The organism is Clostridium cavendishii DSM 21758 (assembly GCF_900141845.1).
In the GTDB taxonomy this organism is placed as follows: Bacteria; Bacillota; Clostridia; order Clostridiales; family Clostridiaceae; genus Clostridium_AG; species Clostridium_AG cavendishii.
Window position 1 is genome coordinate 115343 of record NZ_FQZB01000006.1, and the last position, 57671, is coordinate 173013.

Consider the following 57671-nt stretch of genomic DNA (forward strand, 5'->3'; position numbering starts at 1 on the left):
ATGTATATGCAGCATCAACCACTGCATTTATTTCATTAGGGGCCTTATTAGCAAATTTCATCATATAACCTAAGAAATCAGGTTCAAAAACCATTCCTACAGTTTCATCCTTAGCATATTCATTACAAATATCTAAAAAGTATTTTAAATCTTTATAATAGCCTTCCATATAAGCTTTATCACTTATATGTTTAGCATCTAAATCATAACTTTCTCCCATATCAGGAACATTATAATATACGAAAAATGGGATCATTCCAACTTTTAGAGTTTCCCTAATATAGTTTTTAACTCTATCTCCATCCTCTGACGTCCATGACCTCCATCCTCCAAAAGGGCCACCATTAACATAGATGTATCTAACATCACAACGTTTATTTGTGTCATCATTACTAGTTTGTTTCCAAAAGTTCAAGTCATTATCAGTATCCTCAGAAACTTGTCCAATTGAAAGATAATTAGGCATTCCTGGTAAAGAACCATCTGCATTTTTGACTCTAACACCGATTTGTCTTATATCACCTGTAACTTCATCTATAACTTTGATTCCACTACGACCAGCAGCAATTCCTTGAACAATTAAGGTATCTCCATTAGTTATAGATGCTTTAACTGTAGAAGTGTTACTAGATATAACACTAAACTTTGGATTAGCATTTGCAGTATTTATCATTTTGAAATTGTTTACATTTTGTCCAATAGTCATTTGGCATTGTATGCCTTGATCATCTATACCATTTATGATTATCTTTTGGTTTCCTTCTTTACCTACTCTAACTTGAAGAATATCACTTGAAGTAGTACCATAACTATTTATGAAATCAACACGATAGTTATACATACCAACACTTGTTCTACCAGTAACTTCAAAGACTGCTGTTTGAACACTAGGTGTATTATCTGTTAGTTTTCCTTCACCTATAAGTTTGAATTCACCAGTTGCTCCAAATCTTTCATATACCTTGTAACTCGTTGCATTATTTCCATAATACATATTCATCGTAATAGTATAATTACCATCATAGTCAGTTCCATATTGATTACTTGTCAATACAGGTTTACCTGGTGCCCCACTACTAGCTGCCTTAGCGATTGTAGTCGGTAAAATAGAAAGTACTAATGTGAAAATAATAAGTAATGATAAAAATTTTCTTTTTCTTATCTTTTGACGCATGGTTTTACCCTCCTTCTAATTTATTTCTCACCAATATATTAACATTTTTTATAATGTTTGTTAATATTTCATTTACCAACAAATTATTACTTTTTTTACATAAATAAAAATTTAATCAGAATATTACATATTTTTAGATATTTGACCATAAAGCTATTTAAGCAAAATACTTATTTCATATTCACTATCTTTAAATATATATCAAAAAACTCCATCTATTTTTAATAATTTCCGTTATTCTCTTCCATTTTCCTACTGCTTTGTAGATATATTTTGAATATTTTAAAAATCATACCTATTTATGTAAAATAAGAAGGATTTTACCATCCTATATTGAATACCTTATATGTCAAATAAAAATTTAAAAGGGGGAATATATGTATGAAACTAAAGAATTTAAAAACATTGCTTTTAGGCGCTGGGCTTAGTATTCTATTTTCTACATTTATTAGTAATCCAGTCCAAGTAAGAGCATCTCAACCTGAACCTATTAGTATCCATTCTTGGGATGTGAATAGCACTTCAAGTGGAGCAACATATAATTGGAAAGCTACCACTTCAGATTATTTACCAAATAACATTGAAGGAAAAACCGTGGCAGGAGATTTTGATGGAAACGGTAAAGATGAAATGGCTGCATTCTATGATTATGGCGGAACTCATACTGCTTTACATGTTTTCCGTGCAGATAATTCTGGTATTATGAGATCATCAACAGGATGGGAAGGACAATCCTTTGCAGCTTCAGCTATTACGGGCAAAGTTGTAGCAGGAGATTTTGATGGAGATGGCAAAGATGAAATAGCCGCATTTTATGATTATGGAAATGTAACAACAGCATTATTTATATTCAAAGCAAATAATAATGGTACAAGCTTTACTCCTACTAAGGTTTGGGAATCAAACAATTTTTCAGGTAGTAATGTTGTAGGCGTTGTAGCAGGAGATTTTAATGGAGACGGCAAAGATGAGATATCTCTTATATATGACTATGGCGGAAATGATACTGGAATGTTCGAATTCTCACAGGCATCACAAAATAGCTTTACTGGTAGACTTGCTTGGGAAAGCAAAACTTGTGATGGTTCTAGAGTTAAGAATAAAGTTGTAGCAGGAGATTTTGACGGTAATGGTAAATCCGAGATTGTTATGTTCTATGATTATGGTAATGCAGTAAGTAGTGCATGGACATTAATAAATAATAATGGTTCATATTCATCACAAAAATCTTGGGATTCTTCTAGTTTTGCTGTAAGTGCAATAACTGGTAAAGTAGCTTCAACAAAATATGGGAAAGGTCAAAAAGATAAAATTTTAGCTATTTATGATTATGGTGATGGTAATCAGAAACCTGCTATGTTTAGTTGGCAACAATCTTCTGGTAATAATCTAGCAGTAAAATTAGAATTTAATTTTACTAGTTATGATGCATATAAAATTAATGGACGAGTTGTAATAGGAAATTTTTATGGTAATACTACAAGACTTGCTTGTATGTATGGTGGGACAAACAATTCTTATATGGCGCAAAAAATAATCGCATGTGCAATGTCGCAAATTAATCAAGGTCCTTCACAATATACAAACTGGTTTGGAGTTTCATCTACCACTCCATGGTGTAATATATTCGTTAGTTGGTGTGCATATCAATCAAGCATTTCACAAGATATTATACCAAAAGAAGGTCTTTGTTATAATAGCGCTGTTTTCTATAAAAATCAAGGAGGCTGGCATAATAAAAGAGGTTATACTCCAAAGCCAGGAGATATGATATTCTTTGATTGGTCTAATCGCAGTGATTCGAATCCTGATTGGTCTGGTTCAGCAAGATGGGAGCATATAGGATTAGTTACAAGTGTTTCTAATGGGAGAGTTTACACTATAGAAGGAAACACCTCACATTTAGTACAAGAACATACCTATGATTTAACTAATGCATCTATAATAGGTTATGGCTCTCCTAACTATAAATAAATTGTGAGTTTTTTAATTTAATTAATTTTAATATATTAATTGAACTTCCACTGCCAAGTTATTACTCAATCTTGGCACACATCTAAAAACTCCATTCCTACGAAATCAGCAGGAATGGAGTTTTTTTATTTAGCTTAATATATATTAGATTTTAAATTTGGTTATAACATTCTCAAATTCAGATGAAACATTCATTAAAATATCAGTTTGACCTTTTATCTTATTAATATCTTCTAATTGATTTTCTATACTTGCAGTAACCTCTTGAGATGATGCAGCATTCTCCTCTGAAACTGCAGCGATTTCTCCTATTGAATCTACTAGGACCTTACTACTATTATTCATAGAATCTATAATATTTCCAAATTTTCTTGTAATGTTTACTATTTCCCTGATTGACAGCTCTAACTTTTCAAAGGAATTAGAAGTTATCATTACAGATTTATTTTGTATAGAAACATTATCTGATACATCCTTCATATTATCTGCCACTGTTGTTGTAATATTTTTAACATCTTGAATTATTTGTCTTATAGTATTTGCTTGTTCAGAAGATTGCTCTGCCAGTTTTCTTATTTCCTCAGCAACCACCGAAAATCCTTTTCCTGCTTCTCCAGCTCTTGCTGATTCTATAGCTGCATTTAATGCTAAAAGATTTGTTTGCTCAGAAATACCAGTTATAGTATCAACTATTTTCCCAATACTTTCAGCTTGTCTTATAAGCATTTCTATAGTTTCCTCTATAACCTTAACCCCATCTATGGTCTCACTATTCTTAGCTTTTAAATCATTTATTGCTGAAATGGCTTCTTTATTATTAACTGTCATATCTTCTTTTACACTGTCAAAATTGTTTTTATAAGAAGTTAATTCTCCTAAGGCATTCTTAAAATCTTCAGTTGTTGAAAGAGAATTTTGAAGACTACTAGCTTGAGCTTGAGCACCATTTGATATTGAAGCTACAATATTTGAAATAAAACCTGATGACGTTACTAATTCTTCAGTTTTATTATTCATGTCAGAAGAATTTTCAATTATGCCTAATGAAGAATCTTTTATCGTTGTAACTAACTTTTTAATATCAAGAACCATATTGTTAAAGCTATCAGCTAATTCTCCAATTTCATTGTTAAAGTCAATTTTACATTGTACATTCAAATCTCCCTCAGCACACTTCTTCATATTATTACTTAACAAAATTAATGGATTAACAATTTTATTTGCATTTCTATAAACCAAAACTATTGAAACAATTATGGTTAAAATTGTTAATATAAGCATAACTCTCAAAGTAGTAAATATAGCAGAATTCACTTCCGATTTATCTACTATAACAAATGTATTCCAAGAACTTTTTGGGTTTGACATAGTCAATACTTTTTTATTTTCACCATTGAAGTTTAAATCTACAAACTTAGAATCATTACTCTTTGCCGTTTTAAAAAGTTCAGAAGTACCTGCAAGATTTGCATCCTCAAACTTCTCATCTTCTCCATTTATATCTTTGGTACTTTTACTTCTATCAGGATTTATATTCTTCCCAATAATCTTTTCATCATTTGAATACATTACAATACCTGTTTGGTCAGTTATTATAATCTCACCAGTTTTACCAACTTTAAAATCCTTAAATTTATTAGTTAAAGATTTTAAATTCATATCAACACCTACAACTCCAATCACAGCACTGTAATCGTTTTTTATAGCTTTGCAAGCAGTTATCATATCTTGTTTTGTCGTTAAATCTTTGTATACATTAAACCAAGCTATTTTCCCATCTTTTTCAATAGTTTGTTTGTACCAAGGATACTGAGTACAATCCCCTTGATCTCCATCCACATTTGCCATTATTGTTCTTTTAAACTGATCTGAAAAATACACATTCGTCAGCTCTGTATTTGCTTTACTTGTTTTTCTAATATCACAATTTATTTTGGAACTATCGTCATTATTAGTAGTATTTCTAATGACACTATTTGCTTCCATTTGATTAAGTATCTTTTCGTTTTGTTCAAAAAAATGAGTTATTGTACTATTGATATCTGATGCTGAATCTTTCATATCACTTTCATATTTTTGTGTTGATTGCTTATAAACGTTCGTCCCTGCAACAACAGAAATAAAAATCATAGGTATAATTGCGATTAATAAAACTCTCTTTAATAATTGATTTCTCAACTTTTGTTTTTTTCTTTCTTTTCTCATTTTTTCTCCTTTCAAATTACATATTTTTTAATCTTTATCTATATATATTACATTGTATCATATTTTTTTAAAATTTGATTAACTTTTCCATTAAAGTCAGCACATATATATATTTTTTTCTATAAAACTATAAAATTTTAAATACTCTTTTAAAATTTTATATTATCATTCTATAAACCCAAAAATAATTTACTCAGTCTTATGTATTTTAAAATTTATTATATGCGCTTATAACTTACATAGTTCTCTCTTTATCTTTTATTAATTAACATACTAAAAAAGCCATCGGTTTATCTCACCAACAGCTCTATACCTTATCTTAATTTATATTTTCGTGTTCCCATTCACCTTTATTAAGTTTGTAATAATGATAATCATGACCTTCAATATTCATAGTACCTATTAATTTAAAATCACATTTTTGTATTACTTTATTTGAAGAAGAATTATATGTCCTAGCAGTAGCGTTTAATACCTCAGTATTAGTATTTTGAAAAAAATATTCAATTAATCCTTGCACAGCTTGAGTTGCATAGCCTTTACACGTAAAATCTCTTGAAATAGCATAACCTATCTCTCTATTTGGTGGAGGTAGCTCTTCTTTTAACCCTGAAACAATCCATCCAATAAATTCATTTGTCTCCTTTAATATAATTCCTAATCTCAAAATCTGTTCTTTAATATTAGGAGCAGCCTCAAAAAACTCTCTATTTTCTTTAATGTCATATTTAATTAACCATTCTCTACGTTGCTCCTTTGTTGATATCCAATCAGGTAGAAATTCCTTTACTTTAGGCTGTAAGGTAATATTATATATTGCATCCAAATCCTCCGCTTGAAACTCTCTTAATATTATATCCTTACATTCTATTGTAAAAACAGCCTTTGAATTCGAACCATTAAGGCTTGTACATTTTCCATCACACATAACTAATATCCTTTCTTTCAGTTTTTAAATAAATTTGTCTTGAAATAATTCAGCAATATTGTTTTCTTATATTAAAATATCATCATCTTTTTTACAAATAATACCCAATAATCATTATATATATAATAACATTGAAAACTTCACTAAGATACCTTGTACTTAATTCATAAATAAAAACAAGCCAATCACACTTTTAATGTAATTGGCTTGTTTTTAGTATATCTTGCATTGTATTAGGTAACGGACGAATTGACCCTACCACCTCAAAAATTGCCCAAGTTGATGCTAGCACTTCCATTAAATTCTATCATTATATAATTACATTTTCCCGACATTCTATGTAATATTGAGTACGGTATTACCAATATCCTTTATTCTAGTTTCCTAATTTATCGCAAACTTTAAAATAATGAATAAACTTATATAATATTTATTTAATTATTAAAAATATAACATATTTAGCAATAATATATTCAAATAAATTTGCCTCCACATTAACAACTTTTTTTAACTTGTAAAGTCCTTGACGCATCTGCTTTATTCTCAAGAAAACCTTTTGATTTTAATCTCTTAATAATACCATATACCGTAGCTGTTGAACTTCGTCCAGTAATATCACACAATTCCCTTATAGTAGGAGGATACCCATTAATATTTATAAAATCTTTTATAGCCTTATATATCTCCTCTTGTGAAGGAGTCATGGCATTTTCTTCATAATCAGATTTATTAACATTATATAAAGAAATTGGTCTTTCAAATGCGTTTTTTAGCAAAATCACTCTAAGTTCTTGCTTATCATATACTTTGTAAATAAGCCTGTCATTCCCCAAATAAAGAACATCATCTTTAGAAATATTGAAAACTTCAATATTATCTTTATATCTTTTGGTAAGTTCAATAATTATATCTTCTGTAGAACACTTTTCTAAATTCAAAATATCACCTCTCCATATATAAGTATAGCAGATATAGAACATATGTTCTATATCTGCTATAAAATTTACCATTCCTACAAAATAAAATTCAGAAATATATTCTACTTATAAACTCTATGTTTATCTAAACATCCCTCACCAAATTCTTTTTTCAAATATACCATGTCAATTAATTGCTTTCCACACTCATAAATCGGATTGTCATAATTATCTATAAAAAAATCTTTAATTCTATGAGATTCTATGAATCCACATTTCTTGTAAAAAGGTATTGTTAAGGGGCTGTCGCCTGTTCCTACATACATAGTGTCACAATCATTTTTAAAATATTCAAAAATATGCTGAACTAATTTTTTTCCATATCCATGACCATGTACTTCTTTATAAGTGGCAATATTTTTTAGTTCATAGATTCTATCATCCTCTTTAGTAACTACGCATACTCCTTTTAAATCATTATCATATAGTGCAAACAGAATGCCTCTTTCTAAATATTTATCAATCATATTTTCTTGTTCATCTGCTAATAAAAGTAAATCTAAAAAGTCCTTTTTATTTTCTTTTATTATTTTTATTTTCATTTTGAACCTCCATAATTTAGAATTTGAAATAAATTATACAAAGTCCAATTAGTGACAACTACTCCATGTAAATTCACCAACTTAACACTTTGCATGGAGTAAATGTTTTGTGGATTTACCTAATAACATTAGTTCATCACTTCCCTCCGATTTAAATAAAGCCTGCAATTTCAGTCTTCCTAATTATTTAAGAACAAACTATAATCTAATATCAAAATAAATCTATATAATATTACAGCATTATCATAACTGATTCTAACTTTTTTCGTGATAAATTATCCTCAATCATTTCTTCTAATGATGAATGTATTAGTAACCCATATCCACTTTCCGCATAAATTTTACCACTTCTGCTTATATAAATTTCTAAAGGATAATAGTATCCAACGGTGCCCACTAATAATACATCTTCATTAGCAACTTTCCTTACACTTAATTCATTTTCTCTAAAAGAATGTGGATATATTTTAAATTCAAAATCTGCTGCATAATATGGATACTTTATTCCATCTTCAATATCTAAATACCATTTAGTAGCTAATCCATAGTACTTTTTATAGAACTCTCTTGCTGCCTGAAATAACTCAATATTATGTTTTTTATAAAATTTTTCTATATTTGCTATATCAACGTTTCTTCCTTTATAAAATCCTGCCATACCAAGCATTGTTTGCACCTTTTCATGTATATTGCCATTCAAAAGTACTCTTTCATTAATTAACATATTATTTTTATTTTCAAACCAAGATTCACATTCAAACTCATTCCAGCTGAATTCTACTCTGGAGCATTTAAAACTTAAATTACTATCTACTAATTCTTCTCCACACATCCCCAAAATTGTAACTATATCGATATCAAGATTATATACAATATCATGCACTTTATATATATTATGCTCATTAAGTTTAATATCTGGTGTAATAGTCTTTATACATATATTTTTAAATACATTATTAAAATCAAAATCCACTTTTGCATCATACAAATATACTACTGCTTCACCTGTATGCATACTTATATTATGAAAATTATTTTTATCTTCTTTTCTTACATCAAATCCATTAGAAAAATAAAGTGCGATATATTTTTTATTTATTATAATTCTATCAATAGTGTTCATTTCCAATATTATTGTTTTATAATCATAAGAAGTATACTTCCATTTACTATTATTGTTATACACAAGTTTTTCCACCCTTCTTATATAGTTCATAAAAATTATAAACAAAATACCCCTTACAATATTTCATTTTTAAAATCTAAATATTCTTTCGTCAACTCTTCTAACAAAGCTATAAGTATAATTATCAAAATATTTTCCCCAAAATCTTAAAGCAGTTGGATTTATTGTTTCACAATCTACTCCTATTCTTTTTATTCCATCCTTCTTTAAAGTTTCAATAACAAAGGAAAGCAAACTCTGATATATATTTTTCCCACGATAACTCTCTTTCAAATAAGCTCCACATATATGCAAATAGTCTTCCTCTTCTGTAATAAATGTCTCGCCACTATTTGTAATTTCCAAATATCCTATAATATCTAATTTATCTCTGGCAATAAAGAATCGTGAATTTCTATTTATACATCTTTCAATAAATTCATTTATAGTAAATTCCTTATCATACAAATATGTTGGACTATTTTTCATATGCCTTACCAAACCATTTTTTAATGAAAGTAAACAAGCAGCTTCATTATAATGTATTTCCTCATAGGAGTAATCTTTATTTACCTTAACCTTCAAAGGTTTGTCAACATTTCGTATTCCATCACTACACCTTATACCAAATCCATTCATTGTCAAAGATTTAATAATTTCATCATCATGGCCATATACACAAATAGCATAGCTAAAAATCTCTTCTTTAATCATTTCCTTTGATGCATGTTGGAATAAAAGTGACACTAACCTACCTCTATCTTCCTCGCCATAAGCATTTGCATATAGTGGTGAGAAAGAGCCTTTTACATTTCCAAATTGCCCGTTGATGCCTCCAATGAAGCTTAAATAACCTAATACATTACCTTTATCAACAGCTATTACGCCACACTTTCTCTTAAAAATATCATAAATCAAACCAGTTAAAGTATCTGTATAATCTTTTTCATATAAAGCGTCTATATATTTTTGCTCAATATCATATTGTTTTTTAGCAAGCCTAACTGCATCTTCTATATATTTTTCATCTAACCTATCAAATATCATTTTTACCTCTCCTACTAATATAAATTTTTTATGATGCTTCTATATTAAAATTATTACTTTTAAATATAGAAAATTTAAATATAAAAATACCTTGAAATAGGTACTAAGAACTATTCCAAGGCTAATAAACTTATATCAATAATAGAAGTGAAATATAACTCTATTAAATAACCTTAATTTGGAATAGTCGCACGTATATATTTAATAAAACATTATTCTTCTTCATCGCAACCACTCCTTTCAAAATTATATACTTAATATACCATATATGGCTTATTAACTCAAACCTAATCTTCTAAATTTCTCCTTCTACACTTACTTTTTTATTAAAGTTAATAATTTACTAGTAAATTTAAATTTACAAAATCGTAAATCATAGAATATTTATTTCAATTGTAACTTATAATTTCCTTTATAATCTTAAAAAATTATTATTTACTTCCTCATAAAATATAAGCACGTTGTAAAAACTTCTATTCTTATTCATGATACAATTTATAGTATATATTCCATGTTAATTATTTAAACTTCGACAATATTATTGAAAATAAGTCACATTTTTGTTATACTAGCACTAATATTTTGCATTTTTGCAATCCATTTTCTTACATTTAATTCATATAAATGTATTTAAAACTTTAAAGTTTTAGTAATTATAGAGTTTTAAATTAAACTAATTTAAATATTGTTTAGGAAGGGGATTTAAAAAAATATTAATAATCAATATTAAAAATACCAGTACAATTTTTAAGTATTAAACTAAATCTTATATATACTTTTAAAAATTATTTCTGGCAATAAATTAAAGTAAAGAAAAAAGGAGATTTTGATGTTTAAAAAAAGAAGGATAAGGATTTTGACATGTTTATTAATAATAACAGTGTCAATTTTGTCAGGGTGTTCAATTAATAAATTTACTAAAAATAATAAAAGTAATAGTAACTCAAGTATCAGTGATTCTAAAAATGGTAAAATTACCTTAACGACATCTAAAATAGATGATCAAACTAAAAATTCTAACTATGATACAGAAAAGAAAAAAGTAAAAGAATTTTTAGATAAATATTTTAAAAAGTATTATGAATGGGGATTTAATGATGCGTCGCCAAGTACATTAGATGAATTATATGTAAAAGATGCTATGCCATCAAATGTAATATCATTTGAATATTTGGTTGGTAAATATAAATGTAAAGTAAACGATTATGATTTTGATATAGCAAAAGTTGATACTCAAAATGGAAAGATAACTTCATTACTTGCTAAAGTTAATATGAATGTTAATGCAACTTTACCAGACACAGGTCAAAATAAAGACATTAAACTTTTATATGCAATAGAGCTTATACCATATAAAAATACTTATCAGGTAAAGAGTTTTTACCTTGATACAAAGGATAATATAAAAGATCAGGAACAAAAAATTGAAGAAAAACAAAATGGATATAATGATAAGACTAAGGCAAATGAAACAGTAACTGATTTTACTCCTAAGGATTCAAATAAAGTTTATGGTAATGTTCAATCAAATAGTGAAAAAGCAATTGAGGAAATAATACAAGAAAATGATCCTAAAACAGTTGCTTTATTAGTACCAAATGGTGATACCAAATATGCTATAGGCAGTGGTTTTTTTATAGCTCCTGGTATAGTTGCAACAAATTATCATGTAATAGATGGCGGTTGTAATGCATTAATCAGAACAAATGATGCAAAAATTTATGAAGCAGAAGGTATTATTGCAGCTGATAAAACAGTAGATATAGCTATTATTAAAGTAAAGAAAAAAATAGGACAACCAGTTCAATTGGGCGATGTGTCAAAAATCAAAAAAGGAGAAAAGGCACTTGCAATAGGTAGTCCTAAGGGATTATTCAATACTGTATCTACAGGAATAATATCAAACATTTGGAATGATGGAAAAGCAAATCAAATACAAATTTCAATTCCAATAACTCATGGTAATTCTGGTGGTCCTTTATTTAATTCAAAAGGAGAAGTTTTAGGTTTAACTACTTCAGGGATAGAAGCAGAAGGAGAATTGAATTTTGCAGTTTCAATTGAACATATTTATGATATAACAGATAAATTGAATAAAACTGACTTTGATAGTATAAAAGCTAAAAAATTATCCGATGTATTTAATAAAAAACCTATTTCTAATTTAAAAGCTTTTGCCTCAAAATTTGGAACTTTAATGGAATAAATAAAAAATAACTAATAAGTTTATTACTAATGGTGAATATATAAAAAAATGTTTATTATTACATTATAATTATTTACATCTTTTAATTATAAAGACTCCTTCCTACAAATCCATGGGAAGGAGTCTTATAAAAATTTATTAATAATAATCATAATATTTATTTTAATTGTTCTTAAACGTTCTCAATTTACATATATTTTTAATGAAGATAGAAAAATACATATTTAATCATATTAATTCACACTAAATATTATATTAAGATTCTTTTCTATAACTTAAATAATTTATCTAAACTTCTCAACTTATTTCTACAAATTAATCTCAGTATTACATTTCAAAGATTCCTTGCTTAAATTCAGTATTAACCATAAATTAGTAATAATGCAACAACAAAACCATAGTCTAAAACCTTGTATAGTAAAAATATGTATTTAAAATCTTATAATTTTAAGATTTTTTAAATAAATTAATAATATGAAAAAGGGGGACTAGCTATGAAAAGAAAAACCATTTTTCTGGTGGCATTATTTTTTGCCACAACAATGATTACACCAATTAGCGCAAATGCTCAAGAAAAGAAAGGGTATCTAAAATCATTAATTGAAGCAAAATCCTATACAGGAGATAACAAGTTGTTTGTCCAATGGGATGAATCTAAAGAAGTACCACGATTCATTTCAGGAAACTTAAGTCAATCTCCTGTGACTTCAAGTGCTACAGTTCAAAAATATTTACAGGAAAATTTAGATGCATTTAATCTAAAAGGGGGAGAATTTAAACTAATCAACACAGAAAAAGATAATCTTGGCTTCACACACTACAAATACCAATTTGAAGTAGACAACATTGCTGTTTATGGTTCAGAAATCATAGTTCATGTTAATAAAGATGGAGTTATCGATACAATTAATGGTCAAACAGAACCATCTGTTCCTATCTTAAAATATTCTCAAAACTTTAAAATATCAAAAGATAAAGCTGTAGATAATTCAATTGTAGAAACAGGTTTAAAAAAGGATGCAATAACTAAAAAAGATGTTAGTTCGGTTATATATGAAAATAATAAAACTTGGTCCTCTGCATATCAAGTTAATCTAAGCGGCCTAGGTTTTAACTGGATGCTTTTTATTGATGGAAATACTGGTAAAACAATAGATAAATATGATAATTTAGCTCATGACGCAGCTATTGGTACGGGCATAGGGCAACGTGGCGATACAAAAACTTTAAATATAAATAGCACAAGTAATGGCTACATTCTAGAAAACGTTTCAGGTCCTGGAAAAATTACAACTGCTGATGCATATAACGGAACAGAAGTTCCTGGCACAGCAGTTCAATCCTCCACTACTAATTTTAATACAGATAGAGGACGTGCTGCTGTAGATGCTCATTACTATGTTAGCAAAGCTGCAGAGTATTTTAAAAATAATTTTGGTAGGCAAGGCTTTGATGGACAAGGTAGTCCATTAAACGTAGCAGTTCATTTTGATGTAAATTATGTAAATGCATATTTTGATGGATATAATCAACTTGTATTTGGTGATGGAGATGGTAGAATAGCTGGAAACTTTGCAAAAGCTTTTGACGTTGTTGCTCATGAATTTACCCATGGAGTAACCGCAAACTCAGCTAGATTAACTTATAGAAATCAAAGTGGAGCATTAAATGAATCTTTTTCTGATGTTTTTGGTGCTATTATAGAAAATAAAACTGACGACCTTTGGACTATGGGAGAAGATTTAGGCATTCCAGGCCAACCTTTACAAGTAGCTAGAAACCTTTCTAACCCTAGGTTATACGGACAACCTGACAATATGTCTCAATATGTAAATACAACTGCAGATTCTGGTGGAGTTCATACTAATTCTGGTATCCCTAATAAAGCCTTCTACAACATTGCCACTTCTATCGGAACCGAAAAAGCTGTTAAAATTTATTATAGAGCTTTAACAACTTATTTATTTGCTTCTGCTAATTTCACAGATGCTAGATCAGCTATTGAAAAAGCAGCTAATGATTTATATGGTGTAAATGAAAAATGGAACGTTAGTAAGGGATTCTACGATGTTGGAGTAGGTGGAAATCCAGGCCAAGATCCTGGTCAAAATCTATCTTTAAAGGCTGCACAGCTTTCATCAGATAATCCTAATAATACAGGAAACTATAACTTAACTTTAACAGTTCCTAAAAATAATACTGCCAAAACAATAAAATTAACTGAAAACAACTCTACTGTAATTCTATCTCAAACTATTGATGCTTCAGCAAATGATATCGTTATCAACAAGGTATTCTCAAATAAAGCAGAAGGAACCTATAACTATGTAGCTGAAGTTAGTGATGGAACAAATACTTTAACTTCACAAATAAAGATAACAGTTAGCAATACTCAAACTCCAATATTGCAACCTGCAGATATTTCAGTTGATAATGCTACTAATAGTGGAAACTATACTCTTACTATAAAATTACCTAGCAATAATTCTGCCACAAAAGTAAGCCTTTTTGAAAACCTTTCAACAACTCCTATATTAACTCAATCAGTAAATGTATTACAAAATCCAATAACTTTAACAAAAGCCTTCACTAATAAACCTGAAGGCACCTATAATTACAGAGTTGATGTTTCAGATGGAATAACAACTAAATCCTCTACAATCAAAGTAACTGTAAAGCAATCTATACCATCAACTGACACTTGGAAAGAGAATGTTTTATATAAAGCAGGTGATAAAGTAATTTATAATAATGTTACCTATATCTGTTTGCAAGGCCACACTTCCCTAGCTAATTGGACACCTGATGTAGTACCTGCCCTTTGGCAAAGAGCTTAATCATAAACAAATGTAAAAGTAGCCCTTCCTACGGAATTCGTAGGAAGGGTCATTACATAATCTCTAATTAAATATTTTAACTTATAAAATTAAACAACCACTTTTAAAATGTTTCTATAAGGAAGAAATACAAGATCATCAACACTCAAATCTTCAATCTTAACTTCCTTTCTATCCTCTATTTTTATTTGTTCTTCATTTTGCCAAAATGGATAGACACATATCTCATTTGTCAATTTTAAAATATCTCTATATAAATTTTGTAGTTGTTCATAACCTTCATTAAAATCACTAAAATCATATTCTGCGATTTCTTTCTGATATTTTGATATATTGTAATATATTGAATCAAATAAATCCTTATTCTTATCCATATATTCGTTATACCTTCCAAAAGCTTTTTTATATTCTTTCTCTTTTTCTATTTCCCTAAACAACCTGTTAAGTTTTTCAAATCTATTTGCAGAACGTATTTTTTCTAATTCTTCAGATACTAGAAATTTTTCTAATCCCCATTCAATCTCTTCATCAGTCCAATCTGATACAATATCATGAAGTCTATAAGCCCTATTCCTCAACTTTTCTTTTTGTTTTTTAAATTTTCTAGCTTTTTTCTTATAATCTTTAGAACATTTTATTTTTTTCATTCTACTTAATTTATCTGTATCTTCAAGTTTCTTTTTTACTTTATACTCCTCAAAGCTATTAACATTCTCCTCCTGCAGTCTTGAAATAATACTATTACAATCACAATGAGAAGAAATATGATAGAACTCATATTTTTCTGATAAATCATCAAATTTATAATAACTTTCTTCTCTAATATAAAAATTATTTTTTTTAAAAACACTTATTACCTTTTCTCGTGGAATATTCTTAGGAATCATATACAAATTTAATTGACACATAAAATATTACCTCTCTTTAGTTTGTTTCAAATTATTCATTTTTAACTAAATATAGCATTCTACAATTAAAAAATTTAGGCCAAATTCTTTGCCTTTTTCAATAATAGTATTTACCTGATAACGACTAAATCTTCTGTTAAGTTCAACATTTTTATTACCCCTACCTAATCTCAAAAGTTCTTCATTTGAATACTCAATCATCGGATATAAGTTTCTTAATTTTACTATTTGTTTTAATACTGGCATCTCATTATTCCAAACAAAAACTAATCTATATTCAGGTTCTATTTCAACCTTAGGATTTAGTTTTAATTCAACCTTAAAAGTCTCTCCAGTTGCTGCACATCTATATATTTCATATCCTTCCTCAACCTTTATTAATGTTGGTATAGGTCGGCCTTTTTTTATATACTTAAGCAATTCATATTTAACAATTCTATTCCCATTTTTCAGCATAGCATCTTTAATCATCTTTTCTTCTTCACTGTCTTCAATAATTACTGCTGTAAAATCAATAATATTAAAAATCAATAACTTATCATAATTATCTATAAATAAAATATATCTGCTCTTTTCTAAAAAATTATTGTACTCATCCAAATTAATTTCTTTCATATTAATATTTTTTCCTTTAACAATTTGATTTTAAAGATTGTTTTAAGTTACGCTTTAGTAAGTATATACAAAACATTATAGTAATGGGAAATATAATAGCACTTAACAAGCCTATTTTTAATCCAAGCCCTGTTATAACATCAATATGTATCCAATTTTTAAACATCATATTTTTCTTTTCTACAAAACCAGAAACATAGCCAACTAAGCTTGGTCCTACAAAACAGCCAACATCCCCTGCTAATGCAAGCAAAGCAAACATAGTTGTACCACCCTGTGGACAATGTCTTGCTGATAAACTAAATACCCCTGGCCACATAATACCAACAGACAAACCACATAATCCACACCCAATTAGTGAGATAATAGGAATTGGTGCAAACACCGTAATAAGATAACTAATTACACAAAGTACGCTACTTAATTCAATAAATTTTTTCAAATTAATCTTTTCACCAAATTTGCCATAAAATGCACGCGATATTCCCATAAGAATTGCAAATAAACATGGTCCTAGCAAATCCCCCTTAGTTTTTGAAACATCTAGCCCAGCTTCTGCAAAAATAGATGCCCATTGACTTATAGCTTGCTCAGCAGCGCCTGAACATATCATCAATATAAAAAATAGCCAAAAACTTTTAAGTTTAAATATCTTTTTAAATGGCAATTTTGTTTCCTGATCACCAAATGTATTAATTGGTACCTTCGTAAACCATATAGCATTACAAAGTGGAACAATAGCCCAAAACATGGCTAAATAATTCCATTTTGCCACACCAAATATCGTGAAATAAATAGTAGAAATAATCACAACAGATACATGTCCCCAACAATAAAATGAATGTAACAAACTCATTGCTGAAGATTTTGCATCATTAGGCAAAGCTTCTACAATTGGGCTTATAAGAACCTCAATTATTCCTCCTCCAATTGCATACAATGCAATAGCAAATATTAACCCAGCAAAAGGACTAGGAAATATATAAGGAAATACAGCAAGTCCAATCAATCCCACCGCTGAAAAAATATGTGCTCCTACTATAGAAATACGATATCCAATCTTGTCCACAAATCGTGCTGATAAAAAATCCACCACAATCTGAGTACCAAAATTGAAAGTAACAAGTAGACTTATCTGTTCTAAAGATATTCTAAACTCTTTTTGAAAAGTCAAAAATAATAACGGTGCTAAATTATTAACAATTGCTTGAGTAATATATCCCACATAACTTGCGTACATAGTATGCTTATAATTTTTATTCATAAACCACCTCTACAAATCCTTTTCAATTGCTTATCGTCTATTCCTAAAGGGTGACCTACAAATGTACTCATAAGCCCCTAATTATTACTTATATTATACCATATCCCTATAGTCCCTAAAAAAATACAATAACTATTAACTTGAATAGCTATTGTACAATAAATACTTATGAACGCTGATATGAAATTATCCTCTATATCTAAAGATTACTCTCTATGATAAATTTTAGAATATATCTTTGGTAAATTTCTTACATCATAACCTCTGCTCTTTAAATATACAGTTAATTCTTCCCGACTTGGATATGAAAATTCAAACTTCTTAGTTTTATCCCCTCTTAAACCTCTGTTAATTGTCTCTAAACATATTCCAAATTTATTTGCAAATTTATCTTTATTATCAGTTATATATGTGTTTAAATTTTTATCTATAGCTTTAAAATATTTATTAGAGCTTCTACTTAAAATTAGCTCTATATATACAACATCATTGCTAATATATTTTTTTGGATTATTTCTATAATCAGTTATCATTTTAAACTTTGATTCCGAAAAAAAAGGCTTCAATCTATACCATCTTTCAAATTTCTGCTTATCTTTATTTGAGTTACACCTTCTGCAACTTGGAAGCACATTCCCTATTTTAGTAGCACCTTTATTATTTATTGATACTATATGTTCAAGAGCTTCATTATTATTATTTAAAATAGTATTACAATATGCACACTCATATTCCCCTTTTGCACTTTTAAAAAGTTCTTGTATTTGTATATATTCTTCTAATGTAAGATTTCCTATCGCACCTTTTTTATTAGCCCTTCTGTTAGCAAATCTTATAGATACCTTATCTAAATCTATTTTATTAACATATAATTCAGGTATATCAGACAAATCGGTTTTATCACATATATCATATTTTTCCCATAAATACTTTTGTGTTGTAAAATCATATTTTTTTTCTGCTTTTAATCTTTGTTTTATTGCATCTGACATTTTATCATACAAACCTAGATTAACTTTCCTTCCATTTACATGTATATATGATTCATATTTATTTCTAAGTCTACTCACTCCTATAACTTTAGATTTGCTAACTGATATCCCTTTACCATTTTCTCTTTCTAATTTCACTTCTAAATATTGTTTTCTATTATCCAACTTATCTTTCTTTAAATTTTCATCAAACTCAATACAATTCAAATGGTCTACAATATAATCAGAATCAAAACAATCCATTATATATCTATGCAAATATAGCTTTTGTCCATTTGCCTGAGTCTTTACATAATTTCCATCAAAACACCATTTGTATAATCTACACTTTTCAACATCATCAAAATCTATTTTAGTTCTACAAGCCTCTTGTCCTTTTTTATCATAAAGTATAATTTCTGCATAATCATCATGTAAAACTATCTCATTTCCATCTTTTTTGGTACGAGATAATATTTTTCCATGTCTCCTCATTTGCGCATTATGTTTTAAACATAAAAACATTTCATATTCCTTACAATAAAATACTTTACTATTAGAACTATCATTCTCACAACCTTCAACATTACAATGTTTTATAAAACTCTGTTTAGTTGTTTCTTCTATACTAGATATTTTTACATTTAAATACTCTTTTCTATTATCTAAATACCCATTAATATGTTTTATAATACATTTTTTATTATTACATTCCATAATATACTTATCTAGTCTTACTTCCTTATTTGCTATCTTTGTTACAATATATTTCCCGTTCAACCCCCATCTATAGCCTTTACATTTTTCAACATCCTCAAGATCTATAATTGCTCTATCTTTTTCCTTATTATTTTTATCATATAATATTATTTCTGCATAATCCTTATGTATATCAATCTCATTATTATCTCTTATAGTTCTTTCTAGTATGCATCCATTACTAAAAAACTGACTTCTATGTCTACTACATAAATACATATCTGCACCTGAACAATAATTTATACTAGTGTCTTCACTTGTTTTTTTACATCCTAGCACCTCACAACACCTTATGTCATCCAATTGCATCGTCCTCCAAATTCATAAATTCTCTACAAAACTTCCCCATTACAAATAATAACTATTAACATAATTATAAAATCTGTATTAAAAATAATATTATTTAATCTTATTTTTAATTACTTTTCATTTAAAATCTTTTCAACTTTTTCAATACTTATATTTAATGCTTTAGCAATGCTCTCAGGTCCCATTAGTGGTAAGTTTCAGGACCATACCAGTCAGTATAGCGATATACCTTTTCATTTGAATAATATTCTAACAATCCCTCAGCGTCATCCAATCTTATCTTTCTTAATCTTATCCTTTCTGTTTCTATTACAGGAAACTCCTTAAATATCTTTGTTAGCTTCATTTTAATTCTCCTCATTTCTTTAATTTTTGCTTTCATCAATTCTATACAATTTTATGGATAATCAGAAAAAGAATTTTCCTACCAGATAAATCCATTTGAATACAAAAAGACCATAAGAAGTTAAAGCCTTCTTACAGTCTAAAATATTGCAACCACTATTATAATTATAAAAATTACATATAAACATAAGTAATGCCCATTAATTAAAGCATTATATTCTGCTCACACAAAATCTTATAACAGAAGCTTAATAAAAAGCTCTACTTAATATTTAAACTCTACAATTTAAAATATTATATTATAATAATTAATTCTAGTAAAGCAAGTTATCTTCTAACCGCCATATTCATAAAAAGTACACCAAATAAACCTAAATAAAACTAGGCTTAGGAAACTCCTTAAAAAATACATATTAATTTTTAACAATTCATATTAGCAATTAGTTGTTTACACAACTTACATTCCCCTTTCATCATTTTTTAATATTGTACTATATTTTGTAACTTAACTAAATATTTGGAGAATTCTATCATATCACTTTAAAGTAACATTTAAAATTCTATGCTTACTTACAAAACCAGACTTTTCTAGTGTATTTTTAGACGCTATATTTTTTACATTGCAACAAGCCATTGGCTTTAAATTATTCCTATAACAATGTTCCTTAAGCTGGGTAACAATATAGATCCCGACACCTTTTTTACGATATTCTTCTGTGACAATCATTCCAATATCACCATATTGATCATTTGACTTAAATATTCTAAACTCACCTATTCCTAACAGAATGTCACAACTATATAGTACGAATAGTTGATTGTTTTCTACTAAATCTTCATAATAACCGTCAAATGCAGGGTCACATTTTATTTTTATAATTCCTATATCGTTTTTGTTAGCCAATCTGAAAGATATATCCTTAAAATTACTTAATTCATATTTAGTATTTTTATTATCACTAAAAAGATATTGATCTATTGATATACTCTTGTGATAATCAAGACATAAAGCTAGAAATTCTTTCTCTTTAGTAGAAACAGCAGCATTTTCCACAATATCACTTTCAATAATATATTCAAAAATCTGGGGTGCATGTACAAAATATTGTGACAAAATATAGAATTGTACTAAAGTCTTATGGGAATCTACAAAAAAATGACCTGCTTTTTCTCCATCATAAATAATTACATAACACTGAGCGTTACCTATCACTACATTTTCCCAATAACCATCTATTGGAGATTCTAAAGTTTTAATATACTCTTTAGCTAAAATAAATCTTTCTTCTGCTGATGTTACTTTTTCTAATTGTATCATCAAATCCCCCCTTTTAATTTTTTCTTAATTATACAAATTATATATGTATAGTTTAATATTAGCAAACCAGAAAAACAAGATTAAAAGTAAATACTTCAAAGACTCTACTAATGCTTTTATTTATTACAATCTGTTATTTTAATGTATTAATAATATCAATTTTTTTAGCAAACCACTCACATATTTCTTTATTTTGATTACTACTTGAAAGAAAATCAGATAATGGCTTTTCAAAATAATAAATATTTACACTTGTATCTTCAACACATCCATCAAATATATTTTCATTTTCCTTTATCTTATTTGTAATGTTCCCAAATTCACTATTGTTTTTTGCAATAACAAGACTAACAACCACCTTAGGTATTTTACCCTCACCTCTAAACTCAAATCCAACGATAACTTCTGAATATCCATCTCCAATAATATTTTCACTCCACATAACATACTGTTCATTTAGACATATTTGTTTAAGTCTTTCATAATCACGTTCATAAGGCTTTCCAAAACACTCTGTTAATTTTGGCTTAACCATATCTAAACACTCATCCATTTTTGCTATTGTAGCATTAATATTACTAAGAACTATTAAATCTTGAAAATTAAAATCTCCTGCACTTGACATACCTTCACCCCTTAAAAATTCTAAACATTCTTCTATAATCTTATTTTCTTTATATTGATTCAAAAATGCATATACATCACTCCACCTATATTGTTCAAAGTTAATATTTGAAATATCCTTTTTATCATAATACTTTGTACAATATCTTAAATACACATTCTTATTATCATTTACTTTTATTTCATTTAAAACTTTTGAATATCGTCCTAACTGTCGTTCTCCCTCTGAAGAATTAACCTTATTCTCAATAAAACAAATGCTTTCTTTATTCTTAACAACTATATCTATAATACAATCCATATCTCCTTGAAGATAATATTTTTCTTGAGAATCAATAGAAAATCCCGTACCCTCTATTAAAAGAAACTTATTAACAAACTTATCTAATAGTTTATTATCTTGCTCCAACGTTCCCACTATTATTTCAGTTGTAAAGTCTTCTAATGGAGTCTTACCTGAAGCCCCATTTTTGCTGTATAAAGATAATAACCTTTTATAAATACTAATTCAGAACACCCTCTTCCCTCTCAAATCCTTTCTTTTCCATGTTTATATACATTTAAATCGAATTATATCTATATTTTACCACTTTAGTATTAGTTTCAAATTATTATTTATAAATTTAAATATATTTTTAGCATAATAAAACGCCTTCCAAGTAAGCTTTTATTTAAAAGAAACTCTTCCTCATCAACATCCTTTGCAGTACCAAGCTGAAACATAACTGACTTTATGCCTACAAATAATTTTATATATAAAAAAATGATAGCTACCTATCTAAAAAATAAATAAGTAGCTATCATTTTCACTATCTAGTCTTCAAAGCATCAACAACCAAAATATCAGCAGAAACCCACTTTTGATCATCTAACTTACCAAAATCAATCCACTTAGCATCATTATGAGCATTCAAGCTTAAAGTTCCACCAGAAATCTCACAAATAAAACAATGCATAGTAAGATGAAAATTTGGATAATCATAATCAACAGTAGTTAAAAACTCTAATCCATTAATATCAAGTTCTAGCTCCTCCTTAATCTCACGAACAAGAGCCTCTTCCCTAGACTCACCACTCTCAACTTTTCCACCTGGAAACTCCCACATATTAACGAAATCCCCATAGCCTCTTCTAGTAATAAATATCTTATCATCCTTCTTTAAAATAGCTGCAACTACCTCTATAGTCTTCATATGCCAACCTCTATCTTAATAATAAATTTCTTAAACCATATTTTTATTATATAAGTTTTGTAATGAGTTAACAAATTTTTTCTAGAATATAAACACACTTGACCTAATAAATCATAATAAAATATTTATTTATAAGCTTATACTGCGACAATATTCCTTTCTATTTATTTTATAGAAAGAAATATTGTAAAAATATAATATTATTAGAGATTTAAAAATACTTCTCTAAATCCTCTACTTTTTCTAAATCAAAAATATCTCCGCCTATTACATCTAATTTATCTGCTGGAAGACTTGAAATCTTTTTCTTATATTCTTCTGGAAGTTTTTCAAACTTCTTTATCAATTGTTTTAATAAGAGATCTGCCTTCCATTTAGTCTCACCTATAGAAACTCCTTCTTTTCTTCCCTCTGCTTTATAATGCATTTTTCTTATTTCATCTATTGTCATCTTAAATACACCTACACTTCTATTCTTGTATTCTTCAAATCATACTCTAGTAATAAGTATGTCATCATTATCTTCTAAATAAATTGCCCGTATAATACAACACTCCTTCATACGAAATCCGTAGAAAGGAGTGTTTATATTATGAAAGTTTTAAAAATACTGCTCTAAATCTTCTACCTTTTCTAATTCAAAAATATCTCCAGCTATAACCTCTATTTGCTCTAATTTAAGATTTAAAATCTTTTCTCTGTATCCATCTGGAAGCTTTTTAAATCTTCTTATTAATTGCTTTAACAACAAGTCAGCTTTTCCCTTAGTTTCTCCATTGGCCTCACCTATGGAAATTCCTTCTTCTTTACCTTCTTCATATATCATTCTTCCAACATCAGTCATGCTAACAACCTCCTTAAATCTCTTCTTAGCTTTTTCATCTCCAAACTTGTCAAATAAAGCATATAAAAGAGTTAAACATTTAGTCTTCTCTTCTTCATTTTTAATATCCTTAGCTATCTCTATACTATCTAATGTAATATCACTTTTACTCTTTTCACTTTCCATAAGTGGAATGAAACTTAATGTCATAATATCTTGTTCGGTTAGCTCTTCTCCATTATCTACTTTAGTTTTAATTCTTTCATAATTTTCATCCCCATTTAGCTTACTCATATAAAAGCATTCTAATGTATAATTTATCGAACCACAATTAATATTTGTAACTACGTCCTTTATATCTGATGAATACACTACTACGGTTCTTATATTTTTTCTACTCATATAATGAAGAGATGCATCATAATACAAAAATCTTGCTATATCATCCCTTTTATCAGTAGTTTGAAACTCAAAATGCAAATAATCATCCGTCTCTGTATAAAATAGATAATCCATAGCACTAGTCTTAATATCTATATTCTTAATTTCCGTTTGTGCTGGCTTTTTTAGCTTAACATCTAAGTTAAAAAACTCTGATGCACTATCCTTAAAAATCTCCATGGCTTTCTTGAATACAGCATCTTCAACCTTATTATAATCCATTTTAAAACTCCTTCCAAGTAGGCTTTTATTAATATATTTGCCAATTTGGGAGGAGTTATGCAAATGTATATTCTGTTTTGAAAATTAATTTAACTCGTTGTGCTAGTTAAATTATTAACTTCATTCTAACCTATAACTTCAAATCATCTTCTAATATTAACCACCTCATCAGTATCTCCAAAATAGATTACCAGTATAATATAAAGACTCCTTCCTACGAAATCCGTAAGAAGGAGTCTTTTAAATATATTCTTATTTTGAATACTTATTAAGCACTTCGCATAAGTATTGATAATATTGAGTGTTAGAAAGCTTATTATCTATAAACGAAGTTTCCATACCTGACTTTCTTAACTTTTCAATCCACTCTAAAGCCTTTTCTTTACCAAACCCTTTATTAAGCATTCCATAATACATGTATGCATATTCATTACTGATATTTGTGTTAAAAATTAAAGGATTATCTGAATTGATATTTATAAGTACATTATTTTCTTCAAAGCCTTCAACATTATTTATATTGTAAGCTTGGCTGTCAAATACAGCATCTAATTCTCCTATACTAGTATTCGAACTTGGATTTATTTCAACTACTATTCCTTTAGTTGAAAGTTCATTTACCAATTCTCTTTTTACTTCATTAATTATTTCCTTTTGAATGTTATTTGATTGTACATAAATAGGCTCACTAATCTTATCTAAATAGCATTTACAATTATATGCATGAGTTATTTTTTCTGCATTCCAAATAGAACTTTGATGTTTTTCTATTTTTACGCAAAGAACCTCATTATTATTTTCAATCAAGTTTTCAGCTGATTTTTTATAGTTTTCATTTTTTTGAAATTTATTAAATCTTAATTGGTAAGCTTCATATAACATAGGAATATTTATTCCATTCATGTTTTTAAATATATCCTTTGCCAATGAATATATTTCTCTTTCTAAAAACAGATTAACTGCCACATTTTTAGAAATAGAATTTGTGTATACTCCCCATACCCATAACAAGTTATCAAGATATTCTCCTCTAGGAAGTATTACTACCGTATTTGCATTTACCCACTTATTTGGATCAATTCCTAGAGCTATAGCATGCCCTATTCTATCACCAGAATGAAACTTACAAAAGGTTACAACTTCATGTATTCTTCTTAACCCTGATAATATATGTCTAAACTCTTCACCGGCGTGGAAGGTATAGCATAGACTTTTATATCTTACACTACTTCCATCTTTTCCTTGCTTAATTAGTGAATCAATAGAACTATCTCTAGCCCTTTTGTATATAGGTGCAAATACCTGTACCGGAGTGTTATTTTCAAGATTTGCAGCATCTATTCCTAATATAAAGTATGAGAGATATGGTGATTCATTTCTTAGATTCAATAAATTTTGAATCAAAACATCATAATCTTCTTGAATCTTTTTAAAAGAAATTTCACTTGGGTTACTTTTACCATCAAAAGCAAGCCAACATTTTTCATCTCCATCTTCATCTTTTCTTTTAATTAAATGAAATACTAATCCGATCCTAGGAAAATCAACATTACTATCTTCATTTGTAGAATATTCATCATCTATAACCTTTTTATAAGCTGAAAGTATACTTAGTAAATTTTTTTTAAAATCACTTTCATTTTTAGATATACTAAACCTTAATTCTAATCTTTTTAAATACTCATTTTGAAATAAAGTTCTAAACAATAGTTCATAATATGCTTCATCGCTTAATCCACTGCTGCCCAAAAATTTAGTTGCTCTATCAAAAAAGTTTGAGAAATTATCCAATCCTTTTATAGTTGAACTTTGAACCACTTGTTGATAAAATTCATTTTTAATCCTAATATATTTTAATAAAATTTTAAATAAAAATGGTTCTTTTGTTTCTTCATATTTTGTAAAAGCCTTCATTAAAAATACATTCTCACCATAAGTATTGATTCCTTTGCATTCAGTAAATATCCTAAACACAATATCTTCTTTTTTATCATTATCTTTTATCTGATATTGTTTGTTTAAGTCTTCCAACAATTTAAGCAATTCAATATTAGTAATCTCTTTTTCTTGTCCACTCACTACTAATAATATATTTTTAATATTTTTTAACTCACCTTTGCAATACTCCTCTATTGTTATATCTGAGTCATTTTGATATTTCATATAAAACATAACTATATTCCTATATATAGCTGCTAATATGAAATATCTGTGAGGATTTTCTTTGAATTCTCCTTCTCCATTTTTAAAGTACTTAACTTTTTTAATATTTTTCGCTTTTATCCTTTGATTCATAAGCTGTTCCCAAAGCAATATAAAGTTAAACCCAGAATTAGCATGTAAATGATTTTCAGCTACACCTTTCACAAGTAAATCATCTAACTGAGAATCTGCCAAGCTTATATCTGAATAATAGCCATCCAATTCTCTAAAATCAACAATGTTATTTTTAATCATATATAATATTGTAAATAAATCCATAGAAATTATTGAATTTATATTACGAAACACTTCAATTTTCTTATACTCTTCATAAGGCCCTATAAATTCATCATCCAAATTATTTTTCCAATACTTGTACACTATCTTTCCATTTCTGTGAGATATCAAAGTAGTAGTAAATTTTCTTAAATTTTCATAATAGCATTCATAAACTTTGTCTTCATTAATTTCTCTTTCTCTTAAAAATGGATAATACTTATTAAGAATTAAATAAACCTCATCCAAGTTTTTTATTTCAGATGTTTCACTTATTTTATAAACTAATTCTTCCAATAAAAAACTTTTATTTTTCTTCTCACTAGGATCAGCTATTTTTAAAAATGTATCTTCTTCAAAAAAGAACAAATCTTTAAATGGTATCAATGCAACATTTAAAATTTCTCTAATTTTAGTATTCATTTGCATCTGCATTGTCCTCTTCTTCAGGTAATTCTAAATCAAATTCTTTATAGAATAATTCTTCCTCAGCTTTTGCTTTCTTAAATGCTTCCTCTAAAGCTTTTTTCATTGAATTCTTTTTTTGCTCTAAATTTATAATCATTTCTGTTTCAGCTGAATTAACATTTCTATATTTAATATACTCTTGGATAATAAAATTAAATACAGGTTCTTCTATATCTAAATAAGCTTCTTTCTGTAATGTTTCAAGTAAATTTCTCGCTTCAATAACACCATACCAAGCTGTACTCTTATAACCAAGATAACGAAGTTTTTCAACAATTTTTATGTAATCACCAATTGAAACTTTCTCTTTTTCACTTCCATCTTCAACTATTATACTTTTAATAAATTCATGTGTTTTTCTATATACTGTTTTAGAATTATATTCAACATTATAAAATTTTCTAAATTCTTCTTTGAAATTTTCATCATTTATATCTATAATATTAATCATCCCAACAACTACATCTATTTTTTTGTGAACTTCATCTCTTAACAGTTCATCAATCTTTGTTTTATTATTTTTTACATTTTGATTATTATCTAATTTCTTTAAAATTTTTATTATAGATTTAGATTCATTATCTAAGTTCTTCAAGTCTTGATCATTATTAACCACTATAATATTGTTTTTATACTTTTCCTTATTTATATAATTATAAAATAATTGTTTTTTATAGTTTTCATAAACTTTATATGCTTTATTATTTTTTTCATCTTTTTTTTCTGGGTTTTGCAATAATTGAATCTGATTTTCTGTATATTCTATATTCATCTCATAATCTTTACCTTTTAAAAAACTATATTGATTCAATATTTTTTCAATCTTTTCATTCTCAATAGGCTCTCTTGATACTGAATCTAGAAATTCTATTATATGTTTATACTTTTCTCTATCTAAATACCAATTTTTAATCATGTCTCCATTATCATAATCTAAAATTAAATTACATAAAATCAAATAAATTTGACGTTTTTCTTTAACACTTAAATCTTTAACTTTTTCATCATCTATTTTAATAATATTTTTTAGCTTTTCCATGAAAAATAAGGCAAACTTAAAATCAGTATTAAAAATTATCTGATCAATCCAATCATTAATTATTGGATTTTTATCTTTCATAAAATCTTTAAATTTTTCATTATTAAAGTTTACTTTATCAACATCTACATTTAAAATATTTTCACCTATATTAAATTTATATAAATAGAAAAAATATTTTTTAGCCTCTTCATATCCTACAACATTTGCTTTTGGCAATAACTCTTTAGTTGTTTGTAATAATATAAAGAAAGTTATATATCTATTTATATACTTTCTCTTTTCTTCTTTATTATTATCTTCTTTATCATCTTTCTTTCCTTTATCTTTATCAGAATTTAATTCATTTTTAAAACTGTTACTTAGCTTCTTTGTAAAAAGTCTTTTAAAATCTATTATTGTATTTTCCTCATTTGATCCCCATTTGATATGCTTTTCATAAATCTTACTTTGATCTTTTATTAAGTCACTTGAAGAATATATAATTGTATCTATTAACGATTTAATAAATACAAATCTTTTTTCATCATCTACAAATTCCTCTTTATCATATTTACTTAAATAATAAAATACATTTATTAAACCTCTTGGTGTTTTATCAAAAATTACATATGGTATTTCCGAGAAAATCTCGTCACTTTTTTTATTTTTCCTCTTAAATATATTGTCTTCACCCATCAAATCATCTAGTTTTTTATGCAAATATATCGTTTCATTTCCACTTTTATCAACTTGAAATGAAAAATTAGGTATACTCTTAAAATTCCATTTTATAACATTATGCCTAAATGCAGGTGGTAACACCTTTTTTAAATATTCATGTGCTAAATATTTTTTTCTACTAATTAAATTATGTTTACTATCAAATAATTCATTATTTTCTACAAGGCTTGTTGTTGCTAACTTTTCATTTTCTAATAATGCTAAAGTTATAGATTCACTTAATATTTCATAATCTCCAGATAAAAAACATATTATATTAGGATGGCAAGTATAAGCCATTACTGCATCTATCAATTCTCTACATTTATTTGTTTTTAAATCGATATCATCTATTGTTATAATAATTAATGGCTCTTCACCTTTATTTAAGTTTCTTTTTACACTAATTAATTCTTCTACGAAAGAATGTAATTTATTGTTAAATTCATAATCAGGTGCTAAAATATAAGAATATTTCTCCTTATAAGTTTCCATATCACTATAATTTTTCATTATTAAATTACGATATTCAGCATCTTTATAACAATAATATTCTAGAACTTCATTATAACTTCTACTTAACTCATTACTTTCTTTAAACCTACATTGATTAAAAAAATCTGAGAACTCTTTATTATCAATTTCATTTTTTTCTATTTCATTTTCTAGAGCTTGCATTTCTTTTTTCAAAACACCTAATATTGCTCCTAGTATCTTTGTACTATCTCCATATATATCTGGTTCTATTATTGGAAGAACGATATCTTTATTTCCTTCAGCTTCTAAACTATTTAAAATAGTATACATAGTTGAAGTTTTTCCTGTTCCCCTTTCGCCAAATAATCCAATAGTATTATTGTATTGCTTCTTACTACTATTATCTCTTTTTCTATTTATTAACTTTGCTTGTCCTCTTATTTCTTCAATTTGATTGATTATATTATCATATGTAGGAACTATTAATTTAACTTGTACATCACTTAAAGCTCTGGCGCCTATAAAAACTCCATTTTTATTTTTCATTTTTTCTTTCCTTCCAATTTTTAAAATTTGTTATCTTATAATTATTTAGTTTTTTCATTTTTTTGTTCTATATGTTTATTCCAATTATCAACGTCAGCTTTAGAAATATTTTTTATTATCTGAAGCACTTCATCATCATAATTCTTTTTCTCACTAGATTCGCTACATTTAATTAATATTTCCATCAATCCATCACCAATATTTTCAACTGCTTGTCTATATCTTAGCCAAGATAATTTATAATTTTTTAAATATGATACTGAAATTAAAATATTTATTAATACTGCTATAGCTGAGTTTATAATCTTTGTATTATCATTAAAAACATTCACTAATGGTATTATTGCGGTAAGAATTATTATACTAATATTAAATAAATTATACCTAGCTCTCCCCCCGTCAGCTTTATTTATATACCATTCCAACTTATAAAATGCTATATCGGATGTCATTTTTGTAATATATTCTTTATTAGTTAAATCATCTAATATATTCTTATAAAAATTCAGCTCTGATGATTGCTTCATTATTTTTATCTCCTTTTTTATCTAGTAATAATTTATAAATATAATATAAAAACTTCTTTTATTTACTTATTATTACACTATTATTTTATCACATATTTTCTCTTTTTCTACAATTTTAGATATTCATATACAACATTATTACTTTATAGGCTCTTATGAATTCTTAAAATATAATAGAATAATTATATCTACTGGATCTGTAAAGCACTTAATCTAAAAAACATATTAATCTATTTTGAATATCTTTATATCTCAACATATTTTATTAATATTTTTAGAGTATTTTTCAATAAATTTAGATAAGCTTTTAAAATATAAAATTTTATAAAAACAATATTGTCCTGTTATATGAATTTCTGTCATATAATCATATAGATGATTCTGTTATTGGTGAAATTCTAATAATCTTTATAGTATACACTGCTGTCTAATTATTAGTAAATTTTACAATATGATTGTAATGATATATACTTTTATTATAATCAAACTTATAATTTTATTAATACTATAATTGTTGAAAGGAGTATTACTCTTGAAAAATCAAATACAAACACTACCAATAATTAAGTTAAGAAATATATCATATCCAGAAAGGTCATTAACTTTATTTATATCAGTATTTTCAAATTTTCACTTAAGTGAAATCTTTTCTCTAAGAGATACATATCCAAATACTAATATAAATATTTTCATAAATGAAAATAAACTTATGTTTTTATATAAAAATTCTATTGAATTTTTTTCATCTCTTAATACTCAAAAGATTAATATTATTTTCTCTAATAGCGTTAAATCGGACATGCTTTTTATTGATGAAAGAATTAGTATTCCTTTAGTATATATTAATAAAACAATACATCTAAATACGGGTAAAGTTATAGAAACAACTTTATCGGATATCTCTACATCAAGCTGTAATACATTAAAAGGACTTTTTACACACTCTGATAACTCATATATAAGTATTGTAAATAATTTAACAGTATTAGAAATTAACTCTATTATAGATTACATAAATTATTCTGATATTCAGTTAACCTCTAATGATATTCTTCAATTTAGTAATTTTGACAATTCAACTATTAATCTTATTTCTGTTTTATCAAACATTGAGGAACCTTTAAATTATAATGATGTAGGTTTACTTCTTACCGAAGGTGATAAAAAACCAGGTGCCTATAAAAAATATGGTGAGAATCAATCTAAAACTGGAGAACTTCTTGAGCTAGTTTCTATTAATTCATCTGTTCCCAAAACTGTGTCTTTAACTCCATTAGGAGAAGCTCTTCTTAATGTTAATAAAGAAGTTTTTGATAATATTATTTTCTTTGAAATTTTGAAATGTAACCTTCTTAAACACTTAATTTCATTATGTAAGTTTAATTGCCAAGTTAATGTTAAAGAAATATGTGTACCTACTATTTCAGAGAAAACTTATTTACGTAGAAGATCTAATATCAAATATCTTGTTAATCTTTTAAAAGCTAAAAATATTGAATCTTTAAACATTCTTTTAGATAAATTATCTTTTTAAGTTAAAAAAATGAGCAACGTAAATGTTGCTCATTTTTTTATTTATTCTTTTGCATTTCCATCCAAAAAGCATTATCTTGCATATAGATAACATCTTCAACATTTCCTAGCTTTACTAAACTCTTATGTTGTTCTAATGACTTTATCTTAGTAAACAGCTCATCTTCCTGTGTCTTATTCGTTGTATTATATATAAACTTTATGTCTTTTATTGAAAGGTCTGATACCTTGTGTACTATCCAAGTTAGGATATAGTTTGCATACTCATTATCTCCTGTAGAAAAATGGCTTAGTAGCTGTGTTGATAGTATTGTTCCTACTCCAAACATTCTACCTTCTTTTAAGATCTTCTTTAAACTTTGGAAATTTTCACACAAGAAGTTATCAGCCTCATCAACTAATATCATCTTACTCAACTGTCTATACTTGTCATCAAGTTTACTTTCTCCTAATACTTTCATTTGTGAATAGAAGATATCTAGTATTATACCTACAACTAAGTTTTGAATATCCGAATCACTGTTTGAAAGGTTTATTACTGTAACTCCATCAATCATATCATATAATGATTTAGAGTTATCCACATCTGGATCAAATATTTCAAAATCATATAACTTATCTAAACATGTAAATAGTTTATCTTGCTTTACATCTTCATCATCAAAAAACTCTCTGCATACTTCTGCTATAGTTGGTGGTTTTTTAGTCCATGTATTTGGATCATTCTTTTTAATTCCACGTTTATCATATGCATTCATTATAAGTTCTTTTAATTTGTTCTCTTGGACTACACCTAAACCAAAAGCTGTAGTCATTGTATGTTTCAAAGCATTAGCAGTGTATAATGGTAATAAGTTTTTCTCCTTATTTCCCTGAACTAATTCTAGTGGATTAAATGGAAGATGATATGTCTCATATACCTTAGCATTTGTAGCCTCAACAAATTCATTATCTATATAATCACCTTTATAATCAAATATTAACAATCCAATCTTTTTACCATCAATATTTTGATAAGTATTTTTATTTAATTGATATATAAGAGATTTAGTAAACTGAGTTTTACCAGTTCCCATAGTTCCAATTATACCTGTATTAGTATGATTATTTTGTATTGAATCAGTTGGATTCCAAATCACCTCACAATCTCTATGAATATCTCTTCCAAAAAGAACTGATAATGGCCCTTTAGTTTCTGCAACTGCCCCAGTATCTTCACCACTATTTCCATCATATATCGCACTTGATTCTTCATCATTTGAATTATCATTAATAGACGTTTCTTCTTTCATTTCACAAACTCTACCTTCATATAGGTTATATAATAATGTATCACTCTTTATATCGCTCTTATCTAATATAAAATTGTTCTTTATTTCTTCAACACTTCTTAAAATATTTCTATATCCTGATGCTTCTGGGAATACTAATTCTAAAATCTTATTTCCCTTATCATATTCTTCCTGATTAAAAGCATCTCCTAATTCATCAACACCAATTGAAACAAGTTCACCATTCTTTTCAAATGATATATCACTTTTAAAAGTAAATATAGCACCTCTTCCAATTATCTCATCTAAACTATTAGATATTCTATAATCATCATTTAATAACTTTGCTCTTACATCAGTTTCTATAATAGAATCCCAATTTTGTTCATCCCACACATTATAAAGCTTTAATTTCTCGATGCTTACAAGAACTAATTTAATTAGAAAATCTCTAAATATCTTTGCTTGTAATTTATCATTGATTTCTTTGCTTATATTCCTTTCTATATGATTTCTTGTTTTGTAAGCTTGTAGCTTCGCCTTTTTAGTTACATCCCCTTTAATTTGCCCAATCTTAACTTCAATTGGATAATAGTGAACATCTATATTACCATCAGCACAACATTCTATTCCTACTAATAACAAGTCATCTGAATAAGCACCATCACCACTTAAATTTTTTACTGAGAACAAACCTTCTTTACTACTTAAACCACAACCTTTGGATACTCTTAGAATTTCCTCTAATGAAATTGGGACCCATACAATTTTTTTATTGTAAAAATATGACAAACTTAACTTTATAGTAGATACGATACTAAGCTTCTCTCTATCTTCATATCCATTACAAGAAATAATTTTTAATAACCAATCTCCATTTATCGCATTAAAACAGTTTATTACTTTAGTTATTGACTCTTCATCATTTCCTAATAATACATTTTTATTTTCTAAGAAACTCTTTATTACTTCCTTATATTGCTTAGTCTTTTTAGTTACTGTAATAGAATCATATCCAGAAGATGGTGTATATTGATCACTATAATGTATAATAAGTAAATCTTTTTCTTCAATAGTATCTTTAAAAAATTGTAATCCAACCATTGGATTTATGAATGTTACCCAATTTGCAGATTCATAAATACGATTTAATTGATCTTCTTTATATTCATCTATAGCGGTAGTTTTGCACCTACTATCATCAAATGGTGATTCATTTTCAGCAGAACAAATTAATGCATTCATTTTAGTAGCCATTTTTAGAAGTGTATTTTTAGAATGAATAAATTTAGTTCCATACCCTGTTCTATATGATTTAGATATTTCTTTAGAAGGAACTGATGATAATAATCCACCAAGTGATACACCCGTGTTTATATTATCCATTATCGTATTTTTATTAGAGAACTCATGCTCCATTTCGTAGAATGTTATATGACTATATTCATACTTAGTAGTATCATAATTTTTTATATAACAGCTAAGCTTTGAATTTACGATATCAAAAATATCATCCTTAGAATACTTCTTATTGCTAGATTTTATTGCAAATGATAAACCTAGCTTTTCCTCTGCATCCTCAACATGCACATAATTTTGAAGTTCCTCAAATACACTATCACCAGACTTATTGTATATATTAATAATAAGTGGTCTTAACTTCTCAATTCCCTTACTCTTTAATCCTTCAGTATAATAGTCTATTATACCTTGTAAAATATCTTTAGAGTATCCTGTATTAATTAAATTAATCTTTAATGGCAGTTCTGTAGATAAAAATAAAGTCTTAAAGTGTTTTATAAATTCATTTATTTTTTCTCTAACTAACTTCTTAACAAATCCTCTGTTTCTTTCATTAAAATCAATATCATTTATTACATATTGCTTCCACTCTTTAGAATGATTTTGTTCTAAAGATCTATAAAGCTTTTCTCCACCAAAAGATATATAAGGAATGAGGTTTGTTGAATCTAATTTATTAGCAATTTCTTTTTCTAAATCTTCCTCATCAGAAATCACTTTATCCTTTAACTCTTCTGTGATCATAAGTTGATATGACACATTAATAGGGTGTAATGGTGTTAGTAAGATCTGTCTAGCTGAACCCATTACTTCTATTGTCCCAACTCTTAGTAAATCAACAATTTCATCACACATATTGTCATTGTACTCAATCTTTTCCAATTTGGAATAGTATATATCAATATACGTTTTTAATCTTTCTTCTAAATCTTCATCAATATAAGCTAAGCTTGGTAAAACAACATTTGATTTATAGTATTCAAAAATTCTGTTATAAGCTTCTTTTAACTTATCACAAACTTTTAACTCTCTAATCTTTAGTTTTCCATTTGATTCTACGAAGGCCATTCCTCCATTTTTCAAGATAAATTCTTCTCTATCAAGATTAACTTTAAATTCATCATAAGCAAAATTAACTTCACCATCTTTACTAATTTTGTTATCTAAAAATTTATAGCTCCCCTTATCTCTTAATTTATTTATCCAAATTTGTCTTCCACTAATACGTGTAATCTTAGAATTGCTTCCAACAATATTAAAAGGAATTATTAGATTATCTAGCCTAAGATTAAATCTATATGCATCTTCATTTTCATCTATTTTTATCTTATTTTTCACCTTAAACTTATTAATAGCGTTAATAGGTACATTCTCATCTTGGAAATTCAAAGTTATTGATGATGTATCTTCACCATATGGATTTAACGTAAACTCTGAATCCGATGTCATGAGCGTAATGTTTTGCTCTTTTTTAGTTATCTTTATAGTGTAATTAGTTCTTACAACTGTATCCTCAAATATAGCTTTATCCATTGGAATAACGACGATCTTAAACTCATAATTACTCTTTCCTGAATAAGATACCTTACAAAAACTAACTTCGTCTTCCAATTCTTCTAATATAACATTAATCTTCCTATTATTTATCTTAGCTGAAACATTCTGCCCAAAATCACATTTAACACCTTTACCTTTCATAGCTTCTAACTTATTATCAAAAACAAAAGATAATTTGATAGTATCAACTTTATCTTTATTAAAAATAATTATGTTTCTCTTTCTTCTTTGTGCCTTAGTTGTACCTTCTTCCTTCTCCCAATAATCTTCCTTAGAGATATTTTCTATAGAACTACATTCATAGATGATATCCTTTTCCTCATAATTATCCATAGACTGCCTAACAACTTTATATTCTTCATTAAACCAGGCTTTATTAGCTAATTTCTTTTTTCCTGTTTCATCTAAAAACTTTTCTAAATTACTCTCTATATCTCCACCATACTTATGGATATTGTCTATCTTTAAGTACGCTTGCGAGTTCTCATTTAACCTACTAATAGCTTCCTTCTCATCATTAATTGTATCTAGCTTAAGATCTCTAAATAATTCAAATTCTTTAAATTCAGAATCATCTATATAGCCCTTATTTATTATAGATACTATATCGCTATACTGTAATATTGATTGACCTTCATCAGAATCTTCTCGCTCCCTTCTTCTTAGGTCAAACTTTAATACATATTTTGCACTTAATGCAAGATTACTTTTATCTATAAGATAATTTATATCATTTATTAATGTCTTAGAATGGAATGGCATACCTTCCTTTTGAAAGTTTATAACTCCATCTGTGATAGTATCTTTATTACTTGTATGAATGAATAATATTGCTGAATTCTTAAATTGCGACTTCATGTTGGTACTAACTTCATTTCTTAATGTAGCTAAGAAATCTGGATTAACACCATCAATTGTAGCTGCAACAATTAATATAATATCATTAAACTTAATTGAATATGTTGTATATTCCTCATACTTCTCATTAACTTGATATTTAAATAGTTTACTGTCAGAGACGTTTTTTATTTCTTCATATAAGTGCTTTACATCTGACTCTTTTTCAAATTGAATTTCATATCTATCACCATAATAAATTCTTGTCCCATCAAAATATTCAACAACCTTTTTAGCTAAAAAATTATAAAATTGATCTAACATATAATGCATCCCCACTATCACTTTTCTTTTCTAATACATTTAATCTTTGATAAAAATCAATTAATCTATTTCTTGAATCCTTATCTAGATAAACCCCTCTTCTTTCAAGTTCTTTTATAATGTATTGTAATCTAACCTTTTGCTCATCTTTTATACATAGTTTAGTTAATAGTATTACATATTCTTCTGTTAAGTTTAATGTCATCCCATTTCTTCCCCTATTTCTTAAGAAGTTATTTCTACAAAACTCAAAGAACCAATCGTAATAACGACGACTTAACTCTATGGCATTTGTAACCTTCGAATGATGATTATGTATTAAGCCATATAATTTTTCAACTTCAACTAAAATATCATCCTCAGTATCAGAGTCAAATTCATACTCTGTCCAATATTCATTTTCATCTTTTATAGCAGCTTCGTACATAGCTACTACTTCAGATAAATTCTGCCATGTCTCTAGTTTCTCATCATCATTCATTTTGCTAACTAATTCTTTAAATTCCTTGTAAGTATAGTTATTATGACCAGCTTCTGAACAGTTTAAAATATTTAGACATATTTCATGAGATCTTAAACTATTTATAGCATTTTCTACTAAGCACCATCCATTTTCATATCCTATACGCCCTTTAGAAACCTTTTCCCAATCAAACGTAAAGTATATTAGCGGTACTTCCTTTTCATCAAACATATTATTTAAATTACCAACTGCCCTTAATATATAAACTACATAATAGAACTTTAAAAGAGTTACTATTTGAGAACAAAAATTCCTCTTTCCTTTTAAAAGATATTTCAAATCCTCATTAAAAACAGACGTAATTTCTTCTGCGAAATTCTTATATTGTTTCTTTTTCTTTTCACTATTTATAGCTACCTCTGGTAGCTTATCTAAAATTAAATCAGTTAAAACATTTCCTGTTTTGTTTTCAAACACTTCTTCAATACATTTTCCATAGTTCTCTTTTTCATCAAATAAAACATCATATAGAAAATTCCCCATTTCTATGTTTTCTTCCTCTGTCATTGAATAAACTAAAACTTTAGGATGAAACTTTGCAATGCCCTTATCTTCATCAAAGAAAATTGTTGAAACTACTTCTTTAAACTTTTCTTTATCATTTTCAGTCTCAAACTCTACTGAATTTATAATATCTGAAAAGAATACCTCTTTATTAAACTCAGTTACATTACAATTTAATAAGTTACAACAAAAAGCTCCAATACACTCATCAAACCTTTTTATGATATCCTTATGCTCCTTTAATGGTCTAACATTATATGGAACTATTAATTTATCTTTAGTTTTAGGCTTATGCGTTGGTTTCTTAGTCGGATCCTTCATACTATAATCCTTCTTTACTTTGCTTATATCAATCTTATATCCCATTATTTAATCACCTCAAATTTATACTTACCAAACTTTTTAGTGAACTTAAATGTTTCTACCCCATCAGCTATGTTTTCTTTAATATAGATCTCTTTATTTTGCTCTCCATAATTCTTTATCTTTTCAATGGAATCAATAAAGCTAATAAAATCACTTCTTTCCTTTTTCTTTGGAATATACCCTTGTCTTACTTTTGTTAATAATTTATATAGCTTGTAATCAAGCTTAATAGTTAATCTATCACCCTTATTCTTTATAACAAAATCTAATATTATATTTGAAACAAACTTATCTAGCCTTCCCGTTAAAACTTTATTTTCTAATTCATCTTCTTCACATTCTAAATATAACTTTTCATATGTCTTAAACCTATTTTGCGATTTCCCCATATTTATTCTTATATTACTATCTGAAGATTTAACATTGTCCAATTTATATATAGCTTCACTTACCAAATCATATAAATCTCCTAATTCTGTAATATTATTAGTATTAAAGACATACAAGTATTTAATAAATTCACTATAAACATGATCCTTATACAGTTCATTATGGCTACCACATAAATAATCTAGTCTTAAATAATGATTAATCAACCACTTTTGCAGCTGTTGTCTATTTATCTTAGAATTAGTAAAAATTCTTTTAAGTTCAATCTCATCATTTAACACATCTACGATATACGTATTATCTAATGGATATACTTTTTCTAAGTATTTTCTTGCAAAGTACGGTTCTCTATTTAATTTATTTATTAAATCATCCATATCTTCATTAGAACATAACACTGGATCAACATTACCTAAGGCCTTTAGAATTCTAGATGAATCCTTATTTGTAAACATAATATTTGCAGTTAATGCATCCATGTATTCTATGATATTTAATTTATCTATCTTTTTAAGAAATTTTTCTCTAGTTAAGCTATTAAAGTCTGGATGAACTATAATATCATATATAAAGTTCATTATTGCTCTTGTAGTTATAGATACCTTTTCTTTTATCATTATTTCAATTAGTTTAGATGAAACTCCTACCCTCACTTCATCTGTACTTAAAAGCTCAAAGTTTTCTTTTATAGGACATCTTTTTCTTACATGACATATAGAACATTTCTCTCTATACTGTGTGTAAAATCTATTATTCTCAGCTTTAGCAAATACCTTGTCCATCAATTTATAAATATATTCATATCCTACACCTTCATCACTTAGTGAAAACATATGATAATCAGCAAAATTTACATATGAAAATTTATTATCCTTAATCTCTATTTTATTAACTACATCTGCCATTAGTATTTGATTGTTTTCTATATAAGCTTTCAACCTACTGAATTTTTCTCCATACTCTGAATCAATAAAGTTAGTTAATGTACCTAAGTTGATTAGCAATACCTTAATAGTTTCACAACTATCTATATTTTCATCATTATAATCTTCTAACTCTTCTTTTAACGTTTCCAAAGATGTCTTTTTAGGGGCAAAACTTTCTGTTGCATCATTATGTACCTCTATCGCATCATTAAATTCTTTATATTTATACAATAAATACGATAGTAAATGAGATTTACCATCTCCAGCACTACCACATACTAAAATTAATCTTCCCATTGAAGCGTGTATTGCCTCATCTAATATATCTTTTAATTCTTTTTCTATCTCTCTTTCAACATGCATATGCTGATTAAATTCACTAAAATCCCCAATGTGATCTACTGCCTCTTTTGATGAAATCTTTAACTTTTTTAACTCATCTAGAAAACAAGTTTCAGCCATTTCTACCCCTCCAACTATTATCTATTATATTAATTCAAAAATTAAAGCTAGCCTCAGGTAAAACTAGATCAATTATTTAATAATCGACCTAGTTATTTCTAAGCTAGCCTAAACTTCACCTACACCTAATACCCATCTATTAAATCAAATAATTTATCGATCAAATGTTCTTTTGTATTAATATTACCATATTTTCCGAATTTGATCCTCTATATCCAAGTATTTTTGGGATATTAACGTATTTATTAACATTTTTAACATTTTCTTTTATGAATTCCTGTTGTACCTTTGGAATTCTGAATAATAATCTTAATATTAACTTCTCTTTTTCATCATTACTACAACTAGAATATACCTTACCTAAGTTAGATAAAATAACCTTAGCTTTAGATCTTGTTCCTGTTATTTGAACTAAATCTAATAACGCTGCAAACTTTAAGTTTTCTTCTATATCTTTTAAAGATTTATCATCATAATCTTTTCCTATTCCAATAGATATTTCTTTTAATGTATACATTCTACCTGAATCTTTGTTTAAAAACTCTATTAACGTAAATAGTGCTTCATTGTGATCTTGTAATTTTAACCCTTCTCTTGTTAATACGTCCTCTAAATCATCACTCTTACTTATAGAATCAATAATATCTTCAATATTAGTTCTTAGCAATAAATCTACTATGTACTTGCTATATAAGTCTATGTTATTACAAATTGAGTTTTCATAATTACAGCATTGTAAATCAATTTGCTTAGTAAAATAAAGCTTAAGAACTTCCTTTTCATCAACTTCACTATCCTTAATTGATTCCCATGTAATATTCTTCTTTATACATGTATTACATAAATGTTTGTTGGCATATCTCCTTCCAAATCCATATTGGAATTTATACATATTTTCTTCTTCAAACTTTAAATCGAAGTATTCTGCTGCAATTTCAGGATAATCCTTTTCAAAATCTAGCATTGCTTGATACGCAGCACAATTAGTTTCCTTATTAGAATGATATTCTTGATTAGCAACACAGAATTCTCTAAATGATTTCTTTTTAAAGAAATTAGGTTGATTACACCATCTAGCTAATTGAACATACATACCTCTATATTTACTCTTTTTGTAATCTTCATATCTCATTATGTATGGTAAAGATCCGTACTTCATAAGTATCTTAATTCTTTCGAATACAACCCTAATATCTTCTGCATCTTGAGATTCATATCCGCTAATAACATACATCTTACAAATCTTTGTTGAATATCGTCTCCATAATTGTACCTTTTCAATAATTAACTCTCTATCTTGTATATGATCAAACGCAAAAATAAAATCTCCATGATACTTTGCATTATTAAATCTCTTTGCCTTTTTATCAGTCATTAACCTTATATCAATTCCTTGTCTAAATTGAAATTGCTTTCCAGTAGCCTCTATGTCATTTAAAACTTCTTCCCAGTTTTCAAAAGCTAAAATATTATCATCCCATAAATATACAAAAGGTCTTTTATCATCTAAAAACTCTGATACTGGTGAATGTCTAAATACTCTATCGTATTTCTTATTAACACAAAAAGAACATTTTCTAAAACATCCTCTTGTTGTAAATCCTATAGAATAATCTAAGTAATCTGCAAATCTACTTCTTCTTTTACCTAAATATAATTGTTCTTCGACATACTCCTTATATAAATCATAATATGGCATGTGATGCTCTATTTCAGGGCTTAAGTCCTCTCCACCATCTGGAAAGAAACCTGTTCCCCCTATTTTAACATGCTCCAACTCAATTACCCATTTAGGAACGTTTGTAAAAGAAAAGACTTTAGAAATAAATACTTTATCATATTTTTTTACTTCTTTATAATTATTATAAATTAAAGTTACTTCATGTCCATTAGACTTATAATATCCAGCTAATTTCATTAAAGCTAAATTAGGATGTCGCGTTCCGTTATCCATTAAATCTGCATCAATTAATCCTATCCTCATAAATATCTCTCCATAAAAATAAATAATAGATCGAAATTCTATTCGATCTATTGTTTATTATACTAATATTTATACTTAAATACAATTTTAATTTACATCAATATAAAAAATGTATTTTTTGCTGATATAAAACGGAATATTATTCCTTGTTTTATGTTATCAACTTCTTTTCAGAAAAACTTTATTCCTTTTCCCTAAAAACAACTCTAAATATTAAATATTCCCAAACACAAAAACTTCGACAACACATTTCTGTATTATGGAAGTTTTTCATGGTTGAGCCGAAGTGCGACCTTTAAAACCCAATAAACTTTATAATTAACTCTAATACACATCTTCTTGGTAAGTTAGAACCTAGCCTCATGAAATAATTTATTATAATGCTATTTTATTAATCTCATATCAGTATAAACACATTTGCTATTTTAAATATTATGCATTTATACTATATCGCTACTACTTTAATTATTCTTAATTCTCATCATTTATCTTATTGCTTCAATATATCTTCAATAGTTGGGTCAATTCCTATATCTATTAAATTATCTACAAGTCGTTTCATATTGAATCTATCCTTATTATAAGCAACATCATAAAGAATCCTTGCTGAGATTTCTTGAGCAACATATGTGTTATTATCATGAATCACATTATAAGCAATCGTACCGAAGTTATCATAATCCTCCCACTCTATACATACATCTAAATAATTTTCATTTAATAATTGTAGTATCTCAACTGCTCTTCTCTCGTTTGATTCAATAAACCTTAAAACAGCTGAAACCATATTAGATGCTGTAATAATCTCCTTACAAAGGTCTACGCCATTTAAGCTATAAATATAATTTTCAACATCATCATCGTATATACCATTGTGAATCTTTAATGTTACTAATTCCTTTAGCTCTTGATTCTTATGGTATTGAATAGACCTCTCAATACCTTCAAGCAATGAACCTGCATCAGCATATCGCATATTAGGATTTTCATTTTTTGCCTTCTCAACAGGATTTCTCATAAAATGTCTACTGTCTCGAGGGTCACCCGTCATTATGAAATTAATAAGACTACCCAGTGAATATACGTCACTACGCTTATCACCTTCCTTGAGTTGCATAAACTGTTCAGGTGCACAGTAGTGATACTGTCCAATAGACTGTGTTCTCATTGTCCTATGTGAGTAAAACATATCTAAATCTTTTCCTAGACCAAAATCAGAAATCTTCAATTGACCATTAAATAATAATACGTTATTTGGGCTAATATCACGATGAATAATATTGCGTTCATGAACAGCTTTCATAATATGCAATAACTGACGTATCATTATCAGTTTTGTATCTTCATCATGTTCATAGTCATTCATAAAGTCTTCAAAAGTTGATTCTGCTTTTTCCATAGTATATGAGTAATTTGAATCATCTAATTCATATACTTTGATAATTCCATTCAAATCGTCGAGTCCTTTGGTAATTTCAAACTCTCTCTTAAATCTATGCCTTATACCCGAAATGATTTTAAAATCATCTTTCAGTTTCTTAACAATGAGTCCTGTTGAGCGAGACTCATAGACATTAGCAAAACCACCTCCACCTATAAATTCCAAGTCTCCATCCTCTGATATAAGAAAATATGCTTGTCCTTGCTTATGAATTTTGTATCCCTCAATATTTAGTTCTTCATTTAGGTAGCTTACTATTTCTTCTACCTTTTCTAAAGCTTGGACCTCATTCAAACCATAATCTCTCATTATAAATCTCTTTGATAAAATTAAATTAAGGAACTCATCAAAACGATTATTGTTCCATAAAACCTTTATATTCTCAACCGTATACAACCAACGAGAAGGAAATCCTTGCCCATATACATCGCTAAATCCAAAATTACTATTAAAGAATTCAACTATTTTACCACCTGATTTATATGAATAAAATCCTCGAATATCCCCAATTAGTGCTTCAGCTATAGTCCTAATTCCTACTTCACTTAACACATAAATTCCCCCAATCTTTATCGCGCAACTGCCATTAATCTATATGAATCATAATACTTACATACAACATCCTCTATGTTTTCAATATCAATTCCTGCTTTATTCACCATCAATTCCATTATTTTCAAAGAACCATGTGATATCCCTGCCATGATGTATTGACCAATTGACTGTTAAATAACTAACTTTGTAGTAACATCAATATTCTTGGAAACACCATATTGATAATTCGCCAAACTACCATTGAAACAGATTTACCAAAAAGCACAGGTGGTAGCTTAATATTGTCTTGTAGTGTATTCATAATATCTACATTAGTCACTTCATTATCTAGCTTAATCCAATAATTGTCAAATGTGATATCATTAACTCTTCCTTCTCCAAGCTTAAGAACAGGTTTACATACTTTATCTGTCAATAATGTAAATTTTTTAATTAATTTCTTTTAAGGATACCCTTCCATCTTCTAGTTTGCAAACTTCTTCCAAATAACCTCTAATAAACTCAGATTCTTCCTTAGATATTGATATTTCTATTTTATAATTATGCGGAATACTTCTAATTAGCTTATTAATTATATATCCAAAATCGCTTAACATCATAAATTTGTAAGTAACTTTTAATCTAACTATACTACAGTGCTGTGGTATATTGAATATATAGTCTACTTTCTTTGCCTCTAAATAATTAGTTTTAGGTATATCAATTGAACACTCATCATCAACTATTAAGTCACACTTTATCTTTTTGTTAAAATCAAAAGATATAACATTTTCAGAATTTATATATTGGTAATTATAACTTACTTTATCTTTATATTTATCTAAAAAAAATTCTAAAGTATACTTACCACCACCATGCATCTTATGCTTTCCTTTATAAGTTAATATATTAAATTCAGTACCATTGTCTTTAATTTTTATACTATTCTCTTTAACTATCAAATTAACTTTACTAGCATTTCCATGTTCAAATGAATTTTTAGCTAACTCCATTATCGATAGAGCTATATACTTATTATCTTTATCAATCCATTCTATTTTATTGGTAATATATTCTATTTGTTCTTGAAATGAATCATACATTAGTTGAATTTCTATAATATCCTCATTTTTATTTAACTCTAAAAATTTAATTTTTATCTCAGGATATTTAGTGTCAATAATTTTTGCTACAATCCTATTATTATAAAATTTATATTTGCACTTATGTTTCTCACAATAATTTTTACAATCTTGAATCTCTTCCAAGTTAGGGTCAAAATTTAGAAAAGAAATACATACTGCTCCTTCATTTTTTCCTAATGACAATAAAACATCTACTGCTTTACATACATCTTTATAAAGCTTACCTTTTGCCGAATCTGCAGTAGCTTGTATACATATATAATTATTGTTTTTATCTACGCACCACATATCTGGAGTACCTTTTCTTGTCCTAAATCCACCTTCACATCCTCCCATTTGGGACATTGTGCTCCACTCTCTATTCTCTCTTGATAATATTTCACAAGCCAATTGTTGTAGCTCTCCAGCACTTAAATTTTTTAAAATCGTTTCTGTAATATTCATCTTTCTACCCCTAATATATATTTTAAAATAGTTAGTATAAATTTCCCATTAGTCATTATATCATATAAACTTATTTATCATATATATTTTTATATAGAGAATTATTTATCTTTCTAAAAATAACAAATCTACAACAATACTTTATATATTACCGTAGATTTGTTGCTTTAGGCAAAGCATAAATAACCTCTAATCTATATTTAATTATCAAATATTAGCAAAAACTTCATTTACTTATTGTACGGTTCACCCTAAATAATGCTAAACTTATGCATAGGAAAAACCCTCGACTAATCAAATTAGTCGAGGGTTTCATGATGGAGGCGAATCATTATGTGCATCCATTTGAAATACTAACCATAACTTTTAAACATATAAATTTAATTTTAATAAACCTTTATATGCCTAAAAAATCTTCTCAAGCACAATCCCTTCCTTAAATTTCCCTCTTTCACCTCTCTTCTTCTCTCTAGCCCTAACTAACTCTTCCTCACTATATCCCAAATCCTCAGCTAGTCCAAAAAGCACTTCCACTACATCTGCCAATTCTTCTAAATTCTTAACTTCCAAGAATTCTCCAGCCTCTTCCATAAGCTTTTTCTCAAGCATTTCAGTCTTTTCCTCCCCAGTTAACATTGAGTATTCACATTCACTACCGGAATTCTTTATTATTTCGGGTATTCTATCTCTAACTAATTTATTATAAACTTTCATTAATATTTACCTCATTTCTAAAATACCTTAATATTTTTATTATCTCACACCTATTTTTCTACTCTTAGTCTTCACACTCTTTTTCAAATACCAAATCAAATGCTTCTATAATACTATGAGAACTAAAATCTATTGGTATTGCAGTTACAAATCTCCAACCTTCTTTACTATATTTATCTATAACAGACCTATAATCTATCCATCACAGTAACTCCCTGATTCACTACTATCTGATACACTGGAGCTATATTTTGATTTAACTTTGAACTAAAATCTATTTTTATTTAACAAATTCATTTGTTCAATTATTTACCTGCTCATTTTCTCCCCCTTTTACCACATAAATCTCTTAAATCCGCATGATCAGCATAACTATAAAACTATTTATATAGTTTTATAGTTATATATTTAAATATTTCCCTAGTTAACTATATAAAATTATATATATTTCCCTATTTAAATTCCTTTTTAATTATAACATCATTGTTCCTACAACTCCCATATATTCTCCTAAATCTCTTTTAATAAATAACTATCATAAAAAATTAAAGACACTAGTCTCTACTACCGTCTTCTTATTTTCCATATATTTCATCTAATATTAATCTTGTTTATTACCTATCATGAAAATTCCTTCCTACGAAATCTGTAGGAAAGAGTTTTATAATAATTATTCTATTAAAAATGCTTCAATTACGTGCCTATATAAAAATATTTTATTCTCTTCTGGTATAAAATAAGCTCCATTGTAATAGTTGACATCATCAAAAATTTGACCCTTTTCAACTTCTCCTAATTCATTGATTGTTGCTAACAGATATTCTTCAGAATTTCCTACTACAATTAAAAATGACTTCCTTTCTTTATCCAATGTTATATTATTAATATGTGACTTAGGCGGTATTTTATATTCCCAATCAATCGTATAAAAATCCTTTATAAATCTAATACTCTCCTTAGATACTAAAATTGCTCCATTATCACTTATTTGAATTTTAATAATATCCTTATCATTTTATATTGAATTACTTGTAATTCTTATTATTAAATTTCTGACAATGTCTCCGAGATTTTTATAAGCGTAGAGAATGAGTGGTATATATATCCACTATGTTTTTTGTGGAAACAATGTATAATATATCATCGGGGGAGTGATACAATGAAAAACTTATTAAAAAAGAAGGTATTTATAATACCAGCAGTAATTATTTTATACATTATATTGGTTACGAATGCTCCTAAGTTAGCAAGTGTTTTAGCTTTTGGGTTAGGTGCAGTAGCTATTTATTACTTTTATTTTAAAAGCTCTAAGTTTAAATCAAGAAATATTGTAGTTAAGATTACTACAGGAATAGCAATATTTTTTGGTATGCTATTCTTTGGAATTAGGCCAATGTCATCTGAAACTCACCAATCAAATGACCAAAAAGTAGCGGCTGATAAGGTAAATGTAGAACAGCAAAAAAAAGAAAAGAAGCTAGCTGAGGAAGAGCAAACTAAGAAATTAGAAGAAGAAAAGGCAAAAAAAGAAACTGAGGAAAGAGCCAAGGTGAAAGCTGAGGAAAACAAGAAAAAAGCTGAAGAAGAGGCTTTAAAAGCTCAACAAGAAGAAGCTAAAAAAGCAAGCGCAGAAAGTTCTACTAGTTCAAGTTCTGTACAATCAAATAATAGCTCAGCAGTAGCTAAACAAGAACAACATACAACAAATAGTGGAGTAATGGTTTGGTTATCTGCAACAGGAGATGATTATCATTCAATAGATCATTGTGGTAGAATGAATCCTAAAAAAGCTAGACAAGTTACATTGGAAGAAGCTAAAAGAGGTTATAAACCATGTTCTAAATGTCATCCACCTCAATAAGAAGTGGTTGGATATATAAATAAAATTAATAAAAAGCGAAAGGAATTCCTTCCGCTTTTTATTTTTGCATTTAACATATCAATTAAGTTTTTATAGTATTGTTAATTGTAGCTTTATAATAAAGTCATATTGTTTATAACAAAGTAGTATCATTTTAAATAAAGTTGTATTAAACTATCTTTGAATCTGGAAACAAAAATACCGTATATTCACTTCTGAATAATACGGTATTTTGAGAGGTTATTTGGTTTTGTAGTTGTTTCATATTATAGAAGGTTATTAACTATTTTAAACTTAAACTATATAATAATTCACCATCAATAATCTTACCTGTATCTTTAAAGTTAAAACTTTCATAAAGTTTTTTCCCTATTTGATTTTCTTGGTCAAAGGATAAAAAAATTTCATTGCAATCTTTAAAGCTTTTCATTTCTTCAATAACTTTTCCAAGTGCTGCCTTTCCATATCCTTTTCCTTGATATTTATGGTCTATCATAATTCTGGATATCTCATAAAGGTTATCTTCATAGCAATACCCATACATTGTAAATCCAACCATGGTATTTTCATCATATATCGCCTTAGTAATCCAACCATTTTCAAAATTCGATTGAACAATAGAGTACGCATTGGAAGCAATAAATTCTTCACCAAGATAATGTATATTATCTTTATTCGTAGTTAAAAGAATACACTTTTCCCAGTTTGATTTATCAATTTCTTTTAAATAAATATTCATTTTATCCCCCATTTATAATTAATTATCCTTGTTTCGCCACATCTAACAATTATCATTTAAACACATTATTTTGATACATATTATAATATATTTTCAAATACCATACTATTTAATTTGTAAAGACCATTTTTTATTTATTAATTCATAATTTTTCTATTTGTTGAGCAAACTTTATTATAAAAGTTAATATTATTAAAAAACTTATATTTTGATATAACTTTATTCTAAAACCATTATTTTTATTTAACGTATTTTAGACACTTATAACAAGTATTTTGATTAAACTTTATCTAAGCCCTAATAACTAAAAAGTTTTATTAAGCACTATTCCTTCCTTAAATTCCCCACGTTCATCTCTCTTCTTCTCCCTAGCCTTAACTAAATCTTCTTCACTATATCCCAAGACATCAGCTAGTCCAAAAAGCACTTCCATTACATCTGCTAATTCTTCCAAATTCTTAGCTTCCAAGAATTCTTCAACCTCTTCCATAAGCTTTTTCTCAAGCATTTCAGTTTTTTCAGCCCCAGTTACCACTGAGCATTCACATTCACTACCGGAATTCTTTATTATTTCTGGTATTCTATCTCTAACTAATTTATTATAAACTTTCATTAATATTTACCTCATTTCTACAATACCTTAATATTTTTATTATCTCACATCTATTTTTCTACTCTTAATCTTCACACTCTTTTTCAAATACCAAATCAAATGCTTCTATAATACCATGTGAACTAAAATCTATTGGTATTGCAGTTACACAAATCTCCAACCTTCTTTACTATATTTATCTATAACAGACCTATGATCTGAAACTGCAAAAATTCCCTCTCCTCTTGATTTAACATACCTGTATTTATACATAGCCTATTCCTCCCCTAAATTCTCGTTTAATTTAACCTAAGCAAATAATATACTATCCATACTTGTTTTACCATTCAACCCTTCACCTATAATCTATCCATCACAGTAAATCCCTGATTTATTGCTATCTGATACACTGGAGCTATATTTTGCTTTAACTTTGAGCTAAAGTCTATTTTGTTTGAGTATTTATAATATTCATAAGGATTTTCTAATTGTAATATATCCATATATTCTTCTAAGTCCTTATTTTTCTTCTTATCACACATATAAGCAAAAGCCTCATATTGAACATTACAGAATAAATCTATATAAGCATCACAGTCTAATAGATTATCACTTTTAGAGCTATTTATATTCTTAAAGGTCGGTGTTAAGTTCCACATCTTATCGTGTAAAACAAAACTCCAAGGTATGAAGTGATCTATACTAAGCACCCCGTATTTCTCATAGTTCATATCATTAAATTCATTTCCTGTATATATATCCTTTATGTCTCTTTCGAATATGATTCCCTTCCATAGTTTTTTTGCTGTTTCTAGTTCTCTCTTTATAGGAGCTTCTAGTTTAAGTGCTATAGCTGGAACATTTGGATTTCTTTTTTGGAGAAACATTACAAGCTTATAATAAATCCATGATTTTATTATCTTGTAATTATCTCTTAAGTAGTCATCCCAGCCTTCATTTATTACGATGGTATCTCCATTTATAATTTTATATACTGCATAACTAGTATTTTGTGATAGATATTCTATGTATTTGTTTTTTGATTTATCTTTTATCCCTTTTAACTCTTCTGCATAGAATGGAGTTATTAATCTATATGGTACATATAACCCAAGCTCTTTTATCATTTTTAGTAGCTCTTTATCATTGCTTTTGTATATAAAGTCTAATAGCTTTTCTGAGTTATGATTTGATGGTAAATTATATTTTTCTGCCATATAATTTACTGGCTTTTTTAAGTTATCTGAATAACCAAAACTTAATTTGTATTTTAATAGTGGATACCAAGAATAAGTTATCATCCTAGAGATTATTCTTTTAAACTCTATTATATTATTTCCTGCGCTAACTTCATCTAGTATTCCAAGTAACCAATATAGTTTATAGCTTGCTACTACGTTCTTATCATCAAGAACTTTTGAAAACATTCTTGTATTTATCTCTTCAGCACTTGGCAAATTGTATTCTATTTCTTTATTTAACAAGCTCATTTGTCCAATTATTTCCCTGCTCATTTTCTCCCCCTTTTACCACCTAAATCTCTCAAACCTACATGATCAGCATAACTATTTAACTATTTATATAGTTTTATAGTTATATATTTAAATATTTCCCTAGTTAACTATATAAAATTATATATATTTCTCTATTTAAATTCCTTTTTAATTATAACATCATTGTTCCTACAATTCCCATATATTCTCCTAAATCTCTTTTAATAAATAACTATCACAAAAATTAAAGACACTAGCCTCTACTACTGTCTTCTTATTCCCCATATATTTTATCTAATACTAATTTATTCCATAAAATATAGATACTCGCCTTCATACTTTCACACTTTACCTATAATAAACATATAATAATTATGTAATATAGTAAATTAAAAAAGGAGTGATAACTATGCTTTATGACTCAACAAAACCAGTAGAAGAATCTGTAGAAACTGAAAAAACTGAAGTATCAGAACCGAAGGTACTAGACCCTAGGCTTAGAGGTATTATAAGAGTATATCAAAATAGTATTCCATGGAACAATCGTAGTAATGCAACCCTACTATCTTTAGGCAAAGTACTAGGTGTTGATTATTTTATACACCCAATTAGTGATTTAATTAATGAAGTTCCTCTAGATACAACTGTAGTATTAATTTCTTCAAATAGTATCGGAAGTGAAGCAGCTGCTACAGAAGAGAATAATGCAATTGTTCAGAGAAATCTGTACTGTTTTGTGAATCGTGGTGGAGTTCTAATTGTAGATATGGCTGATAATTTAAAAAACGGAGGCTATACTGCCCCTGGCTCTTATGGAACACCAGATTATATTTTCCCAGATTACGCTGATGGCTACAAACTATTTCTAACACCTAAATCTTACTGTAGCACTTTTGTTAATGGACCAACAATAACATTAACAGATGAAAATATAGATATGGATCCAAATACTAGATGGTCAGCTCATGGAAATTTACAAGATGGTATAATTATACCAAAATCATCAAAAATATTAATGACAACTATTTTTGGAGGAATTCAAAAACCAGTTTTAGCTTACTATTGTCTAGGTAATGGATTTGTAATTGTCGATACAATTACAAAAGAATTTTACGGTCAAAATCCTGCTGGTGTTGGACCATCAAATATCCTAACCAATTTATTTTACTTTGCATATAATTTAAGCAAATTATGTTTCTGTTAGTATAATAGCATTGTTTAGATTATAAAATATCAGAATGACTTTTAAGGTATATTAATAAAGGATGTATAATTCATTATACATCCTCTCATTATAAATACTCATTTATCCTTTATTTTCATAATAAAATACTCAATCTATAGAACCGATTTTATTATTTTAACTTTCTACTATAAAGGAAGCAATCTAATCTGTAGTAATATATTTTTGAAGTTTCTTTAACCTATTAAATTTAAAAAGATTAAGAATAAGCAAATTAAATTAAAATTTTAATGTAGATTTTCATCAAGAAATGAAGCAACATCATTATAATTTGAAATATGATATTGAAAATTTATTTTACATTCATCTGTGTCAATTTCAAATTCATATATCCTGAAATCTCTAATACATATCTCATCTTTTATATAGACAACTTCTGCATTTCCATCTTCATCATAATACGCATAAACTACTTCATCCTTTCCTGCAAAGTCAATCCATAAAGATGTTTCCCATCCAAAAAAGGCTTCTCCATTCATATCTTCAAAAAGAATATATCCATCCTTCTGAGAAATATACACTTCACCAATATGGAAGCTTTTTTGAATATCATCCCATTCATACTCTTCTTTAGGTGACATTAATTTTAAATATCTTTCTTTTGCATCATCAATGGTTGTTCTGATTTTAAAATTACATTCTTTCACTAACCTTCCCCCTCCCATTACTATCCACTAATCCTTAATATTCTTTATTGTCTCACAGCTATTTCCTATTCTTCACACTCTTTTTCAAATACCAAATCAAATGTTTCTATAACACCACTTAAACTAAAATCTACTGGTATTGCACTTACAAATCTCCAGCCTTCTTTACTGTATTTATCTATAATTTCTCTATGGTCTTCTGAAACATCAAAAAAGCTATCCCCTCTTGTTTTAACATACTTATATTTATACATTTTTCCCCTCCCATAAATTTTTTTAAAAATTAATCAAATAATATACTATCCATACTTGTTTTACCATTCAAAACTTCAAAGAATGTTTGTCCCACTAGTTTAGAATCTTCAAACGATAGACATCCTGATGAACAAGTTAATATAGGATATTCCCCATTTACAGCTTCTTTTCTCATATCAAAAATATAGTGATTACCACAACCATCCATTGCAAATGATACTCCACCTTTCATATATTCCGGAAATTCATAACTTATATTCATCTCTCTTAATCCAACATTTCCATCATCTTGGCAAGTGAAAAATTGAAAGTATCTATCGCCATTTCCAAATATAGCCCCATTATCATACTTTAAGAATTCTAAATATGCTTCTGGCAAAACTCTTTGAGGAAAGCTCCAATTTTCTGGATTTATCCACTTATTTAAACCTTCTTTTTCTTCTTCTGAAAGTTCTTTATTCCAAGTTTTCTTAAGCGTTTCTATCATTATAAACGTTGCCCCTTCACCTTTTCCATATACATAATTAAATTTTTCAAAATTCATTTATTCACCCCTCTATTTCTATAGTAATCTAAATTGTATTTTTTAATAAAAGTAGTATATAAAATACTATAAATACTATTTAGTTATCTATACTAGATTTCTATTTTAAAAATTAATTACTTCATTTCATTTGTTAATATAAATTTTCTCATATTAATATTTTACAGTATTTTATATGTATATTTAAATTAATTTTGATAATTTATGAAATTTCTATTCAAATGTTCTGTTTAATTCCTTAGATAAACTTTTCATTTTCAGATAGGTTTTTAAAATAAAAATACTATTAGTTTTTATATACATTTCTATGATAACTCGAAATATTCCTAATTCTATTATTAAATATGGTTACAAAATGATTACAATATAGTTACATAACTTCACTTTTCTACCATATTATTATTAAAGTTGTACAATTAAAAGTGTATATAATATTTAAAGGAGATGACATAAATGAGATTTTCAAAAAAATGTATTTCTGTATTTGTAGCATCACTTATAATAACCACTAGTTTGGGTATTAATGTTAGTGCTAGCACGACTCTTCCACAAAAAGATAACAATACTAAGAAACTGATGAACGAATATATGAATGAACTAAAGAAGCAGTATCCTTTTAATGGAGCGGTATTAGTTTCTCAAAAAGGAAAAATAATTTTTAGACAAGCCTATGGTAAAGCTGATTTTGAGAAAAATATTCCTAATACACCTGATACCAAATTTTCCATAGCATCTGTTTCAAAGCAATTTACCGCTGTTGGAATTATGATACTACAGGAAAGAGGTGAATTAAATGTAAAGGATCCTCTATCAAATTATCTACCTGATTATCCAAATGGAGATAAAATAACAATAGAAAATTTACTTACTCATACATCAGGACTTGCAGAATATTTAACTAATGAATTACTTACTTCTAATGCTTCTAAAAACAAGTATACACCTGAAGAAATAATAACTTTATTTAAAGACAAGCCTTCTGTTTTTGAAACTGGAACAAAGTTTAAATATTGTAATTCAAATTATATATTATTGGGTTCTATAATAGAGAAGGTCTCTGGAATGAAATACGAAGACTTTTTAACAAATAATATATTTAAACCACTAAAAATGAAAAATACAGGTTTTTATTTAGATACATCAAATACTAGTAAAAAATCTAATGCTTATCTAAGAAGTAATACTGGTGCACAAAATGTAATTACAACTAAAGGATATATAAATCATACATTAGGCTATGCAGCTGGAGGCATGTACTCTACATTAGATGATTTATATTTATGGCATAGAGCTTTAAGCGATGAAAAAATATTAACCAAGGAATCTTTAGCTCAAGTATATAAGGAATATTTACCTGGTTCTAATTATGGCTATGGAGTTGGATTAGATGTTATTAATGGGCAAAAATGTATAGCTCATATGGGAACTATGCCTGGAGTTAATACTATTATATCAAGATATATAGATGAAGATACATGTATCGTAGTATTATCAAACCTTGCACAAATAGATGTTGATAAAATACAAAGTAATCTATATTCTATTCTACATCAAGGAAAATATGAAAAACCTAAGCAATTTACAGAAGTAAGTATTGATCCACAGATTTTAGATAGCTACACAGGAAAATATGAATTTTCACCAGGCGTTAGCTTTGAAATTGTTAAAAAAGATTCTTCTTTATTTCTTGTTACAGATAACTTTATGATTTCACCTAATGAAACTAATGCTATATATCCATGCTCTCAAACTAGGTTCTTTCACAAAGTTGAAAATCTTAATATAGAATTTAAAGATATATCAAATGGTAAAGCCCAAAATGCAATGCTAAACGTTGGTGATTCAGGGGTAGAATTTAAGAGAATTAATTAGATATAAGCTACTAAAAATACTAAGAGTTAAAATTCATATATGTTTTTACTCTTATAATTGTTCTTTATAAGGTGCTTAATTGCAATAGACCCCTTCCTACAAAATTTGTAGGGAGGGGCTTCTATCCTTTGATAGACCACTATTTAAGAATCGCTTGACAGCCATTATAATATTTTCTCCGACTTCAATAATATGATTATCAGAGTCATAGAAACGAATAACACGCTATAGAAAGTTATATACGTGCCTAAGACTATAAATAATATTTACTTATTGCATGCTTCCTAGTAACTAGCAGACACTTATTATTTTAGTTAATTATTAAATCCAATTTTTATTTAATAATTCTTTAAGCATTTTCACCTGCTCTTTTCCTAAAACATCTGCTATCTTATTCTCTAATTCCTCTTTTAATTCCTGACTCCTTTTACAATAGTCATTTCCCTTGAGGGTAAGTTCTGTATACTTATTTCCATGTTCATTTGTTACAAATACTAAATATCCTCGTTCTTCTAACTTTTTAGCACATTTAAACATTGCTTGACGAGATATGTTTGCTTGTCTTGCTATTTCAGCAAGAGATATCTTACCCATACTAATTTTAGCTAAAAGTAGTGCCTCTGTATGAGAAATATCTTCTTCCTCACTATCTGCCCATCTATTTTCAACTTCACGTCTAAGAACAATATGCTTTTCACTTATTAAATCTATTATAGTTAAATTTTCATTCATCTTCTCACCTTATTTTCAATTATTATATATTTTATTTTAATAAACCCACATCTATTTGTCAACTTAGTTGACAAGCTTTAAAGTTAATGTTACAATCACAAAGTCAATTTAGTTGACAATTTATTTTTACTTTAGGAGGAATTTTTAATATGGGACAAACAAAATTTCAAAGATTTATTTTTACATTAATGATGTGCTTTAGCATGGTTCTTGGTATGACAATTTATAATATGTTTTTGAATGAAGGCTTTCACTCTCAGTTTTTTGCTCATCTTCTAAAAGATTTTTGGCTTGGATTTATTGTAGCTCTTTTTTTAGATATATTTATTGTTGGTAAAATTGCTAAACCAAT

47 protein-coding genes (2 of these 47 running past the window's edge) are annotated in these 57671 nt (G+C 27.4%); 8 read left to right on the plus strand and 39 right to left on the minus strand.

Annotation, left to right across the window (positions count from 1 at the left end):
• Positions 1-1174 carry the 5' portion of a cellulose binding domain-containing protein gene (locus BUB01_RS06355; RefSeq protein WP_072985865.1) on the minus strand. Its footprint begins 1745 nt before the window's first position, so only the first 1174 of its 2919 coding nucleotides appear in the window; it begins with the start codon at positions 1172-1174; its stop codon lies beyond the left edge, outside the window.
• A 381-nt stretch (positions 1175-1555) separates the two neighbouring features.
• On the opposite strand from BUB01_RS06355, the gene BUB01_RS06360 reads away from it, so the two are divergent.
• Entirely contained in the window at positions 1556-3148 is a 1593-nt protein-coding gene (locus BUB01_RS06360; protein ID WP_072985866.1) for an FG-GAP-like repeat-containing protein, read from the plus strand.
• Positions 3149-3292: 144 nt separating this feature from the next.
• Here BUB01_RS06360 and BUB01_RS06365 read toward each other — a convergent pair whose 3' ends face one another.
• From BUB01_RS06365 to BUB01_RS06390, 6 genes are all read right to left on the minus strand, one after another.
• The gene (locus tag BUB01_RS06365) at positions 3293-5353 is read right to left on the minus strand and encodes a methyl-accepting chemotaxis protein (RefSeq protein ID WP_072985867.1); all 2061 of its coding nucleotides are present in this window, start codon (positions 5351-5353) and stop codon (positions 3293-3295) included.
• Between the two features lie 319 nt (positions 5354-5672).
• Positions 5673-6281 carry a GNAT family N-acetyltransferase gene (locus BUB01_RS06370; protein WP_072985868.1) on the minus strand — a complete coding sequence of 203 codons (609 nt, stop codon included), beginning with the start codon at positions 6279-6281 and terminating at the stop codon, positions 5673-5675.
• Positions 6282-6775: 494 nt separating this feature from the next.
• The gene (locus BUB01_RS22700; protein ID WP_159433212.1) at positions 6776-7219 is read right to left on the minus strand and encodes a LexA family protein; all 444 of its coding nucleotides are present in this window, start codon (positions 7217-7219) and stop codon (positions 6776-6778) included.
• A gap of 101 nt (positions 7220-7320) precedes the next feature.
• Positions 7321-7800, minus strand: coding sequence for a GNAT family N-acetyltransferase (locus BUB01_RS06380; RefSeq protein WP_072985869.1), 480 nt, complete (start codon positions 7798-7800; stop codon positions 7321-7323).
• A 232-nt stretch (positions 7801-8032) separates the two neighbouring features.
• Positions 8033-8986 (minus strand): SUKH-3 domain-containing protein, encoded by a 954-nt coding sequence (locus tag BUB01_RS06385; protein ID WP_072985870.1) that lies wholly within the window; start codon positions 8984-8986, stop codon positions 8033-8035.
• Between the two features lie 69 nt (positions 8987-9055).
• Positions 9056-10012, minus strand: a complete 957-nt coding sequence (locus BUB01_RS06390; RefSeq protein WP_072985871.1) for a GNAT family N-acetyltransferase — start codon at positions 10010-10012, stop codon at positions 9056-9058.
• Positions 10013-10841: 829 nt separating this feature from the next.
• Here BUB01_RS06390 and BUB01_RS06395 point away from each other — a divergent pair.
• Positions 10842-12218 (plus strand): S1C family serine protease, encoded by a 1377-nt coding sequence (locus tag BUB01_RS06395; RefSeq protein WP_072985872.1) that lies wholly within the window; start codon positions 10842-10844, stop codon positions 12216-12218.
• A 494-nt stretch (positions 12219-12712) separates the two neighbouring features.
• On the plus strand, positions 12713-15055 hold the full coding sequence (locus BUB01_RS06400; protein WP_072985873.1) for a M4 family metallopeptidase: 2343 nt from the start codon (positions 12713-12715) through the stop codon (positions 15053-15055).
• Between the two features lie 89 nt (positions 15056-15144).
• On the opposite strand, the gene BUB01_RS06405 is transcribed toward BUB01_RS06400, so the two are convergent.
• The 13 genes from BUB01_RS06405 to BUB01_RS06460 form a co-directional block, all read right to left on the minus strand.
• Positions 15145-15963 carry a hypothetical protein gene (locus BUB01_RS06405; RefSeq protein WP_072985874.1) on the minus strand — a complete coding sequence of 273 codons (819 nt, stop codon included), beginning with the start codon at positions 15961-15963 and terminating at the stop codon, positions 15145-15147.
• A gap of 45 nt (positions 15964-16008) precedes the next feature.
• Positions 16009-16578, minus strand: coding sequence for a hypothetical protein (locus BUB01_RS06410; protein WP_072985875.1), 570 nt, complete (start codon positions 16576-16578; stop codon positions 16009-16011).
• 16 nt (positions 16579-16594) lie between these two features.
• On the minus strand, positions 16595-17842 hold the full coding sequence (locus BUB01_RS06415; protein WP_072985876.1) for an MFS transporter: 1248 nt from the start codon (positions 17840-17842) through the stop codon (positions 16595-16597).
• A gap of 206 nt (positions 17843-18048) precedes the next feature.
• Positions 18049-19875 carry an HNH endonuclease gene (locus BUB01_RS06420; RefSeq protein ID WP_072985877.1) on the minus strand — a complete coding sequence of 609 codons (1827 nt, stop codon included), beginning with the start codon at positions 19873-19875 and terminating at the stop codon, positions 18049-18051.
• 190 nt (positions 19876-20065) lie between these two features.
• A complete protein-coding gene (locus BUB01_RS22855) occupies positions 20066-20227 on the minus strand; it encodes a GNAT family N-acetyltransferase (RefSeq protein ID WP_143152460.1) in 162 nt (53 codons plus the stop codon).
• 534 nt (positions 20228-20761) lie between these two features.
• Positions 20762-21544, minus strand: a complete 783-nt coding sequence (locus BUB01_RS06425) for a GNAT family N-acetyltransferase (RefSeq protein ID WP_072985878.1) — start codon at positions 21542-21544, stop codon at positions 20762-20764.
• Between the two features lie 133 nt (positions 21545-21677).
• Positions 21678-22586, minus strand: a complete 909-nt coding sequence (locus BUB01_RS06430; protein ID WP_207649981.1) for a PD-(D/E)XK nuclease family protein — start codon at positions 22584-22586, stop codon at positions 21678-21680.
• Positions 22587-22977: 391 nt separating this feature from the next.
• Positions 22978-23361: a (deoxy)nucleoside triphosphate pyrophosphohydrolase gene (locus tag BUB01_RS06435; protein ID WP_072985880.1), complete on the minus strand. Its 384-nt coding sequence runs from the start codon at positions 23359-23361 to the stop codon at positions 22978-22980.
• 211 nt (positions 23362-23572) lie between these two features.
• Entirely contained in the window at positions 23573-23812 is a 240-nt protein-coding gene (locus tag BUB01_RS06440) for a DUF4351 domain-containing protein (protein ID WP_072985881.1), read from the minus strand.
• 150 nt (positions 23813-23962) lie between these two features.
• Positions 23963-24847, minus strand: coding sequence for a DUF4351 domain-containing protein (locus BUB01_RS06445; protein WP_072985882.1), 885 nt, complete (start codon positions 24845-24847; stop codon positions 23963-23965).
• A 252-nt stretch (positions 24848-25099) separates the two neighbouring features.
• The gene (locus BUB01_RS06450) at positions 25100-27748 is read right to left on the minus strand and encodes an amidohydrolase family protein (RefSeq protein WP_207649982.1); all 2649 of its coding nucleotides are present in this window, start codon (positions 27746-27748) and stop codon (positions 25100-25102) included.
• Positions 27738-30557, minus strand: coding sequence for a transcriptional regulator (locus tag BUB01_RS06455; RefSeq protein ID WP_072985884.1), 2820 nt, complete (start codon positions 30555-30557; stop codon positions 27738-27740). Before BUB01_RS06455 ends, BUB01_RS06450 begins: the two co-directional genes overlap by 11 nt.
• Positions 30558-30598: 41 nt before the next feature.
• Positions 30599-31084: a DUF4231 domain-containing protein gene (locus BUB01_RS06460; RefSeq protein ID WP_072985885.1), complete on the minus strand. Its 486-nt coding sequence runs from the start codon at positions 31082-31084 to the stop codon at positions 30599-30601.
• 532 nt (positions 31085-31616) lie between these two features.
• On the opposite strand from BUB01_RS06460, the gene BUB01_RS06465 reads away from it, so the two are divergent.
• The gene (locus tag BUB01_RS06465) at positions 31617-32618 is read left to right on the plus strand and encodes a hypothetical protein (RefSeq protein WP_072985886.1); all 1002 of its coding nucleotides are present in this window, start codon (positions 31617-31619) and stop codon (positions 32616-32618) included.
• 37 nt (positions 32619-32655) lie between these two features.
• On the opposite strand, the gene dptH is transcribed toward BUB01_RS06465, so the two are convergent.
• The 11 genes from dptH to BUB01_RS06515 all read right to left on the minus strand — a co-directional run bounded on the left by dptH (position 32656) and on the right by BUB01_RS06515 (position 48212).
• A complete protein-coding gene (dptH, locus tag BUB01_RS06470) occupies positions 32656-37908 on the minus strand; it encodes a DNA phosphorothioation-dependent restriction protein DptH (protein ID WP_072985887.1) in 5253 nt (1750 codons plus the stop codon).
• Positions 37889-39301, minus strand: coding sequence for a DNA phosphorothioation-dependent restriction protein DptG (gene dptG, locus BUB01_RS06475; protein ID WP_072985888.1), 1413 nt, complete (start codon positions 39299-39301; stop codon positions 37889-37891). The genes dptH and dptG overlap by 20 nt, the downstream gene beginning before the upstream one ends.
• On the minus strand, positions 39301-41079 hold the full coding sequence (gene dptF, locus BUB01_RS06480; protein WP_072985889.1) for a DNA phosphorothioation-dependent restriction protein DptF: 1779 nt from the start codon (positions 41077-41079) through the stop codon (positions 39301-39303). The genes dptG and dptF overlap by 1 nt, the downstream gene beginning before the upstream one ends.
• Before the next feature lie 160 nt (positions 41080-41239).
• Positions 41240-43063: a radical SAM protein gene (locus BUB01_RS23455; RefSeq protein ID WP_072985890.1), complete on the minus strand. Its 1824-nt coding sequence runs from the start codon at positions 43061-43063 to the stop codon at positions 41240-41242.
• 490 nt (positions 43064-43553) lie between these two features.
• Positions 43554-45056 carry a protein kinase domain-containing protein gene (locus BUB01_RS06490; protein ID WP_072985891.1) on the minus strand — a complete coding sequence of 501 codons (1503 nt, stop codon included), beginning with the start codon at positions 45054-45056 and terminating at the stop codon, positions 43554-43556.
• Between the two features lie 17 nt (positions 45057-45073).
• The gene (locus BUB01_RS23795; protein ID WP_278337119.1) at positions 45074-45208 is read right to left on the minus strand and encodes a hypothetical protein; all 135 of its coding nucleotides are present in this window, start codon (positions 45206-45208) and stop codon (positions 45074-45076) included.
• Between the two features lie 29 nt (positions 45209-45237).
• Positions 45238-45474, minus strand: coding sequence for a hypothetical protein (locus BUB01_RS06495; RefSeq protein ID WP_072985892.1), 237 nt, complete (start codon positions 45472-45474; stop codon positions 45238-45240).
• Positions 45475-45487: 13 nt separating this feature from the next.
• On the minus strand, positions 45488-46627 hold the full coding sequence (locus tag BUB01_RS06500; protein WP_072985893.1) for a hypothetical protein: 1140 nt from the start codon (positions 46625-46627) through the stop codon (positions 45488-45490).
• Between the two features lie 405 nt (positions 46628-47032).
• Positions 47033-47341 (minus strand): nucleoside triphosphate pyrophosphohydrolase, encoded by a 309-nt coding sequence (locus BUB01_RS06505; RefSeq protein ID WP_072985894.1) that lies wholly within the window; start codon positions 47339-47341, stop codon positions 47033-47035.
• A 64-nt stretch (positions 47342-47405) separates the two neighbouring features.
• Complete coding sequence (locus BUB01_RS23800) at positions 47406-47540, minus strand: DUF4177 domain-containing protein (RefSeq protein WP_072986039.1); 135 nt, start codon at positions 47538-47540, stop codon at positions 47406-47408.
• Positions 47541-48011: 471 nt separating this feature from the next.
• Positions 48012-48212, minus strand: coding sequence for a hypothetical protein (locus BUB01_RS06515; protein ID WP_072985895.1), 201 nt, complete (start codon positions 48210-48212; stop codon positions 48012-48014).
• Positions 48213-48500: 288 nt separating this feature from the next.
• Between BUB01_RS06515 and BUB01_RS06520 the strand changes: the two genes are divergently transcribed.
• Positions 48501-49202: a UbiA prenyltransferase family protein gene (locus tag BUB01_RS06520; protein WP_072985896.1), complete on the plus strand. Its 702-nt coding sequence runs from the start codon at positions 48501-48503 to the stop codon at positions 49200-49202.
• 283 nt (positions 49203-49485) lie between these two features.
• On the opposite strand, the gene BUB01_RS06525 is transcribed toward BUB01_RS06520, so the two are convergent.
• The 4 genes from BUB01_RS06525 to BUB01_RS06540 all read right to left on the minus strand — a co-directional run bounded on the left by BUB01_RS06525 (position 49486) and on the right by BUB01_RS06540 (position 52047).
• The gene (locus tag BUB01_RS06525; RefSeq protein WP_072985897.1) at positions 49486-49941 is read right to left on the minus strand and encodes a GNAT family N-acetyltransferase; all 456 of its coding nucleotides are present in this window, start codon (positions 49939-49941) and stop codon (positions 49486-49488) included.
• 304 nt (positions 49942-50245) lie between these two features.
• Positions 50246-50554: a nucleoside triphosphate pyrophosphohydrolase gene (locus BUB01_RS06530; RefSeq protein ID WP_072985898.1), complete on the minus strand. Its 309-nt coding sequence runs from the start codon at positions 50552-50554 to the stop codon at positions 50246-50248.
• Positions 50555-50698: 144 nt separating this feature from the next.
• On the minus strand, positions 50699-50806 hold the full coding sequence (locus BUB01_RS23655) for a DUF4177 domain-containing protein (protein WP_242958372.1): 108 nt from the start codon (positions 50804-50806) through the stop codon (positions 50699-50701).
• An 86-nt stretch (positions 50807-50892) separates the two neighbouring features.
• Positions 50893-52047: an HNH endonuclease domain-containing protein gene (locus BUB01_RS06540; protein ID WP_072985899.1), complete on the minus strand. Its 1155-nt coding sequence runs from the start codon at positions 52045-52047 to the stop codon at positions 50893-50895.
• Between the two features lie 388 nt (positions 52048-52435).
• Between BUB01_RS06540 and BUB01_RS06545 the strand changes: the two genes are divergently transcribed.
• On the plus strand, positions 52436-53230 hold the full coding sequence (locus BUB01_RS06545) for a hypothetical protein (RefSeq protein ID WP_072985900.1): 795 nt from the start codon (positions 52436-52438) through the stop codon (positions 53228-53230).
• 266 nt (positions 53231-53496) lie between these two features.
• On the opposite strand, the gene BUB01_RS06550 is transcribed toward BUB01_RS06545, so the two are convergent.
• From BUB01_RS06550 to BUB01_RS06560, 3 genes are all read right to left on the minus strand, one after another.
• Complete coding sequence (locus tag BUB01_RS06550) at positions 53497-53916, minus strand: hypothetical protein (protein WP_072985901.1); 420 nt, start codon at positions 53914-53916, stop codon at positions 53497-53499.
• A gap of 65 nt (positions 53917-53981) precedes the next feature.
• Entirely contained in the window at positions 53982-54170 is a 189-nt protein-coding gene (locus tag BUB01_RS06555) for a DUF4177 domain-containing protein (protein WP_072985902.1), read from the minus strand.
• Between the two features lie 29 nt (positions 54171-54199).
• Positions 54200-54715 carry an SMI1/KNR4 family protein gene (locus BUB01_RS06560; protein ID WP_072985903.1) on the minus strand — a complete coding sequence of 172 codons (516 nt, stop codon included), beginning with the start codon at positions 54713-54715 and terminating at the stop codon, positions 54200-54202.
• Positions 54716-55168: 453 nt separating this feature from the next.
• Here BUB01_RS06560 and BUB01_RS06565 point away from each other — a divergent pair, with 453 nt between their 5' ends.
• Complete coding sequence (locus tag BUB01_RS06565) at positions 55169-56587, plus strand: serine hydrolase (RefSeq protein WP_072985904.1); 1419 nt, start codon at positions 55169-55171, stop codon at positions 56585-56587.
• Positions 56588-56908: 321 nt separating this feature from the next.
• Here the strand turns inward: BUB01_RS06565 and BUB01_RS06570 are convergent, their stop codons facing one another.
• Positions 56909-57319 (minus strand): MarR family winged helix-turn-helix transcriptional regulator, encoded by a 411-nt coding sequence (locus tag BUB01_RS06570; RefSeq protein ID WP_072985905.1) that lies wholly within the window; start codon positions 57317-57319, stop codon positions 56909-56911.
• A 149-nt stretch (positions 57320-57468) separates the two neighbouring features.
• On the opposite strand from BUB01_RS06570, the gene BUB01_RS06575 reads away from it, so the two are divergent.
• Positions 57469-57671, plus strand: the 5' portion of a protein-coding gene (locus BUB01_RS06575) for a DUF2798 domain-containing protein (protein WP_072985906.1). Its footprint extends 256 nt past the window's final position; only the first 203 of its 459 coding nucleotides appear in the window; it begins with the start codon at positions 57469-57471; its stop codon lies off the right edge, out of view.

Bases quoted from the DNA above. Each gene is read 5' to 3' on its own strand.
- BUB01_RS06360 (WP_072985866.1), top strand. From the start codon at position 1,556: ATGAAACTAAAGAATTTAAAAACATTGCTTTTAGGCGCTGGGCTTAGT.
- BUB01_RS06365 (WP_072985867.1), bottom strand. From the start codon at position 5,353: ATGAGAAAAGAAAGAAAAAAACAAAAGTTGAGAAATCAATTATTAAAG.
- BUB01_RS06370 (WP_072985868.1), bottom strand. From the start codon at position 6,281: ATGTGTGATGGAAAATGTACAAGCCTTAATGGTTCGAATTCAAAGGCT.
- BUB01_RS06380 (WP_072985869.1), bottom strand. From the start codon at position 7,800: ATGAAAATAAAAATAATAAAAGAAAATAAAAAGGACTTTTTAGATTTA.
- BUB01_RS06390 (WP_072985871.1), bottom strand. From the start codon at position 10,012: ATGATATTTGATAGGTTAGATGAAAAATATATAGAAGATGCAGTTAGG.
- BUB01_RS06395 (WP_072985872.1), top strand. From the start codon at position 10,842: ATGTTTAAAAAAAGAAGGATAAGGATTTTGACATGTTTATTAATAATA.
- BUB01_RS06400 (WP_072985873.1), top strand. From the start codon at position 12,713: ATGAAAAGAAAAACCATTTTTCTGGTGGCATTATTTTTTGCCACAACA.
- BUB01_RS06405 (WP_072985874.1), bottom strand. From the start codon at position 15,963: ATGTGTCAATTAAATTTGTATATGATTCCTAAGAATATTCCACGAGAA.
- BUB01_RS06410 (WP_072985875.1), bottom strand. From the start codon at position 16,578: ATGAAAGAAATTAATTTGGATGAGTACAATAATTTTTTAGAAAAGAGC.
- BUB01_RS06415 (WP_072985876.1), bottom strand. From the start codon at position 17,842: ATGAATAAAAATTATAAGCATACTATGTACGCAAGTTATGTGGGATAT.
- BUB01_RS22855 (WP_143152460.1), bottom strand. From the start codon at position 20,227: ATGAAGCTAACAAAGATATTTAAGGAGTTTCCTGTAATAGAAACAGAA.
- BUB01_RS06425 (WP_072985878.1), bottom strand. From the start codon at position 21,544: ATGATACAATTAGAAAAAGTAACATCAGCAGAAGAAAGATTTATTTTA.
- BUB01_RS06435 (WP_072985880.1), bottom strand. From the start codon at position 23,361: ATGAAGACTATAGAGGTAGTTGCAGCTATTTTAAAGAAGGATGATAAG.
- BUB01_RS06440 (WP_072985881.1), bottom strand. From the start codon at position 23,812: ATGACAATAGATGAAATAAGAAAAATGCATTATAAAGCAGAGGGAAGA.
- BUB01_RS06445 (WP_072985882.1), bottom strand. From the start codon at position 24,847: ATGGATTATAATAAGGTTGAAGATGCTGTATTCAAGAAAGCCATGGAG.
- BUB01_RS06450 (WP_207649982.1), bottom strand. From the start codon at position 27,748: ATGAATACTAAAATTAGAGAAATTTTAAATGTTGCATTGATACCATTT.
- BUB01_RS06455 (WP_072985884.1), bottom strand. From the start codon at position 30,557: ATGAAAAATAAAAATGGAGTTTTTATAGGCGCCAGAGCTTTAAGTGAT.
- BUB01_RS06460 (WP_072985885.1), bottom strand. From the start codon at position 31,084: ATGAAGCAATCATCAGAGCTGAATTTTTATAAGAATATATTAGATGAT.
- dptH (WP_072985887.1), bottom strand. From the start codon at position 37,908: ATGTTAGATCAATTTTATAATTTTTTAGCTAAAAAGGTTGTTGAATAT.
- dptG (WP_072985888.1), bottom strand. From the start codon at position 39,301: ATGGGATATAAGATTGATATAAGCAAAGTAAAGAAGGATTATAGTATG.
- dptF (WP_072985889.1), bottom strand. From the start codon at position 41,079: ATGGCTGAAACTTGTTTTCTAGATGAGTTAAAAAAGTTAAAGATTTCA.
- BUB01_RS23455 (WP_072985890.1), bottom strand. From the start codon at position 43,063: ATGAGGATAGGATTAATTGATGCAGATTTAATGGATAACGGAACGCGA.
- BUB01_RS23795 (WP_278337119.1), bottom strand. From the start codon at position 45,208: ATGGCAGGGATATCACATGGTTCTTTGAAAATAATGGAATTGATGGTG.
- BUB01_RS06500 (WP_072985893.1), bottom strand. From the start codon at position 46,627: ATGAATATTACAGAAACGATTTTAAAAAATTTAAGTGCTGGAGAGCTA.
- BUB01_RS06505 (WP_072985894.1), bottom strand. From the start codon at position 47,341: ATGAAAGTTTATAATAAATTAGTTAGAGATAGAATACCCGAAATAATA.
- BUB01_RS06520 (WP_072985896.1), top strand. From the start codon at position 48,501: ATGAAAAACTTATTAAAAAAGAAGGTATTTATAATACCAGCAGTAATT.
- BUB01_RS06525 (WP_072985897.1), bottom strand. From the start codon at position 49,941: ATGAATATTTATTTAAAAGAAATTGATAAATCAAACTGGGAAAAGTGT.
- BUB01_RS06530 (WP_072985898.1), bottom strand. From the start codon at position 50,554: ATGAAAGTTTATAATAAATTAGTTAGAGATAGAATACCAGAAATAATA.
- BUB01_RS23655 (WP_242958372.1), bottom strand. From the start codon at position 50,806: ATGTATAAATACAGGTATGTTAAATCAAGAGGAGAGGGAATTTTTGCA.
- BUB01_RS06540 (WP_072985899.1), bottom strand. From the start codon at position 52,047: ATGAGCAGGGAAATAATTGGACAAATGAGCTTGTTAAATAAAGAAATA.
- BUB01_RS06545 (WP_072985900.1), top strand. From the start codon at position 52,436: ATGCTTTATGACTCAACAAAACCAGTAGAAGAATCTGTAGAAACTGAA.
- BUB01_RS06555 (WP_072985902.1), bottom strand. From the start codon at position 54,170: ATGTATAAATATAAGTATGTTAAAACAAGAGGGGATAGCTTTTTTGAT.
- BUB01_RS06560 (WP_072985903.1), bottom strand. From the start codon at position 54,715: ATGAATTTTGAAAAATTTAATTATGTATATGGAAAAGGTGAAGGGGCA.
- BUB01_RS06565 (WP_072985904.1), top strand. From the start codon at position 55,169: ATGAGATTTTCAAAAAAATGTATTTCTGTATTTGTAGCATCACTTATA.
- BUB01_RS06570 (WP_072985905.1), bottom strand. From the start codon at position 57,319: ATGAATGAAAATTTAACTATAATAGATTTAATAAGTGAAAAGCATATT.